The organism is Nocardia sp. NRRL S-836, from assembly GCF_001279525.1.
Lineage (GTDB): Bacteria > Actinomycetota > Actinomycetes > Mycobacteriales > Pseudonocardiaceae > Lentzea.
In genome coordinates, this window is record NZ_LGDY01000058.1 from 57672 (window position 1) to 115342 (window position 57671).

Below are 57671 nucleotides of genomic sequence, written 5' to 3' on the forward strand. Positions count from 1 at the left end.
CCGCGTCCCCGACCGCCGCCACCACCTCGAACCCGAACCTGGCCAGCAGGCCGGTGAGTCCCTCGCGCAGCAGCACGCCGTCCTCGGCGAGGACTACTCGGATCGGCACGGGATCTCCACGCGCAGTCGGGTCGGGCCACCGGTCGGGCTGGACAGCAGCATTCTCCCGCCGACCACCGCGACCCGGTCGGCCAGCCCGGTCAGCCCGGTGCCACCGGCCGGGTCCGCACCGCCGCACCCGTCGTCGACGATCTCGACGACGAGCGAACGGTCGTCTTGGCGCGCTTGGACTTCTGCTTGCGTCGCCTGTGCGTGTTTGACCACGTTGGTGAGCGCTTCGGACACCACGAAGTAGGCGGCCGACTCGACGGCGGCGGGCAGGCGGGGCACGTCGGCGTCGACGGTGACGGGCAGCGGGCACCGGTCGGCGAGGTCGTCCAGCGCCTCGGCCAGGCCGTGGTCGGTGAGCACCTGCGGGTGGATGTCGCGGATGAACTCCCGCAGCTCCGCCATCAGCTCCTTGGCCTGCTCGTGCGCGGCCGCGACCGCCGCGTTGCCCGGCAGGTCCACCCGCGCGAGCCCCAGCTGGATCGTCAGGCTGACCAGCCGCTGCTGCGCCCCGTCGTGCAGGTCGCGCTCGATCCGGCGGCGTTCCGCCTCGAACGCGTCCACCAGCCGCGCCCGCGACGCCGCCACCTCCACCAGCTCGGCCCTGAGCCGTCCCTCGGGACTGCCGGACAGCAGCTTGCGCGCCACCAGCCCGTGCACGCCGGTGAGCCCGGCCGCGAGATAGGTGAGCGCCACCAGCCCGGCCGCGCCGGCCGCCGTGCAGACCCACGCTTCCCCGGCCGTGTCGACCTGCCAGAACAACACCGCGACCGGCCCGTCGAACACCAGCGCCGGCATCGTCGTGAAGGCGGCGACCAGCAGGAACAGCACCAGGAAAGCCAGGCACACCACCGGCACCACCGTCGCCAGCAACCCCACGTGGGCGACCTCGCGCCACGTCGCCGCCTCGGCGTAGCGGTCCAGCCCCCTCGCACGTTCCCCGGTCGTGACCGGCCGGACGTCCACGAGCCGCAGCCGCACCCGTTCGAACCGCGCGACCTGCCCCGCGACGAGCGGAACCGCCGCCAGCACCAGCACGCTCACCGCAGCGAGCACCACCGTGCCGAACGCAAGGCCCGTTGTCATGACCAGCTGCCACGGCAGCACGACGAGAGCCAGCAGCGCCGCGGCGGCAGCGGCGACCGGCAGGCTCGTGACCAGGTGCGCCCACGCCCGCCATGGCCAGCCGCTCACCAGGAACCCGCGGCCCGCCACCGCTTCGAGCACCGTCACCGGCGCGCCCTCCCCCATGGCCCCAGGGTAGGGCCTGCCGCCGGGGTAGGCCTGGCCCTACCTCGTTCGGGGCGCTGGACGTAGTGCCCGCACCCCGCCGTCCGCGGTTTGCTCTGGGCCGTGATCATCGGGGGAACCACACCGTTCGCGGTCGAGCTGCGCGCGGTGACCAAGCAGTACGGCAGCAAATCCGCCACAGTGCGCGCGCTCGACGGCGTCAGCCTCGGCTTCCCGTCCGGCACCTGGACCGCCGTGATGGGCCCGTCCGGCTCCGGCAAGTCGACCCTCCTGCACTGCGCGACCGGCCTCGACCGCGTGACGAGCGGCCAGGTGCTGCTCACCGGCGCCGACATCACCCAGGCCCCCGAGGCCTACCTCACGACGTTGCGCCGCAGGGCGATCGGTTTCGTCTTCCAGCACTTCAACCTCATCGCCTCGCTCACCGCCGCGCAGAACGTCGCCCTGCCGCTCAAGCTCGCCGGCTCACGACCGTCCACACAGGTCGTCACGGAGGCGTTGTCCCGCGTGGGCCTCGCCGACCGGCAGCACCACCGGCCCCGGGAGCTCTCCGGCGGCCAGCAGCAACGCGTCGCCATCGCCCGCGCCATGATCACCCGGCCCGCCGTGCTGTTCGCCGACGAACCCACCGGCGCCCTCGACTCCCGGTCGGCCCGCACGGTGCTCGCCCTGTTGAAGGACCTGGTGGCGACCGGTCAGACGATCATCATGGTCACCCACGACCCCGCCGCGGCCGCCGCTGCCGACTCGGTCGTGTTCCTCTCCGACGGCCGGGTGGTCGACCGCCTCGACCGCCCGACCACGCACGCCGTGGCGGACCGGCTGGCGCGCCTGGAGGAGTCGTGCTGACGCTGTCGCTGAGCACGCTGCGCGAACGCTGGCCGCTCTTCATCGGCGCCCTCGTCACGGTCGCGCTGGGGGTCGCGCTCGTCCAGGGCGCACTGCTCGTCCTGGCCGCCACCGGCACCGGCTGGGTGCCGCCGGGGGTCACCGAGGAGGAAGCGCACCAGATCCGCGAGGGGTACGTCGGCGCCGCCACGCTGCTCGGGCTCGCCGTGCCGCTCGCCACGTTCCTGGCGGTCTTCATCGTCGGTTCCACGTTCGCGTTCACCGTGGCCCAGCGCGGCCGCGACCTCGCCCTGCTGAGCGTGCTGGGCGCGAACCGGCGGCAGCTGCGGCGCCTGCTGCTGTGCGAGGCGCTGGTGCTCGGCGCGGCCGGCACGGCCATCGGCATCGTCCTGTCCTTTCCCGCCGTGGCAGCGCAGTCGGCCGTGCTGACCGCGTTCGGCTTCCTGCCCGACGGGTTCGAGGCGCCGTTCGGCCCGTGGGTGCTGTGGGCGTCCGTGCCGATCGGTGTCGGCGTGGCGGTCCTCGGCGTCCTGTCCGCCTCCCGCCGTGCCGCGCGGGTCCAGCCGCTCGACGCGTTGCGCGACACCGGCTCGGCGGCCAGGGTCATGACCGCGGGCCGCTGGGTGACGGGCCTGCTGAACGCCGCCATGACGGTCGTGCTGATCCTGCTCGCCCGCTCCGGTGACCTGCTGATCGCGCTCACGACGTCGTTGCTCATCTCGATGACCGGTTCGGTCGCGCTGAGCAGGCTGAGCCCACTGGTCGTCCCGTTGACCGGCCGGTTGTTCGTCCTGCCGGGAAGCACCCTCGGCGAGCTCGCCCGCGCCAACCTCCGCGACGGCGTCCGCCGCAGCGCCTCGACCGCCGCACCGCTGATCGTCCTGGTCGCGCTGGTGCTGGGCATCGACGGTTCGCTGGGTTCGCTCGCGCTGCTGACCGGCGTCGAACAGGAACGCTCGGTCCGCGCCGACCTGGTCGTGGACTCGACCGGCGCTCAGGCCGCACGCCTCGCCTCCGTCCCCGGCATCGCCGTCGCCGCCCCGCAGACCCTGCTGCCGGTGCGGATCCTCGTCCAGAACCTTGCCAAGGCCGACGAGCCGCCCGTCCCCGAGACCTACGACAAGCAGGTGTTCGCCATCGACCCCACCACCTACCTCAGGACCCACGTGACCCAGCCCCGCAGCGGCAGCCTTGAACGTTTGACCGGCTTGACGATCGCCGGCGGCCCCGCGGTCGCGGGCGAACGCCTGGCCGGTGACACGGTCACCATGCGGTACAACGACCAGCACACACCTCTCCAGCTCGTCGCCCGCATGCCGGAAACCCTGGCCCTGGGCGAGGAGTTCCTCGTCTCCCGCGACGCCGTCCCGGCCGACCTGCTCACGACCTCGCCGACGCAGACGTTCGTCCAGGTCACCCCCGGCACCGATCCCGGGACCGTCCGCGCCGCGATCACCAGCGCCGGCCTCGGCGAGGTCCGCACGGTCGCCGAGTGGGCGGGCGCGGCCGCGAAAGCCCAGCAGAGCGGCAACATCGCCATCATGTCCGTCCTCATGGGACTGTCCGGTCTGTACGCGGCGATCGCGGCCGTCAACGCCGTGGTGATCGCCGGCGCCGAACGCCGGGCCGAGTTCGCCGTCCTGCGCCTGTCCGGCCTGACCCGCCGCCAGGTCGTCACCGCGGCGCTGATCGAGTCGACGGCGGTGACGGTCATCGGCCTGCTGCTCGGGGCACTGGTCGCGGCGTGCGCGCTGATCGGTGTGGCCGGCGGGACGCAGGGCGTCGTCGCCGTGCCGTGGGGCCTGTTCGGGATGCTCAGCGCCGGTGCACTGGTGGTCACCGGTGTCGCGTGCGCGGCAACGACCTGGAAGGTCTCGTCACCCCGGTGACCGGCAGGTCTCGCGATAACCGGGCCCGACGTGGTGCTCCCACTCGTCGCGGCTCAACCCCCGCCCGGCTCGCTCACACGCGCGTTCCACCGGGTGTTCGCGAGCATCGGCAAGCGGGCTCAAATCCCACAGCACCACCGTGTTGCCGTCGTCCAACGCCAGCGTGCGCCCGTCGGGACTGAGCGCGGCAGCGCCCCCGGACGGCAACTGCGGCCCGATCCGGCGGGGATGCTCCAGGTCGCTTACGTTCCACAGGATGGCCGCGCCGTCGTGGTCCACCGTGACGAGGGTCTGGCGGTCAGTGCTGAACGCCATCCTGGTCACCAGGGCACCGTGTCCGGCGAGCGGCTGCCCGATGCGCAGCGGCCGGGTGGGGTCGCGGAGGTCCCAGAGGATGGCCGTGAAGTCCGCGCCCGACGTCACCAGCACATCGCCCGCGAGTGCGGAGTCCTGCACATCTCCACTGCGTTCACCGGGCTGCGTGTCGACGGCATGAGGTTTCCGGGGATCGCTGACGTCCCACAGCCACGTCGCAGGGCCCGGACCGCCGTGCACCAGCATGGTGCCGTCGCGGCTGAACGCGACCCGGTTCGCCACAAGGGTTTCGCTCGACACCACGGTGCGGTCGTGGCCTGCCACGTCCCACAGCCACACCCGTCCGCCGAGGTTGGCGATGGCGAGCTGCCGGCCGTCCGATCGGAACGCGAGGTCGCTCACCTTGAAACCGCGTCCACTGACCGGCTCGTCGACGCGGAAGGGAGCGGTTGGGTCGCTGATGTCCCACAACAGCACGGACCCGTCGTGCGAACCGGTCGCCAGCAGACGTCCGTCCTGGCTGACCGCCAGTGCGGTGACCGCGTCGTGGTGCCCTGACGCGAACTCGTGGACCTTCGCGGGCCTGGCGCGGTCGAGGGTGTCCCAGAAAGTGATCATGCCATCGCCTCCGGACGTGACGAGCAGTCGGCCGTCCGAGCGGAACTCCAGCTGCGCGACCTGGTCGGTGCGACCGGGAAGCGGTTCGCCGTGCCGGACTGGCTCGGCCGGGTTGCGGAGGTGCCACAGCATCGCTTTCTGGTCTTGCCCACCGGTCGCCAGGTACCTGCCGTCCGGGCTGAACGCGAGCGCCGCGATGCCGAGCGCGTGGCCGTGGAACGACGGCAGCGCGCGCGGTTCGGCCGGGCTTCGCACGTCCCAGCGCAACACGGACCTGTCCTGGCTCGCCGCCACCAGGGTTCCGCTGTCCGGGCTGAACGCGACATCGCGCAGAGCCCCGCTGATCGGCGGTGCGCCCAGGCGGGACACCCTGGACCGGTCGCTGACATCCCACAGGACCAGCGGGTGTTGCCCGGCACCCACGCCGGCCAAGGTGCGACCGTCGGGGCTGAAGGCAACGGAGGACCACAGGGGGTCGGGCTCGCGCGGCAGCGGAGGCAGAGCCGTGGCGCGAGCCGGGTCACCCGTGTCCCACAGCATCACCGTGCCGTCCCAGCCGGCGCTGGCGAGTGTGTGTCCGCCGGGGTGGAACGCCAGCCCCACCACCGGCTGGTCGTGACCGAACAGCCGCCCGAGCTCGCGTGGCGCGGCCGGCACGCTGATGTCCCACAACTGCACGACACCTTCGCGGCCCCCCGCTGCGAGGGTGTGACCGTCCGGACTGATGGCGATCGTGTGCACAGCCGCGTTGTAGCCGCTGATCGGGTGGCCGATCCGGGTGGCCGAAGCGGGTGCGCTGACGTCCCACAGGATCACGTGGCCGTCCATGTCGGCCGTCGCGAGCAGGGGCGCGGCCGGGCTGAACGCGAGGTCGGCGACTTGGGCCTGGTGCCCGGTCAACCGGGTCAGCTCCCGCGGCCGCTCCGGATCCGCGAGGTCGTGCAGGATCACGGTTCGATCGGCGCCGGCCGTGGCCAGGGTGCGCTTGTCCGCGGCGAACCCCACGGCCAGCACCTCACCGGTGTGCCCGGTCATGGTGCCGCCGTAGTTGGTGCCCGTGAGCGACTCGATCAGGCTGTTCCTCGTGTCGAGACCGGGGTTCAGCTCGTGCGCCGCCACGCCGAGCATGAACGCGAGCTGCGGGTCGTCGCGGAGGTTGGCTTCAGCGCGCGACACCAGCGCCCGCGAGGTGGCGATCCGTTGCTGTCGCTCGGCTTCTCGTTGCTGGACGAGCGCCACGCCCGCCGCCACCAGCGCCACGGCGAGCAGTGCGGAGAGCACCGTGGTCAGGCGGCCCCGGCGGAGGCGGTCGCGGCGCAGGCCGGCGAGCAGGAACGCCCGGCTGCAGTCCCCCAGTTCGACACGGCTCGTCCTGATCGCGCCGGAGCTGCGGCGCCACCGGCCGGGTACCTCGGCGCCGACGTCCGCGACAGCGGCGGCGAGCTGGTTGCGTTCCCATAGGCGGGTAGCGGGACGGCCGTGAGCGTCCCACGAGGTGGCGGCGCGGTCGATCGCGCCGCGAGCGCGCAGGGCGCTCGCCTCGGCGGTGATGGCGTCGGCCATGGGTTGCCAGGCGGTCAGGAACGCCTCGTGCGCAACGGTGACGGCGCCGTCGTCCTCGGCGGTGAGCAGCCGGTGGGCGATGAAGACGTCCATCTCCCGGGCGACCGGGCCGGGGAGCGCGGATCGGACCGCACGGCCACGGACGGGCTGGTCGTGGTCATCCACGGTCACCAGTTCGAGGAGGCCGGTGATGACCTCGCCGGGCGCGCGTCCGGTGGTGGTGGTCGCCTCGGTCAAGGCCTTGTCGGCCTGCTTGACCAATGCTCCGCGGACGCCGCCGAGCTCGTCGTAGCGGGCCGCCGAAAGCGCGGAGCCTGCGCGGTCCCGTGCCAGTTGCGCCAGGGTGAAGGCGAGCAGCGGGAGTGCGGAGCCGTCGTCGGTGTCGGCGACAAGGCGTTGCAGCAGGTCTTCCGAGACGGTGATGCCGGCGAGACGGGCGGGCCCTTCCACGACCGAGCGCAGCTGCGCCCGCGCCAGGGGCCTCACCGGGAACGTCGCCCCGGCCAGCGGGTGCAGGTCGGGGTCGGCTAGGACGCGATCGACGAACTCGGAGCGGACGGTCGCGACGAGCTGCACCGGGCCACGGGCCAGACCTGACAGCGTGTGAGCGAACGACGCTTTGTCCTCGTCCGGTGTCTGGGTGAGCAGTTCTTCCAACTGGTCGATCACGACGAGCAACCGCTCCTGGCGGTGGCCGGGCCGTCCGATCAGCAGTTCCTCGACCAGATCGGCGATCCGACCGGCCCGCACGTCGGCGACGCTCCACTCGAGGCCCCTGCGGCGGGCGGTGCTGACGAGCTCGCGGACCAGGACGGACTCCGGATCGGTGCCGGGGGTGAACGGCGACAGGGTCAGCCAGCCCGGCTCCCCCGCGATCACCGGCACGAGACCGGCCCGGACCAGGGAGGACTTGCCACAGCCGGACGGGCCTATGACGAGCAGGCAGCCGTCGGCGGCGGGTGAGCGGACCGCGCGGGCGAGGTTGGCGGTCTCGGCGGTGCGGCCGAAGAACACGCTGCGCAGGCCGGCGTCGAACGCGCGCAGGCCCGGGTAGGGCGATTGGCGCTGTGACCAGCCCGTGGTCAATTGATCGGTGCGGCGGACGGCCTCGATCAGACGGGCGCGGGCAAGCGGTTGATCGGTGGTCAGATCAGCGAACTGCACCGGGAAGCGGAGCAACGGGTGTTCGGCGCCCGGCTCGGTGAGCACGGGGACGACGACGCTGCCGAGCCAGCGGGCGAACAGGGCCTCGGTACTGCACCAGACCGAACGCGCGTAGGCGGCGGTGATGAGGCAGACGACGACGTCGGCCCAGCGCAGGCGGTCGCGGAGCTGGCGTTCCCAGTCCTCGCCGACGGTCAGGCCGCGGGCGGGATCCTGGTCGACGAACGCCTCGTGGCCATCGGCGGTGAGCCATGAGGCCACTTCGAGGGCGCGGGCGAGGTTCTGACTCGCATAGCTGATGAACACCCGTGCCATGAGTTGAAGATCGTACGCCCACAAACCATCTCGGCGCTTGCCCGAGCGCCGCCCGATCGTGTGACCGAACGCCTACCCTGGGCGTCGTTCTCGGGCGAAGGAGGCGACCATCAAAACGGTCATCCGCTGGGGCTTGAACCACGGCGTGCCGAGGGTGGCGTTGCGCCTCGCCGCACGCAAGGGCGACCTCCAGGGCCGCATCACCGTCGAAGCGAGCAACGGCAACGATCTGACGGCGTTGTTCGACGAGATCCGGTCGTACGGCGCGATGGCGCCCACCGGCATCGGGTTCGTCACCACCCGCCACGCCGCCGTGCGCGAGGTGCTCGGCAGCGACGCCTTCCAGGCCACCAGGCCGCGTTACGGCGGCGGGGTGCTCGGCAAGGTCGCGGACTGGGCGGCCACGGACGTGCTGCACCCCGTGCAGCCGCCGTCGTTGCTGGTCACCGAGCCGCCCGCGCACACCCGCTACCGCAAGCTGGTCACGCGCGTGTTCACCGTGCGCGCGGTCGAGCAGTTGCGGCACCGCACGCAGGAGATCGCCGACCAGCTGCTCGACAGCCTCGACCCGAGCGACCCGGTGGACCTGATCGAGACCTACTGCGGCCTGCTGCCGGTGACGGTGATCAGCGAGATCCTCGGGGTGCCGCAGGAGGACCGCGCGAAGGTGCTCGCGTTCGGCGCGGCCGCGGCGCCGAGCCTCGACCTCGGGTTGTCGTGGCGGGTGTTCCGCACGGTGGAGACGACGCTGGCCGCGTTCGACGCCTGGCTCAGCGGGCACATCGACGCCCTGCGCGCCCAGCCCGGCACCAACCTGCTCAGCCAGCTGGTCACCGCCAGCGACGACGGCGTCGGGCTCACCGAGCGGGAGCTCAAGTCCACGGCCGGCCTGGTGCTGGCGGCCGGGTTCGAGACGACGGTCAACCTGCTGGGCAACGGCATCTCGCTGCTGGCCCGGCATCCCGAGCAGCTGGAGGTGCTGCGCGCGCGGCCGGAGCTGTGGGCGAACGCCGTCGACGAGGTGCTGCGCCACGACCCGCCGGTGCTGCTGACCGGCCGGATGTGCGTGAAGGACACGGACGGCCTCGGCGTGCCGGTGCGGCGCGGGCAGCTCGTCGCGACCGTGCTGGCCGGGGCGAACCGCGACCCGGAGGTGTTCGCCGATCCGCACACCTTCGACGTGACCCGGGACAACGCGCGTGACCACGTGTCGTTCGGGGCGGGGCGGCACTACTGCCTCGGGGCGGCGCTGGCGCGGATGGAGGGCGAGATCGGGTTGCGGGCGATGTTCCGGCGGTTCCCGGGGTTGCGGCTGGAGCAGGGGGCCGGGCGGCGGCCGACGAGGATCCTGCGGGGGTTCGAGCGGTTGCCGGTCAGCCTGAACTGAACACATGACCGCTTTCGGATTCGCGCCGTTCGGTTCGGCACCGGCTCTGCACGGACGACTTCCGCTTGCGTTTCGAGTGGGAACAAACTACCAGCGCCGCGTGGCACAGCAGAGCCAGCGTCGGAGACGCAGATCCAACGGGCCTTCTGCGAGGCTGGTGGTCACATCGGTAGGAGCGTCACAACCAGTGGAGTCAACGGGCACTCGACTGAGATCAGTCTTCACTGAAGATATCAAGATTGCGTTGGACGACTCGAGTGCGAGGTGCACCGCAAGAATCAGACTCGAGGTCCTTAAGCTGTGCGGGTGACGCTCCCAACCCTCCAGGTCCAGAACTACGGCGAGGTGTTCACCCGGGATTGGGTGGCCGAGGCACTGCTCAGCCTGACCGGGTACACCGATGACAAGGACCTAGGCGCGCTTCGGCTGGTGGAGCCCTCGTGTGGCTCAGGAGCGTTCCTCGGGGTGGCAGTGAAGCGCCTCATTTCCAGTGCGAAGGTGCACGGTCGCGCCCTGGCGTCTCTCGGCGGTGCGATCCGCGCGTACGACCTGCAGGCTGACCAAGTGAAGATCGCTCGCACGCTCTGCAGCGATCTCCTGAGGGAGGCCGGAGCCGATCTGGACACCAGCAAGGCGTTGGCGGACGAATGGGTCACCAATGCCGACTTCCTGTTGATCTACCTCAGAGACTTCAAAGCCGATGTCGTGATCGGGAATCCGCCGTACGTCCGCTACGACGATCTGACAGAGCTGCAGGCCAGCATGTACCGCCGCAAGTGGCCTACCATGCGAGGTCGAGGCGATATCTACGTGGGCTTCTTCGAACGAGCCCTGCGCATGCTGACACCTGGCGGGAAAGTGGGCTTCATCTGTGCCGACCGCTGGATGCGAAACCAGTATGGAGCCGATCTGCGGAAGCTTGTGACCAGCGAGTACTCCGTCGACCACGTGTGGACGTTGCACGACGTGTACGCGTTCGAACTCGAAGTCTCGGCGTACCCAGCGATCACCGTGCTGAGCAATCGTCCACAGGGTCCGGTCTCGGTAGCTGAAATGACCTTCGAGTACCGAGGCACTCACGCGTGGGAAGAACTGGTGAACGCGGTTCTGGACGAAAACTTCACAGAGTTCGTCCGCCACGACGTGACAGCGCACCGGCTACCGCAATGGTTCCAGGGCGACGGGATGTGGCCGATCGGCAGCCCGGCTCGGCTCGCACTGATCAAACACCTCAACGACAACTTCCATCACCTGCACGACGAGAACACCGGAACAAAGGTTGCCATCGGAATCGCAACGGGCGCGGACAAGGTGTACATCACCCAGGACGCGACATGCGTGGAGCAGGACAGACTGCTTCCACTGGCCATGCGGAGCGACCTCGCCTCCGGAAAATTCCAGTGGCAGGGGAACTACCTAGTCAATCCGTGGAACGAGGACGGCACGCTGGTCGCCCTTGACGACTACCCGAGGTTGCGGCAGTACCTGTCCGCCCACGCGGTGCTACGCGACCGATTCGTGGCGAAGAAGTCACCGGACTCCTGGTACCGCACGATCGACAAGGTGCAGGCCGCGCTCACAGACAAGAAGAAGCTGCTGCTGCAGGACATGAAGAGCACGATTCAACCTGTCCTTGAAGAAGGCGGCCACTACCCGCATCACAATCTTTACTACGTCACCTCTGACACCTGGGACATGGAGGTCCTCGGCGGCATCCTGCTGTCGCGAATCGCGCAAGCCTTCATCGAGGCTTACGCAGTGCGGATGCGCGGCGACACCCTGAGGTTCCAGGCGCAGTACCTCAAGCTCATCCGAGTACCTGCACAAGATGAGATCGACGCGAATACCCAGGAAGCACTGCGGGAGGCGTTCCGGGCTCGCGATGTGCAAGCCGCGACGAACGCGGCAGCGATCGCTTACAAAATTGATTTGAAGGATTACGAGCTGATGCCGGCCACAGAGGAAAAATCACGAGAGCTGAGCTCCATCCAGAAGGATTTTAACACGGCGATCATCGCCTTCTGGGAGGGACGTACACTCCAGACTCAGAAGCAGCTGGCAGGCGAAACCACCGATGTCGGCACCAGAGCCGCTGTAACCGCCGGCAAGCACCTCGATGCTGTGGGCGAGCTGATTGCACAGCAGTTCGCTCCGCTGGCCCTCTTGACCCCCGAAGTCAAGGTTCACGGGCAGGCTACGCTGCCCGGCTACTACCGACGTTCCAAGAACTGGGACATCGTGGTGACCTATCGAGACATCCTGGTGGCGGCCATCGAGTGCAAATCCCAGGTCGGCTCGGTGGGCAACAACTTCAACAACCGGGCCGAAGAGGCGATCGGCAGCGCCACCGATCTGAGGCGTGCCTTCGCACACCTGAAGCCGAACACAAGGGTTGCCCCGTGGCTCGGTTACATGTTCGTCTTCGAGCGGACGAAGGCGACGTTGCGGCCGGTTCGAGATAAGGCAGCGGCGCTCTTCGGCGCCGATCCCGACTTCGCGGACTCCTCCTACGCGGCTCGGTACCAGTTGCTGTGTCAACGCCTTGTCCAAGACGGCGTCTATGACGCTGCCTGTTTCGTCAGCACGTCGAAGGACAAGGGCATCTCCGATGAACCGGTACCCGAACTGTCCACCGAGAGCTTCATAAAGGCAATCGCCGACCGAGTGTCGTTGATCGAGAAAATCATCGAGGAAGATCGGCGGAAGAAGTGATACAACGCTGGTATCAGGCTCGCACACCGTCGAGCGTGACGGTGTGCGAGATCAGTCCAAGTCCTGGGCGAGAAGCCCGTACGCGTTCAAGGCCGCAGTTGTCGCCGCCCGCACATCTCTCGCGATGAAGGCGTCCCTCAGGGCCTGTCTTGTGTCGGCGCCCAGGTCGACATAACGAGGCACCCGAATCCTCCTCAAGTATTGCGCCTGGAACCGCAAGGTATTGCCTCGCATGCGCACCGAGTAGGCCTCGATGAACGCCTGTGCCACCCGTGAGAGCAACAGTCCGCCGAGCACGTGCAGATCCCAATTCGTCGAGACGACGTAGTAGAGGTTGTGGTGCGGGTAGCAGCCCTCGTCCTCGAACACGGGGCTGAGCGAGGTCTGCATGTCCTGGATCAGGAGCTTTTCCCTCGACAGCAGCTCGTGGCTGACCTTGTCGATGGTCCGGTACCAGCTCCGCGGATTGGCCATGGCGGTGTGCCGTTCAGCCAAGCGCGTTCGGTGTTCGAACAAGTAGGCCCTCAGCCCTGGGTAGTCCGCGAGGTCAACCAGCTCACCGCTGCGCTTCCACGGGTTGATCAACCACCGCCCACCCCAGTTGAAGCCGCCGGATCGTGTGTCCGACGCGACGGCGAGCTTGAGTAGACGATCGCTCTCGATGTGGTCAAGTCGTGGATCATCGTGCTCAAGTACGTAGACCTTGTCCGCACCAGTCGTAACACCGATACCGACCCGTGTGCCGTTAGCGGGGTCATGCAGTGACTCGAAGTTGTCGTTCAGCCGCTTGATGAGCGCTATCCGAGCTGGGCTGCCAGTCGGCCACATCTCTTCACCCGAAAACCACTGCGGAAGACGGAACGCGCTGTAGCCAACACCTTCCGCAGCTACATCGGAACTGTTGAGCGTCCACGCCGCGAGAGCTCGCGCGGCTCCATCATCGAAGCTGCGACTTGTCTCGGCCACGACGACCTCTCCTTGTTCCCGACGACTCATGACCGTGATGGCGGGGTAGGAAGAGACCTGAGCTTCGAAAGCGTCTACGTCATGCATGGTCCACACGGCCTCAACGCTGTGGTCGCGAGCAACGAGCTGTCTAAGCGCTGAGCCGTACTGATTGCGCATCCACCGATCGGCACAGATGAAGGCGAGCCGGCCACCAAGCTTCAACGATCGCAACGCACGTTCGTAGAACCCCACGTACATGTCGGCCCTACCAGACATCGTTGGCCACCGCGCGCGGTACTCAGCTCGAACCTTGTCATCGATGCTGTCGAAGCGGATGTACGGTGGGTTGCCGATGACGAAGTCGGCTTCAGGTTCGCAACCCTGATCAATCAGGTTCGCACCGGCTGTGGCCGACAGCAGGTAGTCGCGCTGACGAATCCATTGGTGTGCGAGTTCCGTCGCGATCGCCGCCGGCACCCCACTGCTCCGGAGCATCTTCGTCACCAGTTGCCGACATCGTTCGACGTGCTGCGGCTGCACGTCGAAGGCTTGCAACGCCGTCAACGCCTGCCCATCGAGCGCACCTCTGCGGGACGCCGAGCTTGCTATCAGCCGCTCGACCGCAGGGACGACGAACGCCCCCGAACCGCACGCCGGCTCGACCAATCGCAATGCGGCCAGATCACGATCAACGGTGTAACCGATGAGATCAAGCATCACCTCGACGACCCATCGACGGGTGAACACTTCGCCGTGCTTGACAGAAATCCTGGCTCGCCGACCTGGCAACAGGGCTCGCGCGACTGCCAAGCGGCTGACCTTCGCCGCTGCGCTCGCAACCGGGATCAGCACACGCATGTTGTTCTCCTCACGGCACAGAGTGAACGGGCGAACGACTGCTCAACGCATCGTGTCGTCCATCCATGGCAGCAGCAGCCACCGACAATTCCCTGGCCCCTACCCGCTCCGAACGGCAATCTCCGCCGCGAAGTTTCAGAGGTTCACCCGATCGGGACACGGGCATGCGCGCACGCGCGTAGTGTCGTTCGAAGTCGATCACGTTAGGCACCTGGGGGAACCGTGACGCCAGAACAACAGAAGGACATCGACAATGCCCTGCTCGCCTACTGGACGAGTCGCGACGAGGCTCGCATCGTCCAGGAGCGCAAAGGCAAGTCGGATCAGGGTGCACGCGCGGGTGCAACGGCCGGCGGTCACCTGGACCGTGTCGCCCAACTCTTCGCCAACGTCTGCATTGCTGCGGGGGTACCGAAGGAGAAGGTGTACTACAAGGCGCCGAAGGACGACCCCAACAGGAAGTCGCACGCCAAAATGCTGACCATGCCCGGCTACTTCCGCCCGACCAAGTCATGGGATCTCGTGGTGTATCACGAGAAGACGCCGATCGTGGTACTCGAACTCAAGAGCCAGAACGGTCCGTCATACGGGAACAACGCGAACAACCGTGTCGAGGAGGCGCTGGGCAGCGCCGTCGATCTCGCCGCAGCGCACAGGGCGGGTCTGCTCAGCGTTCGACCGTGGACCGGATATGTGTTCGTCGTCGAAGATGACGAAAGATCGCGATATGGAAACCGCGGCCTGGGAAACGTTGGTCCTGCAGGCGTTGATCCGGTCTTCACCACATGGTCGTACATCGGCCGGCTGAGCCTGGTGTGCAAGCGTCTGGTCGCGGAGCAGCACTACCACGCCGCGTGGACGGTAGCGACCAGCCGGCCCAGCTGTCCTGCGGGGATCGACGCCGATGTGGAATCTCGGAAGAAAAGCTGCCCTCAGTACACGATTGACAAGAAGAATCCACCCGCCACGCACAAGGAACACGAGTTCGGCTGGAACGAGCCCGACCCCGAAGGGCTTGGGTACGTTCAGTTCGTCACCGCTATGACTGCGGCAATCGGCGAGTACTACCCCGTCGTGCCGGCTACCGGTCTGCCTGACATCAGTACATAGGCGGCGGTGGTGCGGCGTTACGAGACCAGTGACAGGCCGGGGCGCAGGCCGACCGGAACCTCGGGAGCGGCCGTCGGGACCACGACCTCGTCGCCGCCGATCTCGCGGGTGATCCACGCGCCGGACTCGACCATGACCTTCAACGTGCGCACGTCCAGGGCCTGGATGCGGCCCAGGTACCACTCGTCGGTGGCGAGCGGGCCCATGCGGTCGCCCATGCGGGCCTTGATGTCCTTGACGCGCTGGAACATCTCGGCGACGAGTGCCTCGCGGTCGAAGGGGCCGGTCAGGCCGTCGCGGATGCGGTCCTCGATGCCGCGGGGCATGCCGTCGGGGTCGGGCATGAGCATCGTGGTCCAGGCGCGGGACTTCTCGCGGTACTGGAGTTGCTGCATGGTGCCCTCGTGCTGGGCGAAGTCGGCGGCGCGGAAGCCGCGGCCCTTCCACCGTTGCAAGAGGGTCACGGCGAGCGACTGGGCGCTCTTCAGGCCCGTGTTGAGGCCGCGGCCGGGCCAGAAGTGCAGGGAGTTTGCGGCGTCGCCGAGCAGGAAGCCGTAGGTGGACGGGGCGAGCTGGGCGGTGAACTTCGACATCTGCTGCATGCCGAGGGTGAACGACGTGATGCCCACGACGTCGGCCGCGCCGGCGCCGAAGAAGCGCAGGCCGTCGAGGATTCGGGGCCACAGGTAGGAAAGCTTGTCCACGGACGGCTTGAACACCGAGCGGTGCCGGTCGCACACGAAACGGCCGCCCTCAGGGCGCATGGTGCAGCCGAACCTGCCGATGCACGCGATGGGTCCGTTGGCGCCCAGCGCCACGATCTCGGAGGCCTCCTCCGCGGTGAGGCGCATGTTGATGAAGCCGCCGCCCATCGAGTTGAACAGGAAGCGGTTCTGCGCCACGGTCAACGGCACGGTGTGCTCGTCGAGCACCTTCGACGACACGACCCGGATGCCCAGCACGCGCTCGTCCAGCGGCGAACCGTCCACACTGAACAGTTCCCGCGACGGCGTGCCGAAGTGCGGCTTCAGCGACTCGCGGGTCGCGGAACGGGCGCCGTCGGCGATGGCGAGGACGTGCAGGCCGTCCCAGCGCGACGGAACGGTGTAGGCCTGCGGCAGCAGCTCGATGCCGAGGTCGCCGGCGAGGTCCAGCAGGGCGTCCTCGATCCAGCGGATCTTGATGTTGCGCGGGCGCCCCTTCTCGGCGGGCGAGTCGGGGCCGAGCGGCCACATCTCGGAGAAGCGGCCGTCGGCGAACAGGCGCTGCCGCACCTCGGCGGGCAGGGCGGCCCACACGTTGCTCTGCAGCGTCACCACCTGCTCGCGGCGGTTGTTGCCGTCCGCGGCGTCCTTCCACACGACGCGGTCGGCGTGGCGCTTCCAGCGGCGGTCGAACACGCGCACCGACACCTGGTCGCCCAGCAGCGCCCTCACCGAGCACGCGAACGCCAGACCGACCGGCCCGCCGCCGGCCACGTCGACCCGCATCGGGGCGTTGCGCCACGGCAGGCGCACGAGCTGTGCGCCCTGACGCGGCAGCATCACCGTCGGGCCGGCCTGACCCAGCAGCACCGTCTTCTCGTCGTCGCGTGCCATCGAACCGCTCCCCCTGCTCACCTGGTGACGGCGATGACACGTGGTGAGGCGGGGAACGGTTCAACGACTTTCGAGGAACTTCCGCCACGCGTCCGGAGCGAAGGTCAGAACGGCGCCCTCGGGGTGCTTCGAGTCGCGCACGTGGGCGGCACCGGCCAGCGCGATCTCGACGCAGTTGCTGTCCTCCGTGCCGCCGCTGTAGCTGCTCTTACGCCAAGTCCGTTCCTGGATCATCGAGGTCCTCTCGCGGTGAGCCGACGTACTCCGCCAGCATGCTCCGCGATTGTTCCTCATCCAAGGCGACCTCAGCCAAACGGTCGAACAGCAGCCGGGTGCGGGCGATGACGGCCGGATCCTGGACGAACACCTTCGCCAGGTCGGTGTCGCTGAACGCCACCGGCATCGCCTTGTCGAACTCCCACAGCACGCAGTCGGACCACGCGATGGGCACCCCTGCGGGCACGATCCTGATCATGCGCGCAGCGAACAGCAGCTGGAGGTACTGCTCCTCCATGACCCGGCAGTCACCGACCGGCTCCTGCAGCGCGCGCTCATGGATGTAGAACAAGCAAGTCGGCCGATCGTGTCGCCGGAGGACCGCCTGCCGGTCGATGCGGAACTGGACCAGCGTCGGGATTCGCTCCTCCGGCACGAAGCCGGTCAGCCGGTAGATGCCCTCGGCGTACTCCGGGGTCTGCAACAAGCCCGGTACGGCCCGCATGTCGTAGCTCATGATCGACAGCGCGGTCGTCTCCGCCAGAGCAAGCGTGCGCATGTTGTCGGAGACCTGCACGATGTACTCGTCGAAGGCGTTGCGGTAACGGCGTTTGAACTCGTCGAAGTAGCCGATGTCCTTGCCGCACATCGACAGGTACTGCACCAGGTCGATCTCGCTGGCGCGGTACTTGCCGTGTTCGATGGTGGAGACCTTGCTGGGGTCCCAGCCGAGCCGGACCGCCAGTGCGGCGCCGCTCAGGTTGGTGGAGGTCTCCCGCAGCCTGCGCAGTTCGTCGCCCAGGTCCCTGCTGTACGCGGTCGATGGTGTGGTCGTGGCCATGGTCCGACGCTAGGGGTTGCTCTTCGAGCACGTACCAGCTCATTCGGGTGAAAATGATCCGTCCGGCCCAAGCCAGGCGATCATCAGGAAACTGCCAGGAATCTGGCAGCCGGTCCACAGCTTGGTCGGACACGATCTGCGGCCATGACTCGACGTCGCAGATCCTTGGTGATCAACGGACTGCTGGTGGTGCTGCTGCTCGGTGCGGGCGTGGCGGGCTATCTGGTGTTCTTCGGTTCCTCCGGCAGTGCGCAGACGACGGCGGCGCGCACGGCGCAGGCGGCGAACCGGGACGTCAGCGAGGTCGTGACGGCGGCGGGGACGGTGCAGAGCTCGTTCAGCGCCGAGGCGTCGTTCGGCACCAGCGGCACGGTCACCGAGGTGGACGTGAAGGTCGGCGATGTCGTCGCCAAGGGGCAGCAGCTCGCGAAGCTCGACTCGACCGCCGCTCAGCTGCAGGTCGACGTCGCCCAGAACAACCTCGACACGGCGTACGCCAAGGGCACCGGCACGACCGCGCTGTGGCTGGCCTACCAGCAGGCGGAACTGGCGCTGCGGCAGGCGAAGGACGCACTGGCCGCCACCACGCTGACCGCGCCGGGCGACGGGACGGTCACGTCGGTCACCGGGTCCGTCGGGCAGAAGGTCGGGACGGGTGCGACGGGCGGGTTCGTCGTGGTCACCGACCTGAAGAACCTCGTGGTCACCGCGAACGTCTCCGAGACCGACGTCAGCAAGCTCAAGAACGACCAGACGGCCACCGTGACGGTCAACGCGATGGCGGCCACTCCCATCCGGGCCAAGGTCACCCAGGTCGCCCTCACCCCCACGACCGCCAACAACGTCGTGCAGTACGGCGTCACGCTCGCGTTGAGCGAACCACCGGCCGGACTGCGGCCCGGCCAGTCGGCCGGCGTCGAGGTGACCGTCGCCCAGGCGAGCAACGTGCTCGCGGTGCCGGCGGCGGCCGTTCAGACGGTCAACGGGGCGAGCTCCGTGCAGACGATCGCGAACGGCGCGGAAACCCGTCAAACGGTCGAGATCGGGGTGCGCGGTGACCAGTACGTGGAGATCAGGTCGGGTCTGACGGCGGGCCAGGAGGTCGTGCTGCCGCCGGTCACCACGTCGACCGGCACGAACAACCGGCAGCAACAGCAGGGCAGGCAGATCCCCGGCGGCACCGGCGGGCGCAACGGCGGCGGGTTCACCGGGACCGGCCGGTGAGCGCGGTGAGCACGACGAGCGGGACGACCGCGGCGAGCCCGGTGATCGAGGTCAGGGACCTCCGCAAGACCTACGGCTCCGGCGACACGGCGGTGCACGCGTTGCGCGGCCTGGACCTGAGCGTCGGCAGGGGCGAGTACATCGCGATCATGGGCGCGTCCGGGTCGGGCAAGTCGACGTTGCTGAACATCCTGGGCTGCCTGGACGTCGCGACCTCCGGCACGTACCTGCTGGACGGCATCGACACCGGCGACTTCGACGAGGAGCAGCTGTCGTTGCTGCGCAACCGGAAGATCGGGTTCGTCTTCCAGTCCTTCAACCTGGTGCCGCGCACGACGGCACTCGCCAACGTCGAGCTCCCGCTGGTGTACGCGGGAGTTCGGCGTGCCCAGCGCCGCGAGCGCGCGATGGCGGCGCTGGAGCTCGTCGGGCTGCGGGACCGGACGCACCACCGGCCCACCGAGCTGTCCGGCGGCCAGCAGCAACGCGTCGCCATCGCCCGCGCGCTCGTGACGTCACCCGCGATCGTGCTCGCCGACGAGCCGACCGGGAACCTCGACACCGAGTCGAGCCGGGAGGTGCTCGCGATCCTCGACCGGTTGAACGCGAGCGGCCGCACGGTCGTCCTGATCACGCACGAGGACGACGTCGCGGCGCACGCGATGCGCACGGTGCGCGTGGTGGACGGACGGGTTGCGGGGGTGCTGGTGTGAGGGTCGTCGAGATCGCGGCGTTCGCGGTGCGGGGCCTGACGGCGAACAAGATGCGCTCGGGGCTCACGACGCTGGGCATCCTGATCGGTGTCGCGTCGGTGATCCTGTTGATCGCGGTCGGCAACGGCGCGTCGAGCGCGGTGCAGCAGAGCATCGCCGGGCTGGGCACCAACATCCTCACGATCAGCCCGCAGCGCGCGCAGCCCGGTGGCTCCGCGAAGCCGTTGACGACGGCCGACGCGGCGGCGCTGGTCGGGCCGGACTCCCCCGACGTGCGGTACGCGTCGCCGGTGGTGTCCGCGCAGGCCACCGCCGGGTACGGCGGGACGAGCTACCAGATCAGCCAGTTCATCGGCACCGACCCGCGTTACTTCGACACGACGAACAGCGGTGTGGCGCAGGGGAACCTGTTCTCCGACATCGACGTGCAGCAGGCGCGCAAGGTCGTGGTGATCGGGGCGACGGTGGCGGCGCAGCTGTTCGGCGGCGTGGACGCGGTCGGGAAGCCGGTGCTCGTCAACAACATCCCGTTCACCGTCGTGGGAGTGCTGGCGGCCAAGGGGTCCAGCGGGTTGCAGGACGCCGACGACATGGCCGTGGCGCCGTTGACGACGACGCAGAACGCGTTGACCGGCTACGGCAACCTGAACCAGATCGTCGTGCAGGCGCGGTCGGCCGACGCGTTGCCGGACGCGCAGGCCCAGGTGACCACGATCCTGAACGGGCGGCACAGGATCGCCCAAACGGCCGACTACCGGATCTTGAGCCAGGACCAGCTGCTGACCGCGCGGACGGCGACGACGGAGACGTTCACGGTGCTGCTGGCGTCGGTGGCGGCGATCTCGTTGCTGGTGGGCGGGATCGGCGTCACGAACATCATGCTGGTCACCGTCACCGAGCGGATCAGGGAGATCGGCATCCGCAAGGCCGTGGGGGCGCCCCGGTCGTCGATCCTCGGGCAGTTCCTGATCGAGGCGACGCTGCTGAGCCTGTTCGGCGGGGCGCTCGGCGTCGTGGTCGGGGTGATCGGCACGCGGTTCACGATCGCGGGCATCCAGCCGGTGCTGGTGCCGTCGTCGGTGCTGCTGGCGTTCGGGGTGTCGGCGTTGATCGGCCTGTTCTTCGGCAGCTACCCCGCCTCGCGCGCGGCGAAGCTCCGTCCCATCGAAGCACTGCGTCACGAGTAGGAGAACGTTGTGAGCAACCCACTGGACCAGCCGCTCGAGTCCGGCGACATCACCGCCGAGCTGCGCGAGCGCAAGGGCGGCCTCGGCAGGACGACGGTGGTCCTCGGGGCCGCGGTGCTCGCCGTCGTCGCGTTCGTGGGCGGGGTGTTCGTGCAGAAGTCGTTCGGTGCCGGCCAGCCGCCGTCGCGGCAGAACGCGGCCCGGCAGTTCAACGGGACACCGCCGTCGGGTGCGCAGCAACGGCCCAACGGCGGGTTCCAGGGCCGTGGCGGCACAACCGGGACCATCGAGCGGATCGAGGGCACCACGGTCTACGTGAAGACCCCCAACGGCCAGGAGGTGAAGGTGTCCACTTCGGACACGACCAAGGTGCAGCTGACCACCGAGGGCAAGCTGACCGACCTCAAGGCCGGCGAGCAGGTCGTGGTGCAGGGCCAGCCGGGTCAGGACGGCACGGTGACCGCGCAGACGCTCACGCAGCGCCCGTCGAACGGCTGATGCAGGATCACCACGTGGAACGCGGCCGGCTCCTGATCGTCGAGGACGAACCCAGCATCCGCGAGCTGCTGTGCGCCAGCCTGCGGTTCGCGGGGTTCACCGTGTCCAGCGCGGCGACCGGCGGCGAGGCGCTGACGGCGGCCACCCGCGACCGGCCTGACCTGGTGCTGCTGGACGTGATGCTGCCCGACCGCGACGGGTTCGAGGTGGTGCGGCGGTTGCGGGCGGCCGGGGTGCGGGTGCCGGTGCTGTACCTGACGGCTCGGGACTCCGCGGACGACCGGATCACCGGCCTCACCATCGGCGGCGACGGGTACATCACCAAGCCGTTCAGCCTGGAGGAGGTCGTCGCGCGGGTCACGGCGGTGCTGCGGCGCACCCGGCCCGGCATCGAGTCGGAGCAGCTGAGCTGCGGCGACCTGACCCTGGACGTGGAGTCGCACACCGTGCGGCGCGGTGAGCGGATGGTGGAGCTGTCGCCGACGGAGTTCCGGTTGCTGCACTACCTGCTGCGCAACACCGGGCGGGTGGTGTCGAAGGCGCAGATCCTCGACCAGGTGTGGAGCCAGGACTTCGAGGGTGACACCGGCGTGGTCGAGTCGTACATCTCGTACCTGCGGCGCAAGGTCGACGCCGACGGGCCGCGGCTGATCCACACCGTGCGCGGCATCGGGTACATGATCCGCCCATGACCCTGCGGCTGCGGTTGGTGATCGTGCTCGTCGCCCTGGTGGCGGCGGGGCTGTTCGGCACGTGGCTGGTCGGGTCGAAGGTCATGGAGGACTACCTGCTCGGCCAGCTCGACGCACGGCTGGACCGGGCGGTGTCGGCGCCGCGGCCGTTCCCGCTGCGGGACACGATGGTGCTGCGGGACGCGTCGGGGGTGCTGGCCGGAACCGCGCTTCCCGACCTGCCCGCCTACGGCACGCTGACGCCCGGCGAGCACGTCTCCGTCGGCTCGCACCGGGTCGTGATGCGGCGGATCGGGGACGCCGAGTTCGTCGTCGCGGCCGACCGGTCCGATGTGGACCGTGCGGTGGACGACCTGCGGGTGGCGTTCCTGCTGATCAGCCTCGGGGCGCTGGCGCTCGTCGGGATGGCCGGCTACGTGCTGGTGCGGTCGTCGACGCGGGCGCTGGAGGAGGTCGAGCGGGTCGCCGGCGAGATCGCCGCCGGTGACCTGTCGCGGCGGGTGCCGGTGCGGCAGCCGGGGTCGGAGGTCGGGCGGCTGGCGGCGGCGCTGAACACGATGCTGGGGCAGATCGAGCAGGCGTTCGCGGTGCGGGTGAGCTCGGAGAACCGGATGCGGCAGTTCGCGGCCGACGCCTCGCACGAGCTGCGGACGCCGCTGACGTCGATCCGCGGATACGCCGAGCTGTACCGGCAGGGCGCGGCGACCGACCCGGCCGAGGTGCTGCGGCGGATCGAGGACCAGGCGGCGCGGATGGGGTTGCTGGTCGACGACCTGCTGGAGCTGGCCCGGCTGGACGCGGCGCAGCCGTTGACGCTGACGGACGTGGACCTCGTCGTGCTGGTGACGGACGCGGTGCACGAGGCACGGGTGCGGGCGCCGGAACGGACCGTGTCGCTGTCGTTGCCCGGCGGGCCGGTGCTGGTGCGGGGTGACGACGGCAAGCTGCGGCAGGTGCTGACGAACCTGCTGGACAACGCGGTGACGCACACGCCGGCCGGGTCGCCGGTCGAGGTGCGGCTGTCGGCCGACGGCGTGGAGGTGGCTGACCACGGGCCCGGGATGACCGCGGAGCAGGCCGAGCGGGTGTTCGAGCGGTTCTACCGGGCCGACTCGGCGCGCGGGCGCGACAGCGGCGGCACCGGGCTGGGGCTCGCGATCGTGGCGGCGCTGGTGGCCGCGCACGGGTGGCGGGTGGAGGTGGACACCGCGCCGGGTGAGGGTGCGGTGTTCCGGGTGGTGATCACGCACTGACGCGGCCCGCGGGTGGACCGACCGCGAACGGCCGTGATCACAGCGTCACGTGGTCGGCGTCACGACAGCGCCATTCGGACGAATTTCGCCTTTCGGGGGTAACCCCGGGTCGGTCGCCGAACGATAGCCAGGCGTCCCCGCCTGCCGAAAGTGGTGCCCATGGAGCCGGACCTCGACGGCCTGCTTGAGATCGCCGTTGACGCCCTTGACGAACACGAACGCGGTCAGGTGCTGGCCTGGCTGGCGGGTGCCGTCATCGGGCCAGGGCACACCGAACGACTGGCCCGCGGCGCACGCGATGTCGTGCTGCTGCTGCCCGACCGCCTTGTGGTCGTGCGGCCAGACCCGTTCCAGTCCTGGTCGTACCCGCGTGAGCTGGTGGTGAGCACGCTGTTCGCCGCCGACCACGCGCAGTTCGAGGTCGCCGACGAGCAGACCAGGGTCGACTGGGAGTTCTGGATCGACAAACGGCTCACCGACTCCGCGCCGTTCATCGAGGCCGTGGAGGCGTGGCTGGTGCCGGAGAAGCCGCCGGGCAAGGGCGGTCTCGCGCTGGGCGTGCTGATCATGACCCTGGTCATCGGCGGCCTCTACTTCGCGGGCGGCGCGTCCGGTCCGTCCGACGGGCCGCTGAACGCGCGGTCGACGTGCAGCGAGTTCCTGTTCGCCGGTGCCGACCAGCAGCTCGAGATCCTGACGAAGCTGTTCAAGGACGCGGGCAAGGAGGACGAGGTGAAGAACCCGGAGGTGCTGCGCGAGTCGGGGCACCGCTGCGAGGAGAACGGCACGGCGACGCTGGACTCGCTGGTCGGCAACCGCTGACCGCGCTACGGGCCGGGCGTGCGCCGAGGGAGAGTGCCGGCCACGGCAAGAACTGCGGCGGCGATGAAGCCGTTGTAGTTGTACACGCGCACGGCCTCGAACTCCTCCTGGCTGAGCAACGCCATGCCCTGCCCCGTGGGGTGGTCCCACCACAGGAACGCGAGCAGGCCCGCCGACGCGACGAGCACGACGACGTCGCGCTGCCACACGGCCACGAGCGCGGCCACGGCCACCACGGCGGCCAGCTCGTACCGGGTGGCGACCCGCATCCCGTCGAGCAGCGGCAGCAGCCAGCCCAGGTCCTGCCCGAACGGCACCGCGACCGGTTCGGCGAACCGGTCGGCCAGGCCGATGGCGACCGCGAGCACCGCGGCCGCCACCGCGACGACCCGGCTCATCCGCCCGGCCGGTGTGGCAGCTCGCCCGGCCGTGGCGCGTCCTTCGCCAAGCCCGGCAACAGGTCCCGGTACTCCTTGAACCCCGAGGCGCACTCCACGCCGAGCGTCTTCACGTACGCCGGACACGTGCCGTCGGGCTGTCGTGTGAGGTGCGAGGCCAACGCGAGCATGCCCAGTGAGTTGTCCGAACGCGGCATGTACCGGTCGCCGACCGCCGAGCCGACCATCGCGATCAGCACGACCATGCCCGCCAGCGCGGCGATCCGCAGCGACCGCGCGCCCAGCCACGGCCGCAGCTTCGGCACGTTCTCCAGCCGCTGCACACCGAAGTAGAGCGCGAAACCGCACAGCAGCAACATGCTGTAGAGCAGCTCGCTGGTGCTGCGCGGGTAGAGCTGCACGGCGTCGCGGCCGTACATCGTGGAGGCGTAGTAGAACCGGACGACCCACGCGCCGGCGAACAGGCTCGTGAGCAGGATGACGGCGGTCCGGTTGCGCCCCACGGCGATCGCGGCGGCGAGACCGACGAGCGCGATGATCGTGAACAGGCCCACCCCGCCCAGCTCGCCCGGCGGTGGCCACGGCCCCGGCAGCGCGCCGGGCATGTCGCCGCGGGTCATGGCGATGTAGGTGGGTTCGGCGTAGACGTCGAAGTAGAAGTAGCGGTCCGTCATGCCACCCGACGCGGACAGGATGTTGTACAGGTGGATGAACGACACCAGCACGAACGTCGTCGTCGTGACCGCGATGAGCGTGAGGCCACGCCATAGGCCCGTGCGCCACGGGAACACCACAAGGGCCGCAACGACAACACCCGGTGCCGACCACACGAACCAGCCCGAGTAGATCAGGAACACCACACCGAGCACGGCACCGATCCCGATGCCGCGCACCACGATGTCGCGGTAGGTGAGCCGGTCCGCCCTGCGCAGGCGTTGCAACAGGAACAGCACCACCGGCACCAGCACGACGAGCATCAGGTTCGCGTAGACCTTGTACGGCTCGATGAGCACCATGCTCGGCACCACGCCCAGCACCAGCGCCCACATCGGCCGCAGCACCAGCCGCCACGCCAGGTACGCGACCGGGCCGAACAGCGCCGTGCCGAGGATCTGCACGACCTTCAACGAATGTTCCGGCGTGCTGCCCACCAGCTCGCTGTACCAGGCCATGGCGTGGATGAAGCCCGGCGGATAGCTCCACGGCATCTCGCCGGTCTTGACGAGCGCACGGGCCCAGTCGATCACGACCCCCGCGTCGCCGTAGATCGCGTACAGCCCGTACGTGGTGCCGCGCAACGCCACCACCACCGCACCCGCCAGCAACGCGCTGAACAACCCCGCCGCCGCGGCGGCCGCAAGCCGTTCGACGACGTGCGCGTACCGCACCCGTGCCGCGACGACGACCGCGACCAGCACGGCCAGCGCGACCAACGCGAACCGCAGCTGCAGGCCCGCCAGTCCGCTGACCTGGCCCACCCGGTCCAGCGGGTCGACCTCGACCCCGCGCGCCCACACCACCAGCACCGCCGCAGCACCGACCGAGGTGACCACCTCGCCCGCGATGAGCGGCCATCTTCGCCTTCTCCGCGGCCGGACCGGGTCGGCGACGACCAGGTCGGGCAGCGTCAGTTCAACGGTCAACATCCCCAGGTCACTTCCTCGCCTGAGCGCTCCCCAGCGCTGTTCCAGCAGGAAGAGGACGGGCTTTCCCCCGTGAACGCACCGCGCCGCCACGCGGGAGGTCCCAGACTCCCAGGGCGCGATCAGTGGTGCCACATTCCCCCACGGTCGAGGGTAGCGGTGCCGCGCCGCACAGGTGCACGCGGGCTCACACCTCAAATAGATGATGATGGTAATCTAAACGAGCCCGCCCCCTCGACCCGAACGGACAACCCCGTGGAACTCAGCACCGCCGTAGCCGTCGTGACCGGCGCGAACCGCGGCTTCGGCCGCGCGCTCGCCGCCCAACTGCTCGAACGCGGCGCCAAGGTGTACGCGACCGCCCGCCGCCCGGAAAACGTCGACCTGCCCGGCGCCGAACCCCTCTACCTCGACGTCACCAAGCCGGACTCGATCGCCGCGGCGGCCGCTGCCGCCTCCGACGCCACGCTGCTCGTGAACAACGCCGGCATCTCGACGCACACCCACCTCACCGACGGCGACCTCGACGCCATCCGCCTGGAGATGGACACGCACTACTACGGCCCGCTCGCCACCACCCGCGCGTTCGCCCCGGTCATCGCGGCGAACGGTGGTGGCGGAATCCTGAACGTGCTCTCGGTGCTGTCCTGGGCGCACCTGCCCGGCTACGGCGCCTACGCCGCGGCCAAGGCGGCGGCCTGGGCGTTGACCAACGCCACCCGCGGCGACCTCGCGGACAAGGGCATCCAGGTCAGCGGCCTGCACGTGGCGTACATGGACACCGACATGGCGTCCTACGTGCCGCAGGAGAACAAGACCTCGCCCGCGGAGGTCGCCAGGATCGCGCTGGACGGCTTCGCGGCGGGCCTGCCGGAGATCATCGCCGACGACTTCACCCGGTCGGTGAAAGCCGGCCTGGCCGCCTAGCCGTTCCGCCGGGCCGTGAGCGCCGCCGCGACGGTGCCGAGCACCTCGTCGGACAACGGCGTGCCGTTCGTGGCGCGCGCCAACGAGATCGCACCGACCAAAGTGGACAGTTCGAGCACGGCCCGGCCGCGGTCGCCGTCGAGACCGGTCAGGAACCGCAGCATGTCCTCGACCCCCCGGGAGTACGCCTCGCGGATGGGCGCGTCCTGCGGCGAGTGCGCCACCTCGGTTGCCAGGGCGGCGTTCGCGCACCCCTCCCCCGCCGCGTCGCGGTGCTCGGGCGACAGGTACTGCCGGACGAACCGCTCGCGGCCGTCCTCCTCGTCGGCGAAGTGGGCCTGCCGCGCCGCCACCGACTCGAAGGCCTCGGTGGCGGCGATCGCGAGCAGCTCGTCTTTGGAGGCGAAGTGCCGGTAGAACCCGCCGTGGCTCAGGCCGGCGGCCGCCATGACGTCCTGCACGCTGATCGCGCTGCCGCGTTCGCGCAGGAGCCTGGCGGTGGCCCGCACGATCTCCTCGCGGTGCCGGGCGGCGTCAGCCCGTGAAGCTCGTCCCACACCGCCACGATACCCCGCAAAGATGACGGCCGACCGCTATCGAGCTCGTCCTGAGGTCAGGGCCGCAGAGTCCGCACCGCCGCCAACCGGTTCTTGACGTTGTCGGTGAGCCGCTTCAACCCGAGCAACTCCAGCACGGCACGCTGCAGCGCCTCCTCGCCGAGGTGCTGCTCTCGTGCGGCGACGTGGTCGAACAGCGCCGCCAGCTCGGCCGGGGGCACTTCGTCGAGAGATCGCGGCCCCAGCTGACGGGTGCGCACCTCCGGTTGGCCTGGCAGCCGGTACGTCCGCGGTTTGACACCGCTTTCACCAAGCGGGTTGTCCTCGATCAACTCTCCCGTGCGCACCGCGTACGAGATCGCCTTGTTCAGCTCGGCCGCGACCGTTTTGGTGACGCGGACCGCACCGGACGCGCGAACGTATGCCGTGTGCAGGCGGCTGCCGAGCACCGGCCCCTCAGCCTCGACGAGGCGGAGGAGGCCGCTGAGCACGTCTTGACGCGTGGCATCGCCGAGCTGGACGACGGTTCCCCCATACTGCTCATAGGCGGCCAGAACGACGTCGGCCGCGGCTTCTCGGTCCACCTCCTGCTCGTCGGTCACCGGCCGGTGTTCGACCTGTCCCGCGATGGCCTGCCACTCGTCGTCCACCTCGGACCGGGCAGGTTCCCGCACAACCGGTTCGGGCGTGAGCACCACCTCCGCGGGCGGCGCCACCACAGCCGCGGCCTGAGGCGGCATTGCCTCAACGCGTGGGGACTGCGTCGGTACCGCCGCGACGGCAGGGATGTCGGCTTCCGGCGTCCACCCGGACGGATGGATGTCCAGTTGGTGCAACGCGTCCCACAACCGCGCCAGCACAGCGGGCCGGTCCACGTAGAACTCGGACTCGCGAATGCGGAAGAAGGTCCAGCCGCACCTTTCCAGATCGCGTTGCCGTGCGAGATCGCGCTCGTACGCGTCCGGTCCGTGCCACGCGTCGCCGTCGCACTCGACCGCCAGCCTCGCCTTGGCGCCGACGACCACGAGGTCGATGCGGTAGCTCTCGGCAGGGAACTGCGGCACGACGCTGTACCCGCGATCGACGAGGCGGTTGAACACCCGCTGCTCGAACAACGAGTCGAACGGCTCCACCCTGCGGTCGTCCGGCACGACCGAACGCCTGTCCTCACCCGCGCCGTCCGCACGCCCGGACAAGGCGTAGCAGTAGTCCAACAGCTGGAACCGCATGTCCTCGCGGTTGCCCAGGTCGGACAGGCGCAGTGAGTGGAACACCCACATCTGGTCCTTGGCACGCGACGCGGCCACGTTGTAGCGCTGGACGTACATGTCCTGGGTGAGCGAGGAGATCCGCACGCCCGGTTCCGGCGCCTTCACCATCGACAGGAACATCACGTTGCGCTCGGAGCCCTGGAAGTCCGCGGAGTCACCGCACCGGAGATCGCGGGCCTTCCACTCCTCCGGCGGGATGCGCTCCAGCAACCGCTTCTCGATGCGCTTCGCCTGAGCGCGGCCGAGCAGTGACACGACGCCGAACGTCAGGCCGTCGTAGCGGGGGTCCGCGATGCACTTCTCGATCTGGTCGACGATCGCGTCCGCCTCGGCGGGATTGACCTTGTCGGTCACGCCGCGCTCGTAGCCGTTGTCCAGGAACACCGGCTTGATCGGCTCCAGGCGGTCAGCTCCGTACTGGCGCACGGGCACCAGGCGAATGCCATCGGGCTCGTACGCGATCCGGTTCGAGAAACCGATGATCTCGGGCACGCACCGCCGGTGCTCGACGAGCGTGATCATGCCCTCGAACCGCATCTTCGCCTCGTCGAAGAGGCTGCGCTTGGGCTCCTGCCACGACGCGCGGTGCGGGTCGTCCCACAGGTACTGTTCGGCGAGGTCGCGCAACTGTTGCTGGTCGGTGCCGACAGCGGACGGCGAGACCTGCTTGTCGTCGCCGATGACGACGATCTTCGGTGCGAGGAACTGCAGGAACGTGGCTTCGAGCCCTGCCTGCGAGGCCTCGTCCACCACCACCACGTCGAACATGTCCGGCTGGACGCGGAACTGTTCGGCGATCCGGTAGACGGGCATGATCCACACCGGCACGGCGGGCCGGCAGCGACCCATGGCCGCCCTGATGTCGGCTCGGCGCTGGTTCGCGTAGACACCGGTGCCCTTGCCCAGCAGCTTCACCAGCTGGGCGTACTGGAGCAGATCGGCGCGCGCCCTGCCGGACAACCGTTCCGGCGACACGGCGTGGCCCCACGCCCGTTCGGCGGCCAGCTGCTCGACACGGCGGCGCACCTGTTCCTCGACGTTCAGCATCTCGGTCTGCAGGGCGTTCACGTCCTCGTCGCCGCGGTTGAGGACCCACGCCCTCGCGACGGCCCACGACCAGGCCGCGTCCCACCCCGCCAGCCTCTCCGTCCACGCAGGATCACGCGGGTCGCTCGAGATGGCCTGGTACACCTGGGGCAGTGCCTGGGCGAACGCGGCCGCGACCTCGTCACGACGCCGCGTCAGCTCGGCGACCTCGGTCAGCCGCACCAGCCGGTGATGTGCGACCGCGTACGCCTCGTGGTCGCGTTCCTCCGCGGCTTGCGCGAGGTGTTTGACGCACGGTGCGGCATCACCCCACTGCGCCACGTCCGAAGTGGTTCGCACGACCTCCAGCAACGGCAACGTCGCGGCGGTGCGCGCGTCGGAAGCGGCGGCCGCGTCGACCAGCCGCGCGTAGGTCTGCACGGCGCCGAGGTCGGTCCAGTTGGGCCGTGGGAGAGCAAGTCCGGCGAGACCGCGTTCCTCTGCTTCGAGCGCTTCACCCAGCGCCAGCACCCGGCGCAACTGCTCCAGCTCGGTCACGTGCCACTGGAGGCGTTCGCTCAGAGTGTCCTCGGCGGGAACGTGCACCGAGTCGGGCCACGCCCGGTCGAGGGCCTCCAGCACCCGGCTGCCGTCAGCCCATATCAGGAACAGGTCGAGCTGTGCGGCACCGGTGGGCGGGACACCGTTGACCCGTACCGCCTGGAACAACGGCTGCGCCTGCTTCACCGCCTTGGGCGCGAACGCCCCGATCTTGGGCGACCCGTCGGGGTTGACCTTGAGCGTGCCACCGTCGCCGACGTGTGCGCGCAGCGATCCCGCCAGTGCGACGAGGACCCCCATGTCGGCAGGGTCGACCCGCACGTCGGTGAGCGGGCCCAGCCGGTCGACCAGTGGGCGGACGCGCTCGATCAGCTGGGCGATCTGGTGACCGCGCGACCTCCAGAGGTTCGCGCGACCCGACAGCACCTCCGCCAGCGCGTCGTTCATCCACGTCTCGCGTCGCCGGGACAGGTCCTCCGCTTCCCGCGCGAACCCGTTGAGCCGTTGCCGCAGCACGGTTCGGGTGGCCTGGTCGAGGCGCCGTACACCGTCGAACGCGTCGTGCCGGGTGAGACTGCCGTGTCCCTCCTCCGCCGCGATGGCCCGCTGTTCAGCGGTCACCAAGCCGAAGAACTCCTCCGGCGTGGGGACGTCGGCGAGGTTCAGCAGTTTGAGCCGAGACTCCGGCTCGTCGGCGTTCAGCGCGTCGTCCACCACACCGCGGTGCCAGGCAACGACATCCGTCGACGGCAGCGGTGACGGTGCGGCTTCCCCGACCTCGACGAGATCGGCCAGCCAGCCGAACCGCTGCCGCTCGGCTTCCAAGCGCTGCGCGATGGCGGCCAGCGTGCCGCGGTAGACCGCGACGTCGTACTCGGTGACCTCCCTGGTCCGCGCATCGAGGAGCCGCCGGTGCAAGCCGGCACGGCGCAGGCGGAGCTCCTCGATCGCCGCCGTGTGTTCGTCAACGGCCCTCCGAGCCGCCTCGGCGTCGTACTCGCTGGCCACGTGGCTGATCCGCTCGACGGCGACCTTGAGGTCCGCCAGATCGGAGCGCGAGGAGCCGACGACCGACACGGCCAGCGGCGCGATGGCCTCCGGCAGCTTCGCCCGCACCTCCTTCAACGCGCGATCGGTGTGCGCGGTCACGAGTACGCGCTTGCCCTGTGCGAGCAGGTGCGACAGGAGCGCGGCGACGGTGTGGGTCTTGCCGGTTCCCGGTGGTCCCTGCACGAGGACCTGTGCCTTCGCGTCGACCTGGGTCAGAACGCGCAGCTGCTGATCGTTGACCGGCAGGGGCAGGAACGGCTCGGCGTCGAGCTCGACCAGCGCGCCGGTCGCGAGCGACCTCTCCGCGGCCGGCCGGTGGTCCGGGTCGACGAGCGGGAGCAGCCCGTCCGGCACGACGCCGGACTCGCCGATCTGGCCGGCCACCGAGTCGAGGATGTCGACGATCCCCTGCCGGGACCGACGGCGAAGGACAACCGCGGGGGCGAACGCCGCCACCGCGTGCGCGCCCGGCTTCTGCGGTTCGTCCTCGTCGAGGTACGTGGCTTCGGCGTCGAGGGCGTGCACCAACCGGCGCAGCACACCGCCCACTTCTTCACGGCACAGCACAGCCGCGGTGACCTCGCTGGCCTCGTTCCTGATCTGCACCACGTGCTGCGGGTTGGCCACCCGCCCTGGATCGACCATGTCGAGCTCGATGTTCAGGCCCTCGGCGGTCTCCGCGTGGTGGAGGGTCAACCGGCCGGTCTCGTCGTCGAAGCGGATCACAGCGGGCACCGTGGCAAGGTGACGGCGCACCGCGTAGTGCCCAGGGGGCGCCCATGACAAGCACCCGACGCCTACGACCAGCTCCAGTTCCTCAGCATGCCCTGCGGCGGTGACGTAAGCGGTGAACAGCTCGTTGTAGACGTCGCGTGCCGGTCGGTCGTTCCTCTCCCGCTCGGCCCACGTGGTCCAGAGGGACTCCCAGCCGGAATGCGCTTCCCGGATGCCTGGCGCGTCCTCGAGCGCGGTGAGCTGCGGCTCCTCGCCGATCGTGGAACGCAGCCGAGGTGCCGCGTCGGGATCGTCCCACTCCCCGTCCAGCCAGGGCTTCAGCTCGGCATCAGGCTCCGGCGGGTCTTGGTGCGCGACACGTTCCACGGTGAGCAAAGAGCCCCCGGCCTCGAACACCGCGTCATGGTGCGCCGGGTGAACAGCAGGGTGCTCCGGCAACCGCCCGAACCACAACACCGACGCGTAGCTGTCGGTCGTACGAGCCGGGTTGGACTTGAGCTGCTGGCTGCGGGCGAGGAACTGGAACAGCCGCACCGCTCGATCAACCGTCTTGTCCTGCTGACCTCGAGCGGCCCCACCGTTCGCCACGCCGTTCCCCCTTTTCGCCACCGAACAGACGAAGTGCTCATCGTCGACCGGGGGCGAGGTGCTACAGCCGAAACCACACCGTTACGTTCGACGTGCTGGTCCCGCGGTCGTGAAGCCGTGGCACAGCAACAGCTTCACGACCGCTCGATTCACACGTTCGGGTGATGGCGGCCGCGTCCGCCGCAGCTACACCGGGATCAGAGCCGTACCAGGTGCGACTGCCGCACCGCCTCGCGATCGCCGTCAGACAGCTCTTCCGGCAACCACGCCCGCAACGCGCGGCCGAACATCAGCACCGTCCGCCACATGTCCCACAGCGCGACGAGCGTGCCCGCCAGCACCACCGACGCCGCCACGGCCAGCACACCGTCGTCCCTGAGCAGCAGCACGACCGCGACAACGGCCCACAGCTGGATGACGGTGTACAGGATCACGAGCAGCATCTGCTCCGTGTACTTGCGCCGGGCTCGCAGCACCTGGGCGCGGGAGTCGGGGTCGGGCAGAGGGTGGCGCTTCATGACGGCTCCTGGGGGTTCCTCGGCGAACTGTGCCACCCAGGTAACCGCCAGAACCCCGGAAAGTCTGCGTCAGATGCCGCACCGGACACGCAATTCTTCCTCGCGAAGAATCTCTACCCGATTGCGCCGGGTGCAGATGACTCCCTCATCCCGCAGCACTTTCAACGTCCGCACGAGAGTCTCCCGCGAAATGCCCACAATGCTGGCCAGTTCTTGTTGGCTGAGCGGCACCGTCGCCATCAGCTCGTCCCCCTCGCGGTGCGCCAGGAGGACGAGCGCCGCACCGACCCGGTACAGCGACGGGCCGGTGCGGAGGTCCTGTCGATCGCCCGAAGCACGCTGGCGCGACACCACCACGCGCAGCACCGTCCACGTGATGCCCGGCCGCGTCCTGCACAACGCCTCCAGCGCGCGGGCGGAAATCATCAAGCCGTACACAGGATCTATCGCGGTCACGGACGCGGAGCGGCCCATGCCGTCCACTGCGGAGAGCTCGCCCACGATCTCACCAGGACCTCGCACGGCGAGCAAGGTCTCCACCCCTGTGGCGGCGACCCGGCTCACCCGGACCCGCCCCCGCAGCACCACCAACACGTTGTGCGACGGGTCGCCTTGGTGACAGATCACCGACCTGGGCGAGAATTCGACACCGGTCGCCACGCCCTGCAACGCTGAGCGATCGGCGGCGTCCAGCATCCCCCAGAATGACCGGTCAATCCTCATGCTTCCATGATTCCGGCAATCGCACGACGGCGATTGACCCGATTGATCTAAATCAAAGCCGGAATAGGGCAACACCGCGTTCTCGCACGGATAATGAACCGCTACCTGAGCAGGTGGGAGAGCCCGTGGAGGAGACACCACGCGCCGAGCCGCGAACCGTGCTGGCCGTGGACGTCGAGAAGTTCAGCGATCCCAACCGGACGAACCACCACAAGCTCGTCGCGCACGACGGCCTCTACCACGCCCTGTACCGGGCGCTGCACGAGAGCGGTATCGACGAGCGGAGCTGGCACCAGGAGGATCGCGGTGACGGGGCGATGTTCCTCTTCACCGCCGACGTGGCCAAACAGCGGCTGTCCGACTTCCTCCTCCGCCGGCTGGCCGCGAACCTGTTGCGCTACAACGCCACCTTCACCCAGGAGGCACACATCCGGCTGCGGGTCGCACTGCACTTCGGTGAGGTCACGTTCAACGCGCAGGGCGTGGTCGGTGACTGCGTGAACCTCACCTTCCGGCTGCTCGACGCCCCTCCGCTCAAGACCGCGCTCGCCGACTCGTCCAGTGTGCTGGCGGTGATCGTGTCGAAGACGTTCTACGAAGACGTCCTGCGGCACGACCCTGCCGCCGAACCGCAGGCGTACCGGCAGGTCGAGGTCGCCGTCAAGGAGACTTCGACCTCGGCGTGGATCCGGCTGTCCGCCGAGTCGGTTCAGGTAGCGGCCCCACCGGCACCGGTGGCGACACCCGTGGAAGTCGACGACCCCCTCGTCGCGGGAAGCGGTGAGACGCTCGGCGTCCTCGCCGAACTGATCTCCAGAACGCCGTTGATGGCACGCCTGGATGACCGGCGGCTGTGCCTCCAACTGCTGAACAGCTCGGTGACACCACGGGTCGATGTGACCGAGTTCAGCGACGCCCGGCTCCACGTCTACTCCATGGTGCTCGCCTGCGCTCGTCGGCCGGGAGCCATGCGCGCGCTGCTGCGCACCTTGCGGCGGTTACAACCAGACGCACCGGAGCTGGACCAGATCAGCGGCCTCGTGGACGAAATGGCCACCCAGGAGCTGTTCGACGAACACGACCGTCGGGCGCTCGTCGAGCTGCTGCAGGGCAGCGACTTCCCGCAGCTGAGCGACTGCTACCGGGCCGCGGCCGGCAGCCAGGCCAGTCCGCTGCCGCCGGGAAGGCACGACACCGTCGACGTGATCGGCAGGCTGGAACGGATGAACGCCCGCCCGGATGGTGTACCTCCCGCGCTGGCCCTGCTCGAGCACCTGGCGTTGCACGCGGGGGACGTTCTCTCGCCGCGACTCCGGCAGTTCTCCGAGCACCAGGCACAGGAGATGGGCCTGCACCGGGAACTGCTGGCACTACGCGGCTCGATCTCCACGGATGCCACGGAAACGGTGGCGCCCGCTGCGGCATCGCTGGTGCTGCGGCTGCAACCGCACGGCGTCGAACCCGACCTGTACCTGCTCTCCGAGTGGCGGCAAGCGAACTCGGCGACCTGGTCACCGCAACGCGGCCACGACTACACCGGCAACCTCGCCGAGATCCGGGTGCGGGTCGGCGAACTGGTCGGCCAGGCCGAGGGGTGGGCCGAGAACGCCAGCACCATCTCGATCGAGTTCCTCCTGCCGAAGGACCTGCTCAACCTGCCGGTCGAGCAGTGGCTGGCCGCCTCCGACGAGGTCGCCACCCCCATCGGCATCGACTACCTGGTGTCCCTGCGCTCGCTGGAACGGAGTCGAGACCGGGAGAAGCACCGCCGGTGGCGACAACGCTGGAGCCATCTGCAGTCGCTGCTCAGGGCCGGCGACAGCCCCGTCGAGGAGGCCGTCCACCGCAGCCAGCTCGACGGCCCCAGACACCTGCAGAAACTCGACGCCAGGCTCGCGCTCGCCAAGAGCGTCGTGGCGCTCGTCCTCTCCGATCCACCAGCTGATCGCGAGAGCATCGGCCGGATGGAGGTCGCGATAGCACTCAAGTCCGGCGTGCCGGTGATGATCTGGCACCGCCACGACTGCGCCGCCAAGGCGTTCCACGCCGCCGTCGACGACCTGGTCGGCGACGGCGGTCTGGGCAAACTGCTGGAGAACGCCATGAAACTACGCGGTCAGGCCCAGTGTTCCGACGACTGCGACGCGCACCCCGGCACCCACATCAGCGTCCTCTGGGACGACCCGGACCGCCAGGTCGAGCCCTTGCCACAGGAGGTGGTCGCTCCGTGACCCGTACCGAGAACTGGCACATCTACACCGGCACGGGCCAACCCTGCGCCGATGTTGATCTGCGGACGAACCTGCCGGAACCGCCGCCGTGGCGGACGTTCGGCGGCGGTCCCGCGCTTCCGCTGCCGGAGGGCGACGAGCACGACAACAGCAGGCGGATCGGCGCACCGGACGCGGACAGTTCCTACCCCGCGGGCCGTCACGAGATCGACATGGTCAACGCTGCGCTGTTGCTGCGCAGGCCGTTGCTCGTCACCGGCGGCCCCGGCACGGGGAAGACGAGCCTGGCGTACCGGGTGGCACGGGAGCTCAACCTCGGGCCGGTTCTGAGGTGGCCGATCACGAGCAACACGAAGCTGCGACAGGACGGTCTGTACGAGTACGACGCCATCGGCCGGGTGCATGCGTCCAGCGCGAAAGCGAGTGGAATGACCGACGAACCGACCGACATCGGCGACTTCGTCCACCTCGGCCCTCTCGGCACGGCGTTGCTCCCGTACGAGCTCCCGCGGGTCCTGGTGATCGACGAGATCGACAAGGCGGACCTGTCACTGCCCAACGACCTGCTCGCCGTGCTGGAGGACGGCGAGTACCTGGTCCGCGAGCTCGCCCGGATAGCCCGGAGGACACCGAAGGTGACGGTGCACACGGCTGATCCGGGCGGTAGCGCGCAGGTCGTCGAAGGCCGGGTGGTGTGCCAGGCGTTCCCGTTCATCGTGTTCACCAGCAACCGGGAGCGGGAGTTCCCGCCGGCGTTCCTGCGCCGCACGCTGCAACTGGAGATGCAGCCGCCCAACGAGGAACAGCTCGCGAGCATGATCGCGGCACACTTCCGGGACGTGTCGGGAAACTCCGCCGACCTCATCCAGAAGTTCCTGCGCCGCAGCGAGTCCGAGGGCGGACTCGCCATCGACCAGTTGCTGAACACGGTCCAGCTCGCCACCTCCGGCAAACTCGACACGGACAGGGCCTCGTGGAGACGTCTCCGCGACGCCCTGTGGCACAGGCTCTCCACCACGGGGTTCGAATGAGCCCGGTGGAGCGCGAACTCACCGCGCGGGAGCTCGCGGACGCCCTCTGGCTCGCGGGGCACATGTGGTGGACCGAGAGCAGGGAACTGCCGGAACTCAGCGAGATCCCGACACTGCCCCAGCGCAAGCCCAGAGAGCTACCGAAACCGCCTCTTCCGCCACCTCAGCCACCAGGGACAGCTCCCGCTCAATGGCATTCGGCCCCTCCCCGGCTCATCGTCGGCACCTCGCACGGAGACACGCGGGACTCCGCTCCACCGGTCACAGAGCCCCTGCCCAACGCGCGCGCCATCTCGCGCGCACTGCGCCCGCTGAGAAGGCTCGTCCCCGCCGACCGTGACGAGGAGTTCGACGAGGAGGCCACCGCGGTCCACGTCGCCGAGTCCGGCATGTGGCTGCCCGCCTTCCGGCCGGCGCTCACCCACCCCTTCGAGGTCGCGCTCGTCGTCGACACAGCAGCCTTGGACATCTGGCAGCGGGAGATCGCGGACTTCCGGGCGTTGCTGGAGACCCAAGGCGCTTTTCGCACCGTCCGGCTCCAGTTCGCCAACTTCGACGAAACCAGTGCAAGCGACCTCCTGCTGCGCAGCGGTGCGCCGGACGGCCCGACACGTGGACCGGCTGAGCTGCTCGACCCCACCGGACGCCGCCTCGTGCTCGTGGTGACGGACGGCATCGGCAAGGCGTGGCACACGGGCGCAGCCGCCAAGGTGATCGGATACTGGGGCCGTTCGGTGCACGTGGCCGTGGTGCACCTGCTGCCGCAGGAGCTGTGGAGTTGGACTGGCATCTCGACCTCGCGGGTCCAGCTGCGGGTACAGGAAGCGGGTGCGCCGAACCGCCGCATCCGATACCGGCTGGCCGATGTCTCCGACGAGCGGCCACCGGATACCGCGGTACCAGTGCCCGTGCTCGAACTGCGTCCCGCCTGGCTCGGCCACTGGACCCAGCTGGTTCAGGGTGATGACCCCGTCGTGCGCCTCACCACGTTCTTCGCCGACCCGGAGGTCAAGGAGAGCAGCTTCGAGGTCGACCCGCTGCTGCACCTCGACGCCGCCGAACTGGTCAGCCGGTTCCGGACGATCGCCTCGCCACCGGCGTTCGCGCTCGCCGGACTGCTCGCCGCTGTCCCGGTGCCGTTGCAGCTGCCGGTCATGACAGCCGTGCGCCGAACCTTGCTTCCAGATGCCGAGCTGTCCCACCTCGCCGAGGTGCTGCTCGGCGGTCTGGTCGTGCGTGGGGACGCCGAATCCGCAGACACCTACGAGTTCCGGGACGGGCTCCGCCAGGAACTGCTGGCGACCTGCTCGCGGGCGGACACCGCACGAGTTCTGCGCACCGTGGCGAACTTGTTCGGGCCGAAATCCGAGGCGGTGCGAGACCTGAAAGCAGCACTCGACGACCCGGACGCGGAAATCTCCGCCGTAACCCCCGAATCCTTGCCGCATCTTCGCCTGCAGCAGGTCATCTTCCGAGCGATGTCGGGACCTTATGCAAAACGGTCCCACCGTATCAGGGCTATCATCACCGAACTCATGGACGGTCAGGCTGAGACGGTCACACACTCCACTGATTCACTTCACACCGTGTCCGATCCTCATCCAGAGGAAGCGCCGTCACAAATGCCTGCGGCCGACTCAGGAGCTACCGTGACCCTTCACAACGAGGCCTCGCTCGTGGTCTTGCACGAACAACACGACGCCCCGAGCGTCTGGTCCGTTCCTCCGCGCAACTTCAACTTCACCGGACGAACCGACATGCTCGCGGACCTGCACACGCGACTCAACTCAGGCGTCACCAACCTGGCCGCCGTGCTCCCCGAAGCGCTGTACGGACTGGGCGGTATCGGCAAGTCTCAGATCGCGATCGAATACGCCTACCGGCATGCCGACGAGTACGACGTGGTCTGGTGGATTCCCGCAGACGACCCGGCGCACATTCGCTCGGTTTTCACAACACTGGCCGAGAAGCTCGGGCTCTCCACCGCAGGTTCCATCAACACCGTGGTCGAGGCGGTACGGGAATCACTGCGATGTGGCCATCCCCATCGGCGGTGGTTGCTCGTCTTCGACAACGCGGACAAACCGGAGGACGTCCGTCCGTTCTTCCCGACCGGCGGTTCAGGGCACATCCTGGTGACGTCCAGGAACTCGCACTGGTCGAACGTCGCGGAGACCGTCGAGGTCGACCTCTTCAGCCGCTCGGAGAGCAAGCAGCTGCTGCAGCGACGAAACCATGGCCTGACCGACGAGAAGGCCGAGCAGATCGCCGACGTGCTCGGAGACCTCCCCCTGGCGATCGAACAGGCAGCGTCCTGGCTGCGTGGAACGGGCATGAACGCCGCCGAGTACCTGTCGTTGTTCGCCCGCAAGCGCGCGGAGCTGCTGGAAGCCGGCATGCCGCTCGACTACCACGTGCCCGTCGCGGCGGCGTGGAACGTGTCGTTCGATCGACTGAGCGAGGAGAACCCGGCGGCGCTGCAGCTGCTGCAGACCTGCGCCTTTTTCGCACCGGAGCCCATTGACCGGAACATTTTCATCGACCTGGACGAAATCCCGGTCCCGGACGAGCTCGCCGCAGCTTTGCGCGACCCGCTGCTGCTCAGCGAGGCGATGCGGCAGATCAACAGGTACAGCCTGGCCCAAATCGACCCCACGACCAACACGATCGTGCTGCACCGGTTGGTGCAGGGTGCGTTGTTCGATCGGATGACCCCGCAGGAGCGCACCCAGATGCGCCACGCCACCCACTTGCTTCTCGCCGCCGATGATCCACGCCGACCGGGCAGTGAGAAGAACTGGCCGAAGTACATCGCACTGCTCCCGCACGTTCGCGCGTCGAAGACGCAGGAATGCGACGAACCTCGGGTCCGACGCACAGCGTTGAACAGCGCCACGTTCCTCGCCGCATGGGGTGACGTCCAGAGCGGCCTGGAATACTCCCGCGAACTCCTCGACTACTGGAGCTCGAAGTTCGGAGAGGAAAAGCGCGACACGCTCAATGCGGCGAAGCAGGTGGGAATCTGCCTGCGTGCTCTCGGTCGTTACGCGGAAGCACTCGCGGTTGACGAACGTGCACATGCGGTCGCACAGGAACACCTCGGCGACGAAGCCGAGAACACGCTGATCCTCGCAAACATGGTCGCACAGGACGTGCGTGCGCTGGGCGAGTTCGGCAAGGCATGGCGACTCAGCAACAACGCGTACGTCATCGCCAAGGACTCTTTCGGCGAGGAACACGATCTCACACTGGCGGCCGCGGAGAACCTGGGGATCGCACTGCGATTGGTCGGCAATTTTCCGCTAGCCCGCGATATCGACCAGGCGACGTGGGAGCGGCGCACGCGGCTCCTCGGCGACGATCACCGGTTCACGCTGGCGACCCTCAACAACCTGTGCCTGGACATCCGCGAATGTGGTGAGTACGTCGAGGCCCGCGACGTGCTCGAACCAGCGGTCGCGAAGCACCGCAGGCTGCTCGGTGACGACCACCCGGACACCCTGCAGGCCCTGAAGAACCTTGCGGTGACACGACGCAAGGCAGGTGACCACATCAGTGCGCTCCACCTCGCGGAGGAGGTGCTGCAGAGGTACACCAAGCGGTACGGCGAGAACTACCCCGGCTCACTGGCGGCATCGATGAACCTGTCGGTGGAACTGCGGCAGACAGGTTCGTTGGCCGAGGCGCGTGACCTCGGCGAGCGGGTGCTGCGGGCGTACACGGACACCGTCGGGGACCACCATCCGTACGGGTCAGCAGCCAAGACCAACCTCGCGGTGACGTTGCGGCTGCTCGGCGATGTCGACGGGGCCTCTGCACTGAACGAGGACGCTTTCGTCTCGATGCGGGACGCTCTGGGCGATGACCACCCGTTCACGCTCGTCTGCGCGACGAACAGGGCGAGCGACCACGCGGCGTCAGGAGACTTCGACCGTGCGCACGCACTGAACCAGTGGGCGCTGGAACGATCACGACGGGTCTTCGGCGACGAACACCCGTCGACGCTCGCCTGCCTTGCGAACATCGTTCTCGACCTGCGCGGTCTCGGCCGCACCGCGGACGCGGAGTCGCTGCAGATCGACGTCATCCGCAGGTTCCAGCGCGTGCTGGGCAAGAACCACCCGACCACGATCGCCGCGGCCAGCAGCGATCGCCTGAACTGCGACATCGAGGCCCTGCCGACCGGCTGAGCGGTCAGCTCCCGATCCATGCGACCAGCTCGCGTGGATCGGACAGTTCACCGGTGCGCCGCGTGACCTCGGCGTGCACCGCCATGACGACCTCCGGCCTGCGCAGCAGGACTCCGGCCCACGGGTCCGCAAGTCCCAGGCCGACCCATGCGAGCGCGTCGTCCGGTCGTGCCTCGAGATCGGCCAGATAGAGCCGCGCCGCGCCTTCCTGGTCGCCGGTGACATGCAGCAGATCTGCCGCTGTCGTTGCAGGAACGGTGTTGGAGTGCGCGGCGAGCGCAGCCGGTGCACGCAGCCACAAACGCCGCAACTCCATGCGGGGTTGCGGCGGCGTCGGTCCCGGCGACAACCTGACCCGCGGCAGCTCCCCAGCAGGGCGCGGATCCCCCGCGAGCCACGCCTCGGCGAGCAGGCGGACCGCGGCCGGCTCGGGAGCGAGATGCCGTGCCCGCCAGGTGGCCCGGTGGTCCCTGGTAGCGAGCCGTGCCGCGTGTGCGGCCACGTCGCTGACCTGGATTCGGCTCCAGCGCGCCAACTGCGTCGCCATGGTCGTGGCGAAGCGACGCCCGAGTGCGGTCAGCTCACCGCATTCACGCAGGAACCTGGCCGTCCGGCTCGTCTGTCCGCACCAGTAGGCGAACTCGAAGTCCGCATGATCCGACACGGCGGTCTGGCGGTGCGCTCTCCAGAAGTCGGCAACACCCAGAAACGCGTACACGCCTTGCAGCAGTCCGCTGACGGGGCGGGGATCGTCACGCCACGGTGCGTAGCAGTGGGCGCTTCCTCCGGTTGCGCAAAGAGGCTCCATGGCCGCGAGGGCGGCAAGCTTCGTGTGCTGCACTTCGTGAGCGAGCGTTTCAGCGAAAGCGGCGGCGTCTGGCGGCAGAGACATCACCACTGCCCCACAGGCGTCGGCGGACGAGCCGCTGTAGGGCCGGCCGTCGCTCATCGGCAAGGCCGGCACGATGGTGCTGATGAGGGCGGAGACCGCGGCCGCGTAGTCACCGCCGAGCAACGACCACGCCTCGGTGAGGCCGGCCGCCCATCGTGAGATCTCGCCGTCGGTCAACCGGTTCGGTGCGACTCGGGCACGGTAGTCGCGATGCGGCTCGACATCGTCCAGCAGTGGCGTGAAGTCGCCCGCACCGATCCGTCGCACGGATGCCCAGTTCTCGTCGTCCGGTATGCGGACCGTGCGGCCACCCCTCGACACCGAGAGCAGGCCGGCTCGGCTCTCCGCGCGAGCGACGGCCCAGGGTGACGTGTCCGGCACGGTCGCGACGCCCAGCGACGGAAACGAAACAACACCTTCACTCACCGGCACGTCGATGGAGAACTCGATGCCGCACAGATGGGCTGCCGCAGCCGCGACGCAGCTCAGGTGTCCGACCTCGACCCACAGCGGTTGAGCTGACTCCGCACTCCCGCGCAGCCGTCTCAGCAGGTCAGCGAGCCACACCCCGATCTGGGGCAGCAGCAGGACTTCGCGCACCAGTGACGGGGAGGTCCGCTGAGCGGCGACGAGGAGATCCCACGCGTCGTCGACCCGCAACCGGAGCGGCCGATCGACGACCTCGTCCAGGAGGGCGCGAAGCGAGACCAGCCGGGCGCTGAGCTGACCGTCTCTCAACAACCGCAGGGCGGCGGCGTCACCGCCGCCGTGGGCGAGCTGGTCCACCACGGTCAAGGGCAACCGGTGGGAGCTCAGCACGTGATCAGCGGCATCGTCTTCCGCTCCGGCCACTCCGGCAGCAGGCCTCCGCTGCAGTCACTACCGGAACTGCTCATTCGAGCCGCGCGCACGGCCGGGTCGGTGACGCTGAGCAGTACCGCGTGCACCGATGCCTCAACAGACCGATCTGTGGTGCGCCGGAGTTCGTCGAGGGAGACTTCCGTCAGGTCGACGAGGTCACAGCTCACCTCAAGAACGTCATCTACCACCGCGTTCGCCCTCCGACTACCGACTGTCGCGTGCATCATGCCTAATCGGAGACCGGAGCGGGCCGCGGGGGAGCACATCGAGTGGATTGTGCGTCACCCCGTTGACACGAGAAACGCCTGACGGTCACGATCCGCCCCACCCGCGGGCGGGTCATCGGCCGCTCCACGCAACAGTCCTCTGTGGAGCGCTGGGCACGGGATCCGCTGCTGAGGACGGTCAGCCTTCGCGAAGCTGCGAGCCCGCGTCCGAAAGGCCGCGCAGCACGAGGCTGAGCGCGCGGGCGAGGTGCTCCCGGTGGCCGTCGAGCGCCTCGGACGTGATCCCGCCGGCGGCCGCGGCCGCCACGTCGTCGGTGGCGGCCTTCAGGACCGCGCTCATGGCCGCTGCCTGGACGCGGACGGCGATCGCGTCGGGTGGGAGGTCCATGCGGTGGGCGAGGACCTCGGCGAGGGCGTCCTCGCCGCGTTCGCGCAGCATCAGGTAGGCGGCGCGCAGTGCGGGTTCGTGGCGGGTCAGGCGGACGACCTCCAGCACCGCCTCGACGTCCTCGTCCGAGCCGGCGTCCAGCACCGGCTGGTAGGCGGCGCGGAGGTGGTCGACGAGGTCGAGTTCCGGGGGCCAGGCGCGCAGGACGGCGCAGAAGGCGTCGACGCTGCGGGTGAGGAGGGGTTCGACGCTGCTCTCCTTGTGGGGGAAGTGGCGCCAGAACGTGCGTTCGGAGACTCCGGCGGCCTGGGCGATCTGCTCGCCCGAGGTCGCGGCCACGCCCTGCTCGGCGAACAGGCGCACGGCGTGGCGGGAGATCTCCAGGCGTTGCCGCTGACGTTGCTCCTCGCTCACCGGCGGACGGCCCCTGCGGGGCGCGCCGTTTTCCGCCACAACGTCCGTCATCGGGCGATTCAAGCACGTCGGAGACGTGAAAGTTTAATGGCAGCGACTGCCAATAAACGGTACGGTCGGGGTCATGAGCATTGCTCCCGAACGCCTTCAACTGCCTTTGCCCAGGCCGAACGTGCTCGAACTGGCCCCGCTCTACTCACTGCTGCGCCGAGAGGCGCCGATCGCCCCGGTCACCACACCGGCGGGCGACCCGGCGTGGCTCGTGACCCGGTTCGAGGAGGTCCGCCTCCTGTTGGGTGACAAGCGCTTCGGCCGCTCCCACCCCGCGCCCGAGCAGGCGTCCCGCATCTCGACCGCCGCCGTGCAGGACGGGCCGACCGGCGACTTCGAGACCGAGGAGGCCGACCACGCACGCATGCGCCGGCTGCTCACGCCCGCGTTCTCCGCCAAGCGGATGCGGATGCTGTCCGACCACATGGGACAGTTGGTCGACGGGTACCTGGACCGGCTGGTCGCCGAGCACGACGCCGCCGGGGTCGTCGACCTGCACCAGGGGCTCGCGTTCCCGCTGCCGGTCGCGATGATCTGCCGGCTGCTCGGCGTGCCGGAGGCCGACCGCGAGCTCTTCGCGTCGCTGTCCGAGCGCATGGCGGGCACGGCGATCGGCGAGGAGGCGCACCGGGCGCGGGAGGAGTTCTTCCGCTACATGATCGGGCTGATCGAGACGAAGCGGCCCGAACTCGGCGAGGACGTGATCTCCGACCTCGTCCGCGCGCAGGAGGCCGACCCGGCCTTCGACTACGAGCAGATGGTGCGGCTGTGCGTCGGGCTGCTGTTCGCCGGGCACGAGACCACGGTCAACCGGATCGGGCTCGGCGTGCTGTTCCTGATGACCAACCGCTCCCACTGGGACGCGCTGGTCGCCGACCCGGACGGGCACGTCGACGCGGTGGTCGAGGAGGTCATGCGCCTCGGTGCGCCCGGCGACCTGGGACTGCTGCGGTACGCGCGCGAGGACGTGGACATCGCCGGGGTGACGATCCGGCGCGGGGACGCGCTGGTGCTGTCCATCAACGCGGCGAACCGGGACGCGTCGGTGTACTCGGACGCGGAGACGTTCGACCCGGACCGTCCGGAGAGGACACACCTCGGGTTCGGGCACGGGGCGCACTTCTGCATCGGTGCGTCGCTGGCGCGGACCGAGCTGAAGGTGGTGTTCGCGGCACTGGCCAAGCGGCTGCCGGACCTGCGGCTGGCCAAGGACGTCTCCGAGCTGGAGATCAGGGCCACGCTCACGGGCGGCGTGTCGGAGCTCCCGGTGACCTGGAGGTCGGCGTGAAGGTGAGCGTGGACCAGGAGAAGTGCGTCGGGTCCGGGCAGTGCGTGCTGGCCGCGGACGACGTGTTCGACCAGCGCGACGAGGACGGGCTCGTGGACCTGCTGAACCCCAGTCCGCCGGAGAGCAGGCTCGCCGACGTGCGGCACGCGGCCGCCGTGTGCCCGGCGGCCGCGATCCTCGTGCAGGACTGAACCCCGGGCGGCGCAGTGCGTGCGGCACTGCGCCGCCTCAGTCGACGAAGTACGAGTCGTGCTCGTCCAGGAACGCCACCCGGTCCTGCTCCGCGACCTGGCCGAGCCGTTCGAAGTACTCCTCGCGCGGCGCGCCGGGCGTGAACAGCAGCAGCATCTCGGCCGGCGCGTCGGAGTCGTTGCGGAACGCATGCAGGCCGCCCTGCGGGACGTGCAGGAAGTCGCCCGCGCCCGCCTCGATCCACCGGTCGCCGTTGTACAGGCGCACAACGCCGTTGAGGACGAAGAACGACTCCGAGATCGTGCGGTGGAAGTGCGTCGCCGGGCCACCGGCGCGCGGCCGCATCACCACGCGGTACAGGCCGAACTCGCCGCGGGTGGTCGCGGTGGTCGCGAGGTAGTGGATCCCGTTGTCGGGCGTGCCGGTGTCGACGGGCGTGCTCGCGGGGCGGAAGCGGGCGGTGACCTCGCCGCCCTCGCCGAAGTAGACCTTCTCGGGGTAAGACATGGTGCGGCTGTCCTCTCGTCGGTTTCCAGCAGGTAGACCGCACAGCCCGCGCATTTGTGACAGCTACTGCTTCATCAGCGGTTCGGTCAGCGGCGTGCCGTCCGCCCTGCCCACGAAGCAGTGGATCACGCGGCTGGAGTGGCGGTAGCCGTCCCGCGTCTTCACCTTCCACGACTCGGCGGTGGGGACGACGACCCAGTACTTCAGCGTCTTCTCCTTGTCCTGGCCGGTCACCTTGTCCGACAGGAACGTGCGGGTGCAGGCGGTGCCGCCGATCTTCGTCAGCTCCTCGACACCGGGGTACGGGACGTCCTTCTCCGACTCGGAGTTGGCGACGACGGTGTCGAGGACCTCGGTCGCGTGCTCCTTGTAGCAGCCGCCGCGGTCCTGCGGCTTGATCGGCGCGGCGTCCTTGGCGGGCAGCCAGGTCAGGCAGTCCTTCCGGAACGCCAGCAGGCCGTCGTCCTTGATGTCGCCGTCCACGCCCAGGGTCAGCACCGGCTGCATCGCCGGGGTGCTGGCCGGACCGTCGGCCAGACCGAGGCCCATGTTGTCGAACATCGGCTTGAAGACGGTGAAGTACAGCAGGACGAACGCGCCGATGATGAACAACGGCGTCAGGACCGCGGAGAGGATCACGCCGACGGGACGCCCGCGCCGGGCGGGAACCTCGACCGGCGGTGCGGCGGCGAACGGCGGGGGTGTCAACGGCTGCGGCGTGAACGGCGGGGGCGCGGCGATCGGGCCGCTGTGGAACGGACCTCCGCCGACCGGTCCGGTGGGCGCGGGAACGGCCGGCACCGGCTCGACGCGCACGGTCGCGTCCCGCAGCTCGTCGCCGAGCACCCGCTCGATCAGCCGGTGCGCCTGCTGCACCCCGAGCCTGCGCGCCGGGTCCGGCTCCATCAGCCCGGTGATCAGCTCGCCCAGCGGCCCGCCGACGCGGGGCACCGGCCGTTCGCTCATCACCGCGAGGATCGTCGCCGAGGTGGTCGGCCGGTCGAACGCGCCGCGGCCCTCGACGGCGTAGAACAGCGTCGCTCCCAACGCCCACAGGTCCCACGCGGGCGACGCCTCACCGCCCGCGAGGCGTTCCGGCGACATGTAGGCCGGTGAGCCGATCAACGTCCCGGTGGCGGTCAGCCGCGGGTCGTCCAGCGACTGCGCGATGCCGAAGTCGGTGAGCTTCGCGGTGCCCCTGGCGGGCACCATCACGTTGCCGGGCTTGACGTCGCGGTGCACGACACCCTGCAAGTGCGCGGCCTCCAGCGCCGCCAGCAGCTGGCCCGCGAGCGTGGCGGCGGCCTTGACGCCCAGCGGGCCGTCGAGGTCGACCGACTCGTCCAGCGTGGGGGCGTCGACCAGCTCCATCACGATGAACGTCTCGCCGGCCGCGGAGATCAGGTCGTAGACGGTGACGACGGCGGGCTCGGACAGCCGGCTCGCGATCTTGGCCTCGCGCAGCACGCGTTCCTGGTAGACGGCCCGTTCGTGCGCGGGAACGTTGCCGGGCAACAGCAGTTCCTTGACCGCGACGGCACGGCCGAGCACGGTGTCCTCGCCGAGCCACACGACACCCATGCCGCCCCGGCCCAGCTCGCGGACCAGCCGGTAGCGCCCGTTGCCCACCTCACGCATGCCGGGAAGTCTCGCAAGCCGATCACCCGGTCCGGTGACGGGGGTTTGATGACGTACACGGTCAGCGTCGCCTGACGGGCGCGACGCGGCAACGCGGGCGCTTAGCGTCGTGCGCCGTGAGACGACTGACGAAGCTGTTCGCCACAGGCGTGCTGCTGTCCGCACTGCTCCCCCTTGCGCCGTCGGCATCAGCGAGCACCACCGAATGCGCGGCCCCACAGGTGACCGCCCCGGCCGGCGCGCGGGTCGAGGGCGTGGCGGCGGCCCGCAAGCCCGGCGGGACCGTCGAGTTCCCGCGGACGCCGCTGTCGGCACCACCCCCGATCCACGACGTGCCCGCGTACTGCGAGGTCACGGTCACGCTCACGCACACCGGGAGCGACCACGTGAAGGTCGTCGTGGCGCTGCCGGAGACGGGCTGGACCGGCCGGTTGCAGGGCGTGGGCGGCAGCGCCTACGCCGCGGGTGACTTCGGCGCACCGCTGGTGCAGGCCGTGAAGGACGGCTACACGGCCGTGTCGACCGACGCGGGCGTGCTCGACGGGCTCAACACCGGCTGGGGGCTGCGCGGCGGTGAGGTCGACCGGACGCTGCTGGCCAACTTCGCCTCCCGCTCGGTGCACGAGTCGGCGGCCGTCGCCAAAGCCGTGGTGCGCAAGCACTACCAGCGCCCGGTCACCTACTCCTACTGGAACGGCTGCTCGACCGGCGGCCGCCAGGGCTACGCCGAGGCGCAGCGCCATCCCGGCGACTTCGACGGCGTCCTGGCCAACGCCCCGGCCGTGCACTGGGCGCAGTTCGCCGTCGCGACGCTGTGGCCGCAGGTCGTGCAGAGCCAGGACGGCCACGTCGTGGGCAACTGCGTGCTCTCCGAGTTCCGCAAGGCCGCGATCGAGGCCTGCGACGGCGACGACGGCGTCATCAACCACGTCATCGACCGGCCCGACCGCTGCGGCTACGACCCGCGCCGCCTGGTGGGCACGAAGGTCCTGTGCGACGGCCGGGAGGTGACGGTCACCCAGGCCGACGCCGACGTCATGCGCAAGATCTGGGACGGCCCGACCGACGAACACGGCCGCTCGCTCTGGCCCGGTCTGCCCAAGGGCGCCGACCCGGTCTGGCTCGCCGGCACGCTGCCCGGTGCGTCCGGCCCCGGCTTCCCGGTCGCCGCGCTGTGGGTGCGGAGCTTCCTGCTGAAGCAGCCCGGTTTCGACACCTCGAAGCTCACCTACCGGCAGTACCGCGACCTGTTCCGCCAGTCGGTGCGCGAGTACGACGGCGTCATCGGCACCGCGAACCCCGACCTGTCTGCGTTCCGGCGCTCCGGCGGCAAGCTGCTGACGTTCGTGGGCACCAGCGACCAGCTGATCCCGCCCGGCGGCACGCTGAGGTACCGCGAGCAGGTGCGGCGGACCACCGCGCACGTCGACGACTTCTACCGGCTGTTCCTCGCGCCCGGCGTCGACCACTGCTCCGGCGGCACCGGCGCGGCGCCCACGCACCAGCTCGGCGCGCTCGTCGACTGGGTCGAGCACGGCAGGGCCCCGGCCACGCTCGCCGCGGCGACGCCCGACGGGTCGACGCGCAACCTCTGCCCGTACCCGCAGGTCTCGCGGTACGTGCACGGCGACCCGAAGGTGGCGTCCAGCTACCGCTGCGTTCGCTAGACCTGGGAGCGGGGGCCCGGTCCGGGCCCCCGCGTCCATGCCGTCCACTTCGGACGGTCAACGGTGAGGTCGTCCACCGCCTCGCGCCTCGGGCCACGCGCTCAGGCGCGCTGCAACGCCTCCGGGTACAGCCAGCTGCCGGGCGTGTCCTGCGCGGGGTTCGTGTAGTAGTCGCGCACCGCGGTGATGTACTCCTGCACGCTGATCGCCCCGTCGCCGTCGGTGTCGAGGTGCGCGAACGCCACCCCGCAGTCGTCGGCGCCGAGCCCGCGGGCCCGGAGCAGCACGGCGAACTCGCCCGCGTCGACCCGCCCGTCGCCGTCGGTGTCCACGAGGTCCAGCAGCTGCTGCACGACCTCCAGGAAGTCCGCCTCGATCGGCCCGCCGGTGACGAACATCTGGATCATCGCCTCCCGGTACTCCTCCGGCGAGACCTGCCCGTCGCGGTCGGTGTCGCAGTGCGCGACCAGCATCTCCCAGAACCGGTCGTACGCCTCGACCAGCTCGCGGCCGCGTTCCGAGGACGCGGGCTCCCCGAACGCCCGCAGCAGCCGCTCGGCCAGCGCGTAGACGTCGGCGAGCTCGATGACGCCGTTGCCGTCGACGTCGTAGTGGGCGAAGGTCGAGTCGATCCTGTGCTGCAACACCTGCTTCATGTCCAGGGACTGTGGTGACGCGACCCCGTACGCGCAACGCACGTCGCCCACCTGGGTGGTGTTGTTCAGCCCCTTCGGGTGCAGGTGAGCGCGACCGTTCACCGCCGGTCATCAGCCCGCGACCACCGGGACGGGCTGGCCCCAGCCCGGCCGCCACCGCAGGCCCAGACCCTGTTGCGCCACCGAGGCCAGCTCGCTGCCCTGTTCCTTCGACAGCACGACGGCCACCAGCTCCGGCTCGGACCCAGCACCGGCCGGCGGCTGCGAGACCTGCTCGCACCGCCAGCTCGCGTTGCCGGCGTCCACGGCCGTGCACGCCTTCTGCGGGTAGTACAAGCCTCCGGTCATCATGAACGCGAAAACCTCCTGCTGGGCCGGGTTCGCCGACACCTGGGCCGTGCCGGACTTCCTGGCCGGCTGCTGGGGTGTCGTCGGTACCACCGTGGTCTGGCCGGCCGGTGGGACGGTGGTCGGCTGGGCCGCCGACGGCAGCCCGGTCAGGTAGCCACCGGCGAACACCAGCGCCAGCAGCACCACCACGCCGGCGACGACCGCGAGGACCCTGCGCCGCCGCGTCCGCACCCACGGCAGCGGCGCCACCCGGCGGCGCGGGACCTGCAGCAGCGGCCCCCCGAGCTGCGCCCAGCGGTCGTAGGCGGCACCGGCGACCTCCTCCACGCCCCGCTTGGCGGCGATCGCCCCCAGCAGCCGCGACAGCTCGTCCGACCGGCAGCTGCGGACGAGCTGCGCGGCATAGGCCTTTCCGGACGGACTCTGCAGTTCCTTGAAGTCCTGTCCGAACAGGGCCCACAGCAGCCGCGTCAGCACCGTGCGCCTGGTGTCGATCTCCACCCGCTCGGCCGCCTCGTTCACGGAGTCCAGGTCGAAGGCGGCCCGCAGCTGGGCGCGGTCGTGGTGGCGAGCCAGCCGTTCCAGCTCGGTCAGGAAGTCCTCCACGGACTTCGCGGCGAGCAGCGGTTCGACCAGCACCTCCCTGGCGTTCGGCGGCTGGCGCCGCACGGACCGCTGGTGCGCCACGGGTTCGGTCGGCCGGTACCGGGCCTGCTCCGGCACGGCGGTGTGCTGCTGGGCCGGTGGCAGCTCCCTGACGGGCTCCGCCACCGGCAGCTCCGGCGCAGGGGCGTTGTGGAGCAGGCCCGCGACGAGCTGCCTGGCCAGGTCGGTGGTCCTGGCGTCCTCCGCCGGTGGCGCGTCGAGCCGGACGACGTTGCGCTGGTGCGGCTCACCGGTGCTCGGCAACGCCGGCAGGAACACGATCTCCGGCAGGTTCTCGATGCCGGCGCCGTGCCGTTCCTCGTAGGTCGAGAACGTCCAACGCCTGCGCACCTCGAAGGCGCGCGCCAGGTATTCCTCCGCCGCGGCGCGGATCGCCCACACCATCGGCAGCCGGTCCTGCTCGGCGCAACCGATGATGCTCAACGGCATCCTGGGCTGGGTGAGCAGCCGGGCGACCACCATCGTGAGCTGGCGCTCCAGCGGCGCGACCACGGCCGGTGCCAGCTGGGCCGGGCCCGCGCCGTCGACGAGCCACGACGGCGCGAACGTGCCCAGCGTGCCCGGCGGAGGCGACTCCTTCCAGCCCTCCCACTGCGCCAGGCGCAGCGCGAGCGACGGGTCGAGGGTGGCGGTCGTGCCGATGAGCACGTGGGCGTTGCCGCGGCCACTCGAATAGCCGTGGTTGATGCGGCGCACCACCGCGACCGATCCGTCGTCGAACTCAAGGCACGACAACGCGACGTCAGGCGGTGCGATCATGCCGACCGGTTGCAGCCGCACGAAGTCCTGCAGCCTGGTGCGCCACCGCGCCTGCAGGGACACGTCGAACGAACTGACCAGCAGCGTGTGCGCCTTCAGTTCGTAGGACCACCCGAAGAACGCCTGCTGGACGGCCTCGTCGGCCTGGGGTCCGGTCATGGCCTGCCCACCTTCTCGGCTTCCGTCCCGGGGATGACCCCGGTCATGGCGAGGATCGACACCAGCGGTTCGAGCACCCTGGTCGGGCGGAACCCGTGCGGGAAGAACTTCACCTCCGGCTCGTCCGGGTCGACGGGGAACCCCTCTCCCCCGCTGGCCGAGGCGAAGTGCAGCGTGCACCGGGGAAACGCCTCGAACGGCCGCAGCGAGGCCGCGGAACCCCGGTGGTGCAGGTAGGCGTAGACGTCCGCGCTCTCGGCGTGGATGCGGGCCGCGGACAGCACCCGTTCGTCACCGCGGTGCAGCCACCGGTCGGCCGGCGGCACGTACCGCAGCCGGTCGGACTTCGACACGGCGATCGCCACCGGCACCTGCCGGGCGCGCAGGCGTTCGATCGCCAGGTCGAACGCCCGGTTCTCGCTCGCCTCCGCCGACTGCCCGGTCTCCAGCGGGTCCTCCGGCGCGTGCACGAAGATCACCGCGTTGACGCCGAGCAGGAACCGCGCCGAGCGGTTGCGCACGTCGGTGCTCTGCAGGTCCTCGCCGGAGACGTCGAAGAAGACGACCGGGCGTTCGCCGGTCGTGCCGCGCAGCAGCAGGATGTCGGCCGCCTCGGTCACCCCCGTGCTCGTGCCGGGCAGCGCGCCGCCGCGTTCGAACGTCTTGACGTACTGCTCGCGGAAGTGGACGTGCCGGCGGAAGTCCAGCGCCGCGACGCTGATCCCGTACGACGCCAGGCCGTTGAGGTAGGCCTGCCGGATCATCGCGGTCAGCAGGTGGGTCTTGCCGGAGGCGGGCGCCCCGACCAGGCCGATCACGAGCGGGTCGCTGTAGTCGGCGTAGGTCGCGGGCAGGTAGTGCACCGAGGCGTCGCCGGACGGGTTGGGGCACTGCCGGTACCCGTTGCGCACCAGGTCGTCCTGCTTGACCCGGGGCAGCCCGGAGATGTCGAAGTGCTCGTAGCTGTCGTCGGCCTCCTTGTACGTCCAGACCGTGGGGTCGTCCGGCCACGTGAACTCGTCCGCGCAGATCGGGCAGCGCACCCGGCGCTCGCGTGTCGTCATCCCAGCACCGCCGTCATCACGATGGTCGCGGACACCAGCAGAAGCGCGCTCAGGAACGGGAACATCCGGCGCTTCCTGACGGGCTTCGGGTCCTCTGTGGACACGGCGGCGCCGCCGTTCTTGCCGCGGCCGACGAACTGGAACATCTCCCGTCCCCGCGCGAACACCGCGTACGGGTCGTCGTAGGGCGGGAGGTGGTTGTCGCCGTGCAGCCGGCTCAGCAGCTCGGCCGGTGTCGGCCGGTGCTCGGCCGCGTTGCCGAAGACCGGGTCCAGCAGGCCCCGCAACCGTTCCGGGTCGTGCCGGCGGTCGGCCTGGGCGTCGGCGGACGGCCCGAGGTGCAACCGGCGGATCAGCACCGCCGCGCCCCACACGTCGTCGTGCGCGTCGACCAGACCGGTGCCCGCGAGCTGTTCCGGCGAGCGGTTCGCCGCCACGCGGCCGGCACGACGGGCCTCGCCCACGCGTTCGGCCGACTCGAAGTCGACGAGCTGCACGCGGCCGTTGTCCCAGCGCAGCGCGTCAGCGGTGACGGCGCCGTGCACGACACCGGCCTGGCTGGTGAGGTGCAGCGCGCGGAACAGCGCCCGTTCGCACTGCCTGCGCTCGGCGTCGGTGAAGCGGGCGGCCGGTCCCGCCAGCGGTACGCCGATGTACTCGCGCAGCAGGACGAACGGCTCCACCGCGTCGATGTTGTAGGCCATCAGGCAGGCCAGCTCCGCCGGGTAGGCGCCAAAGCTCTGGCCCAGCCGCGTGCCGGCGCGGATCTCGTTGTCCAGCAGGTCATAGCGCCGCGGGTCGCGCTTGCCCTCCGCCTGCGAGACGTACTTGTAGACGTACGTCCCGCCGTTGACCCGCACGAGCCGTTGTTCCAGCACGGCGGCGGGGGTGACGAACTCGTTGAGGTCCTCGATCTCGACCTCGATCAGCACGCCCCACACCGTGCGGCAGCGCACGGTCCTGGTCCGACCGGTCACCGGTCACCTCCGAGCACCTGGCGCACCGACTCCGGGCGCAGCGGCAGCAGCCGCACCGCGCCGACGAGGTCGCCGCCCTCGCCCCAGGTGATGCCGGGGTCGGCGGCGAGTCCGCTGTGGACACCGTCGTGCTCCAGCACCCTGCGCAGCCGGGCCGGGCCGAACCGGACCAGGCCCGCGCCCGCCGACGTGCTGAGATAGCCGAGCTGGCCGCTGCGGCACAGCTGGGTCATGTCGCCGGTGGCCTCGGTGCGCAACGCCAGCAACGCTTCCGGCGACTCCGACCACATGCGGGCCATCAGGGCGTCGCGCGGGGCGTGGTCACGGCTGAAGCGACCGGCGGCCATCAGGCCGTGACGCCGCACCTCCGCGCCGTACTCGCCCAGCAACCGGTCCAGCCGCTGGGCGTAGACGCCCTCCGCGGTGCGGATGGCGTTCGCCGCCGCGGGCCAGGCCGGGTCGAGCGCGCCGCGGCACACGTCGGTCAGGTCGCCGCGCACGACCGCGTAGAGCTCCTGCGGCACCGGCCGGACCACCGCACTGTCCACATCGGACGGTGGCGCGATGAACAGCCGGTTCCCGGCCTCCCGCAGCGTCTGGGCGATCTCCTCCAGCCCACCGGCGACCTCGGTCGCGGCGGCCGCGATCGCGAGCCGGCGCCGCATCGGCTGCCACTCGCGCACCGCCACGTCCTCGGCGATCCTCGTCAGGTCCGCGACGGCGTTCTCCAGCTCCACCAACCGCAGCTCACCGCGCCAGGCCCGCACGGCCGAGCGCCAGCTCAGGGCGGCCACGGCCGCGGTGAGCAGGAACAGGACCACAGCCACCACGACACCGGTCGTGCTGGAGAGGCCGAACTGCTCGCTGGTGAGCAGCTCGCCGGAGAACATCGCGACCCGGTCGGCGACCACCAGCGTCACCACGACACCGGCGGCCACCCCCAGCACCGCGGGCAGCCCGTAGGCGAGCACGGCGGGTGCCGCGGTGGCGGCGAACCCGTCCTCCACCGCCTGCCCAGGACGGCGTGCCAGCAGCAGCCAACCGGCGCCGAACCACAGCAGGGCGAGCAGCAGCCCCGTTCCCCAGCCGGGAGCTCCGGGCCCGAGCAGGACGGTGAGCAGGCCACAGGCCAGGAACTCCAGCGGCAGCGCCGGCAACGGCAGCGGCCACCTGCGGAAGCCCGGCATGGCCAGTGCCAGCGGGCCGCGCCGGCTCACGTCGTCCAGCGCCGCCGTGCAGCCCTGCGGCCCGCTGTTGGCGGCGACGAGCCGGAGCTCCTGCGCCAGCACCGGCAGCGGCACCTGACCGGCGAGCCGCGCGTCGACCGCCGTGCGCAGGTCCGCGGCGATCTCCGCGCTGTCGGCCTCGCGCGGGTGCTGGACGCCGAGCTCCACGACCTCCTCGACGGACGGCCGCCCCACCTGGATGTGGCCGTCCATGCGGTGCAGCAGCTCGGCCACCACGCGCCGGTAGTTCTCGACCGCCTGGCCCGCCCACGCGACGTGCGTGCCCAGCTGCGCGGTCGGCCGTTGCGAACCGAACAACGCCCTTGGGGTGCGCAGGACGCGGGCGAGCCCGGCCACGTGTCCCAGGCGCCGCACGGCATCCGTCTTGGCCGCGGCCACCCCGCCCGTGAGCACCGCGCCGTCGCGACCGGCGGGTGCGGAAGACTGCCGGATCGCCGCGCCGAGCTCCTGCGAGGGCGGGTGGTCCGTGCCGCACAACGACCGCACGGCCGCCGCGCGGGCCTCGGCCAGCTCACGGGGGTCGGCGGCGCTGGACACCACCCGGATGCCCGGGTTCGCCGCCGCGGCGGGCAGCTCGTCCGCGGTGGCGACGACCTGGTCGAACAGCGCCGGCACGCGCAGGGCCGTGACCAGCCGGTCGAGCGCCTCGTCGCGGTGCTCCACCGGCCGCGGCGGCGCACTGCCCGGCGCCCAGTCCACACCGGACGGATCACCGACCCACAGCACGGTGGCGTGCCGCAACGCGGGCGGCATGGCCAGCACGACCCCGTCGAGCGGGTTGCCGGTGCCGGCCTCGCCGACCACCACGCACACGACGGCGGTCACCATGTCCCCGCCGATCAGCGAGAGGTAGGCCTCGGCGTGGTCGACGAGCGAGCCGGCGTGGTCGAGCACCACCACCCCGCCGGCGACCTCGCGCAGCCGGGGGTCCGGCGGCTGGATGCGCAGGTCCACGAGCACGACCTCGGAGGTGTTCATGCGGTCGGCTCACCGCCCAGTCCGTGCGCGGCGTGCACGTGGTCACGCAGGTCGGCCAGGTTCTTCGTGGTGGTGCCGACCTGCTGGTGCAGCGCCGCGGGCAGGACCTCGGCCCAGAACTCCCGGAAGACGGCGAGCTGCGGGTCCTGGCTCAGCACCCGGTGCTGCTCGGCCTCGGCGATCTTCGCCAGCTCCTTGTCCGCGAGGTCGACGATCGCGGAGAACTCCGGCGCGGGCGGGAACGGCGAGCTGTTGGCACGCGCGGGGATAGACGACATGAGCCGGGCGGCGAGGCTGCGGCGGCTGGGGTTGTCGTCGGTGAGCACCCAGCGCTCGTAGGCCTGCAGGACGCTCGCCCACGACGACAGCGCGCCGATCGGTGCCAGGTCGAGCTTCATCGACACGGCCTCCCTGCTGCCGATCTCCACGACGATGTGGTCGGGGCTGGTGAGCCGGCCGCTCACGACGACCTTGCCGTCCCACGCCGCGCACAGCAGCCGGTGGAGCACCTGCCTGCGGTCGCGGTCGCTCATCAGCAGGTAGTCGCTGTCCTGGCTGAGCCGGCGGCGCCAGGCCAGCGTGTCCTGCGGGTGCGGGCGGTGCTGCGCCTCGGCCCACAGCTTGATCACCTTGCGCAGCTCCGGCACCTCGGTGATGCCCATGGAGCTGCGGTTGAGCACCACGACCATCGCGTCGGCCTGCACCGCGCGGAACTCCGGCTCGCCCACCATGTCGACGGGCAGCGAGACCTCGCGGCGCAGGAACCGTTCGATGTCGGCGTTCTCCTGCGCGGCGGGGTAGGTGAACAGCACCTTGAGCGGCGCGTGGCCGTCCGGCGCGAACCCGCCGGGCACCAGTTCCGCGAGCTTCTGCCGGAACCGGTTGAGGTCGGCCTCGGTGACGCTGTTGTCCTTGCGCTGCACCGCGTTCGCGAGCAGGTCGTCCATCCGCGGCACGAGCGCGGGACGGCCGCGGTCGCCGGGCCGCACCCGTTCGGCGACCGCCTCCTTGATCCGCTGGCGGATGTGGGCGACGGCGGCATCGGGGTCCTGGCGGCCCCTGGCGAACGCGTCGGCCCAGCCGTCTTGGCCCAGCAGCAGGTTCAGCAC

At 69.9% G+C, this 57671-nt stretch carries 42 protein-coding genes (2 of these 42 cut by a window edge); 19 read left to right on the forward strand and 23 right to left on the reverse strand.

The window, feature by feature from the left end; translation table 11 throughout:
• Together ADL03_RS48225 and ADL03_RS48230 are read right to left on the reverse strand one after the other, a co-directional pair.
• Nucleotides 1-103, reverse strand: partial view of a response regulator gene (locus ADL03_RS48225; RefSeq protein WP_053732682.1) — the start only. The gene continues 530 nt to the left of window position 1, outside the view; only the first 103 of its 633 coding nucleotides appear in the window; it begins with the start codon at nucleotides 101-103; its stop codon lies beyond the left edge, outside the window.
• Complete coding sequence (locus ADL03_RS48230) at nucleotides 94-1359, reverse strand: sensor histidine kinase (RefSeq protein ID WP_197288165.1); 1266 nt, start codon at nucleotides 1357-1359, stop codon at nucleotides 94-96. Before ADL03_RS48230 ends, ADL03_RS48225 begins: the two co-directional genes overlap by 10 nt.
• Before the next feature lie 102 nt (nucleotides 1360-1461).
• On the opposite strand from ADL03_RS48230, the gene ADL03_RS07155 reads away from it, so the two are divergent.
• Together ADL03_RS07155 and ADL03_RS07160 are read left to right on the forward strand one after the other, a co-directional pair.
• On the forward strand, nucleotides 1462-2208 hold the full coding sequence (locus ADL03_RS07155) for an ABC transporter ATP-binding protein (RefSeq protein WP_197288166.1): 747 nt from the start codon (nucleotides 1462-1464) through the stop codon (nucleotides 2206-2208).
• The gene (locus tag ADL03_RS07160; RefSeq protein WP_053732559.1) at nucleotides 2202-4097 is read left to right on the forward strand and encodes an FtsX-like permease family protein; all 1896 of its coding nucleotides are present in this window, start codon (nucleotides 2202-2204) and stop codon (nucleotides 4095-4097) included. The genes ADL03_RS07155 and ADL03_RS07160 overlap by 7 nt, the downstream gene beginning before the upstream one ends.
• On the opposite strand, the gene ADL03_RS07165 is transcribed toward ADL03_RS07160, so the two are convergent.
• Entirely contained in the window at nucleotides 4086-8072 is a 3987-nt protein-coding gene (locus tag ADL03_RS07165; RefSeq protein ID WP_053732560.1) for a TIR domain-containing protein, read from the reverse strand. The genes ADL03_RS07160 and ADL03_RS07165 overlap by 12 nt on opposite strands.
• Before the next feature lie 133 nt (nucleotides 8073-8205).
• Between ADL03_RS07165 and ADL03_RS07170 the strand changes: the two genes are divergently transcribed.
• The gene (locus ADL03_RS07170; protein WP_231641598.1) at nucleotides 8206-9459 is read left to right on the forward strand and encodes a cytochrome P450; all 1254 of its coding nucleotides are present in this window, start codon (nucleotides 8206-8208) and stop codon (nucleotides 9457-9459) included.
• A gap of 306 nt (nucleotides 9460-9765) precedes the next feature.
• A complete protein-coding gene (locus ADL03_RS07175) occupies nucleotides 9766-12171 on the forward strand; it encodes a PaeR7I family type II restriction endonuclease (RefSeq protein WP_197288167.1) in 2406 nt (801 codons plus the stop codon).
• A 51-nt stretch (nucleotides 12172-12222) separates the two neighbouring features.
• On the opposite strand, the gene ADL03_RS07180 is transcribed toward ADL03_RS07175, so the two are convergent.
• The gene (locus ADL03_RS07180; protein ID WP_082372949.1) at nucleotides 12223-13977 is read right to left on the reverse strand and encodes an Eco57I restriction-modification methylase domain-containing protein; all 1755 of its coding nucleotides are present in this window, start codon (nucleotides 13975-13977) and stop codon (nucleotides 12223-12225) included.
• A 222-nt stretch (nucleotides 13978-14199) separates the two neighbouring features.
• Between ADL03_RS07180 and ADL03_RS07185 the strand changes: the two genes are divergently transcribed.
• Nucleotides 14200-15087: a PaeR7I family type II restriction endonuclease gene (locus ADL03_RS07185; RefSeq protein WP_053732562.1), complete on the forward strand. Its 888-nt coding sequence runs from the start codon at nucleotides 14200-14202 to the stop codon at nucleotides 15085-15087.
• Between the two features lie 17 nt (nucleotides 15088-15104).
• Here the strand turns inward: ADL03_RS07185 and ADL03_RS07190 are convergent, their stop codons facing one another.
• Genes ADL03_RS07190 through ADL03_RS07195 form a run of 3 tightly spaced genes read right to left on the reverse strand, consistent with a single transcriptional unit; the run spans nucleotide 15105 to nucleotide 17742 of the window.
• A complete protein-coding gene (locus ADL03_RS07190) occupies nucleotides 15105-16685 on the reverse strand; it encodes a hypothetical protein (RefSeq protein ID WP_053732563.1) in 1581 nt (526 codons plus the stop codon).
• A 60-nt stretch (nucleotides 16686-16745) separates the two neighbouring features.
• Complete coding sequence (locus tag ADL03_RS44705) at nucleotides 16746-16919, reverse strand: DUF397 domain-containing protein (protein WP_063798503.1); 174 nt, start codon at nucleotides 16917-16919, stop codon at nucleotides 16746-16748.
• Nucleotides 16894-17742: a helix-turn-helix transcriptional regulator gene (locus tag ADL03_RS07195; RefSeq protein WP_053732564.1), complete on the reverse strand. Its 849-nt coding sequence runs from the start codon at nucleotides 17740-17742 to the stop codon at nucleotides 16894-16896. The genes ADL03_RS44705 and ADL03_RS07195 overlap by 26 nt, the downstream gene beginning before the upstream one ends.
• A 144-nt stretch (nucleotides 17743-17886) precedes the next feature.
• Here ADL03_RS07195 and ADL03_RS07200 point away from each other — a divergent pair, with 144 nt between their 5' ends.
• The 7 genes from ADL03_RS07200 to ADL03_RS07230 all read left to right on the forward strand — a co-directional run bounded on the left by ADL03_RS07200 (nucleotide 17887) and on the right by ADL03_RS07230 (nucleotide 24131).
• Nucleotides 17887-18966: an efflux RND transporter periplasmic adaptor subunit gene (locus ADL03_RS07200; RefSeq protein ID WP_063798504.1), complete on the forward strand. Its 1080-nt coding sequence runs from the start codon at nucleotides 17887-17889 to the stop codon at nucleotides 18964-18966.
• A 5-nt stretch (nucleotides 18967-18971) separates the two neighbouring features.
• Entirely contained in the window at nucleotides 18972-19679 is a 708-nt protein-coding gene (locus tag ADL03_RS07205) for an ABC transporter ATP-binding protein (protein WP_053732685.1), read from the forward strand.
• Entirely contained in the window at nucleotides 19676-20866 is a 1191-nt protein-coding gene (locus tag ADL03_RS07210; RefSeq protein WP_053732565.1) for an ABC transporter permease, read from the forward strand. Before ADL03_RS07205 ends, ADL03_RS07210 begins: the two co-directional genes overlap by 4 nt.
• A 9-nt stretch (nucleotides 20867-20875) precedes the next feature.
• Nucleotides 20876-21364 (forward strand): DUF5666 domain-containing protein, encoded by a 489-nt coding sequence (locus tag ADL03_RS07215; RefSeq protein WP_053732566.1) that lies wholly within the window; start codon nucleotides 20876-20878, stop codon nucleotides 21362-21364.
• Nucleotides 21364-22056, forward strand: a complete 693-nt coding sequence (locus ADL03_RS07220) for a response regulator transcription factor (protein WP_053732567.1) — start codon at nucleotides 21364-21366, stop codon at nucleotides 22054-22056. Before ADL03_RS07215 ends, ADL03_RS07220 begins: the two co-directional genes overlap by 1 nt.
• Complete coding sequence (locus tag ADL03_RS07225) at nucleotides 22053-23309, forward strand: cell wall metabolism sensor histidine kinase WalK (protein WP_053732568.1); 1257 nt, start codon at nucleotides 22053-22055, stop codon at nucleotides 23307-23309. Before ADL03_RS07220 ends, ADL03_RS07225 begins: the two co-directional genes overlap by 4 nt.
• A gap of 159 nt (nucleotides 23310-23468) precedes the next feature.
• Nucleotides 23469-24131, forward strand: a complete 663-nt coding sequence (locus ADL03_RS07230; RefSeq protein WP_053732569.1) for a hypothetical protein — start codon at nucleotides 23469-23471, stop codon at nucleotides 24129-24131.
• Between the two features lie 5 nt (nucleotides 24132-24136).
• Here ADL03_RS07230 and ADL03_RS07235 read toward each other — a convergent pair whose 3' ends face one another.
• Together ADL03_RS07235 and ADL03_RS07240 are read right to left on the reverse strand one after the other, a co-directional pair.
• Nucleotides 24137-24529, reverse strand: a complete 393-nt coding sequence (locus ADL03_RS07235; RefSeq protein WP_053732570.1) for a hypothetical protein — start codon at nucleotides 24527-24529, stop codon at nucleotides 24137-24139.
• Complete coding sequence (locus tag ADL03_RS07240) at nucleotides 24526-26175, reverse strand: hypothetical protein (RefSeq protein ID WP_053732571.1); 1650 nt, start codon at nucleotides 26173-26175, stop codon at nucleotides 24526-24528. The genes ADL03_RS07235 and ADL03_RS07240 overlap by 4 nt, the downstream gene beginning before the upstream one ends.
• Before the next feature lie 252 nt (nucleotides 26176-26427).
• On the opposite strand from ADL03_RS07240, the gene ADL03_RS07245 reads away from it, so the two are divergent.
• On the forward strand, nucleotides 26428-27099 hold the full coding sequence (locus ADL03_RS07245) for an SDR family oxidoreductase (protein ID WP_053732572.1): 672 nt from the start codon (nucleotides 26428-26430) through the stop codon (nucleotides 27097-27099).
• On the opposite strand, the gene ADL03_RS07250 is transcribed toward ADL03_RS07245, so the two are convergent.
• The 4 genes from ADL03_RS07250 to ADL03_RS07265 form a co-directional block, all read right to left on the reverse strand.
• Complete coding sequence (locus ADL03_RS07250; protein WP_053732573.1) at nucleotides 27096-27656, reverse strand: TetR/AcrR family transcriptional regulator; 561 nt, start codon at nucleotides 27654-27656, stop codon at nucleotides 27096-27098. The two genes, ADL03_RS07245 and ADL03_RS07250, sit on opposite strands and share 4 nt — an antisense overlap.
• Before the next feature lie 56 nt (nucleotides 27657-27712).
• The gene (locus ADL03_RS07255; RefSeq protein ID WP_053732574.1) at nucleotides 27713-32887 is read right to left on the reverse strand and encodes an AAA domain-containing protein; all 5175 of its coding nucleotides are present in this window, start codon (nucleotides 32885-32887) and stop codon (nucleotides 27713-27715) included.
• 197 nt (nucleotides 32888-33084) lie between these two features.
• Nucleotides 33085-33405, reverse strand: coding sequence for a hypothetical protein (locus ADL03_RS07260; protein WP_053732575.1), 321 nt, complete (start codon nucleotides 33403-33405; stop codon nucleotides 33085-33087).
• Nucleotides 33406-33474: 69 nt separating this feature from the next.
• Entirely contained in the window at nucleotides 33475-34128 is a 654-nt protein-coding gene (locus ADL03_RS07265) for a Crp/Fnr family transcriptional regulator (protein WP_053732576.1), read from the reverse strand.
• A gap of 125 nt (nucleotides 34129-34253) precedes the next feature.
• On the opposite strand from ADL03_RS07265, the gene ADL03_RS07270 reads away from it, so the two are divergent.
• From ADL03_RS07270 to fxsT, 3 genes are read left to right on the forward strand one after another with little or no spacing between them, the layout of a single operon-like run.
• Complete coding sequence (locus ADL03_RS07270) at nucleotides 34254-36359, forward strand: hypothetical protein (RefSeq protein ID WP_053732577.1); 2106 nt, start codon at nucleotides 34254-34256, stop codon at nucleotides 36357-36359.
• Complete coding sequence (locus ADL03_RS07275) at nucleotides 36356-37390, forward strand: MoxR family ATPase (protein ID WP_053732578.1); 1035 nt, start codon at nucleotides 36356-36358, stop codon at nucleotides 37388-37390. Before ADL03_RS07270 ends, ADL03_RS07275 begins: the two co-directional genes overlap by 4 nt.
• A gap of 5 nt (nucleotides 37391-37395) precedes the next feature.
• On the forward strand, nucleotides 37396-41580 hold the full coding sequence (gene fxsT, locus ADL03_RS07280; RefSeq protein ID WP_197288168.1) for an FxSxx-COOH system tetratricopeptide repeat protein: 4185 nt from the start codon (nucleotides 37396-37398) through the stop codon (nucleotides 41578-41580).
• Nucleotides 41581-41584: 4 nt separating this feature from the next.
• Here the strand turns inward: fxsT and ADL03_RS07285 are convergent, their stop codons facing one another.
• The gene (locus ADL03_RS07285) at nucleotides 41585-43261 is read right to left on the reverse strand and encodes an HEXXH motif domain-containing protein (RefSeq protein WP_231641617.1); all 1677 of its coding nucleotides are present in this window, start codon (nucleotides 43259-43261) and stop codon (nucleotides 41585-41587) included.
• 477 nt (nucleotides 43262-43738) lie between these two features.
• Nucleotides 43739-44413 carry a TetR/AcrR family transcriptional regulator gene (locus ADL03_RS07295; RefSeq protein WP_197288170.1) on the reverse strand — a complete coding sequence of 225 codons (675 nt, stop codon included), beginning with the start codon at nucleotides 44411-44413 and terminating at the stop codon, nucleotides 43739-43741.
• A 73-nt stretch (nucleotides 44414-44486) separates the two neighbouring features.
• Here ADL03_RS07295 and ADL03_RS07300 point away from each other — a divergent pair, with 73 nt between their 5' ends.
• Together ADL03_RS07300 and ADL03_RS07305 are read left to right on the forward strand one after the other, a co-directional pair.
• Nucleotides 44487-45701, forward strand: a complete 1215-nt coding sequence (locus tag ADL03_RS07300) for a cytochrome P450 (RefSeq protein ID WP_053732583.1) — start codon at nucleotides 44487-44489, stop codon at nucleotides 45699-45701.
• Nucleotides 45698-45892, forward strand: a complete 195-nt coding sequence (locus ADL03_RS07305; RefSeq protein WP_053732584.1) for a ferredoxin — start codon at nucleotides 45698-45700, stop codon at nucleotides 45890-45892. Before ADL03_RS07300 ends, ADL03_RS07305 begins: the two co-directional genes overlap by 4 nt.
• Nucleotides 45893-45929: 37 nt before the next feature.
• Here the strand turns inward: ADL03_RS07305 and ADL03_RS07310 are convergent, their stop codons facing one another.
• Nucleotides 45930-46400, reverse strand: coding sequence for a cupin domain-containing protein (locus tag ADL03_RS07310; RefSeq protein WP_053732585.1), 471 nt, complete (start codon nucleotides 46398-46400; stop codon nucleotides 45930-45932).
• Nucleotides 46401-46463: 63 nt separating this feature from the next.
• Nucleotides 46464-48038, reverse strand: coding sequence for a serine/threonine-protein kinase (locus ADL03_RS48235; RefSeq protein ID WP_053732586.1), 1575 nt, complete (start codon nucleotides 48036-48038; stop codon nucleotides 46464-46466).
• Nucleotides 48039-48154: 116 nt separating this feature from the next.
• Between ADL03_RS48235 and ADL03_RS07320 the strand changes: the two genes are divergently transcribed.
• Complete coding sequence (locus tag ADL03_RS07320) at nucleotides 48155-49705, forward strand: tannase/feruloyl esterase family alpha/beta hydrolase (RefSeq protein ID WP_053732587.1); 1551 nt, start codon at nucleotides 48155-48157, stop codon at nucleotides 49703-49705.
• Nucleotides 49706-49806: 101 nt separating this feature from the next.
• Here the strand turns inward: ADL03_RS07320 and ADL03_RS07325 are convergent, their stop codons facing one another.
• The 6 genes from ADL03_RS07325 to ADL03_RS07350 all read right to left on the reverse strand — a co-directional run.
• The gene (locus tag ADL03_RS07325; protein ID WP_063798510.1) at nucleotides 49807-50361 is read right to left on the reverse strand and encodes an EF-hand domain-containing protein; all 555 of its coding nucleotides are present in this window, start codon (nucleotides 50359-50361) and stop codon (nucleotides 49807-49809) included.
• A gap of 111 nt (nucleotides 50362-50472) precedes the next feature.
• Nucleotides 50473-52296, reverse strand: a complete 1824-nt coding sequence (locus ADL03_RS07330; RefSeq protein ID WP_053732589.1) for a hypothetical protein — start codon at nucleotides 52294-52296, stop codon at nucleotides 50473-50475.
• Nucleotides 52293-53360 (reverse strand): GTPase domain-containing protein, encoded by a 1068-nt coding sequence (locus ADL03_RS07335; protein WP_053732590.1) that lies wholly within the window; start codon nucleotides 53358-53360, stop codon nucleotides 52293-52295. Before ADL03_RS07335 ends, ADL03_RS07330 begins: the two co-directional genes overlap by 4 nt.
• Nucleotides 53357-54337, reverse strand: a complete 981-nt coding sequence (locus tag ADL03_RS07340; RefSeq protein WP_053732591.1) for a hypothetical protein — start codon at nucleotides 54335-54337, stop codon at nucleotides 53357-53359. The genes ADL03_RS07335 and ADL03_RS07340 overlap by 4 nt, the downstream gene beginning before the upstream one ends.
• Nucleotides 54334-56562, reverse strand: coding sequence for a hypothetical protein (locus ADL03_RS07345; protein WP_053732592.1), 2229 nt, complete (start codon nucleotides 56560-56562; stop codon nucleotides 54334-54336). Before ADL03_RS07345 ends, ADL03_RS07340 begins: the two co-directional genes overlap by 4 nt.
• Nucleotides 56559-57671 carry the 3' end of a tubulin-like doman-containing protein gene (locus ADL03_RS07350; protein ID WP_053732593.1) on the reverse strand. Its footprint extends 2037 nt past the window's final position, so the window shows 1113 of its 3150 coding nt (coding positions 2038-3150); its start codon lies beyond the right edge, outside the window — the gene reads right to left on this strand; its stop codon occupies nucleotides 56559-56561. Before ADL03_RS07350 ends, ADL03_RS07345 begins: the two co-directional genes overlap by 4 nt.

What these genes read in the sequence shown, in the direction of transcription:
- ADL03_RS48230 (WP_197288165.1), bottom strand. Translation starts at nt 1,359, where the DNA reads ATGGGGGAGGGCGCGCCGGTGACGGTGCTCGAAGCGGTGGCGGGCCGC.
- ADL03_RS07165 (WP_053732560.1), bottom strand. Translation starts at nt 8,072, where the DNA reads ATGGCACGGGTGTTCATCAGCTATGCGAGTCAGAACCTCGCCCGCGCC.
- ADL03_RS07180 (WP_082372949.1), bottom strand. Translation starts at nt 13,977, where the DNA reads ATGCGTGTGCTGATCCCGGTTGCGAGCGCAGCGGCGAAGGTCAGCCGC.
- ADL03_RS07190 (WP_053732563.1), bottom strand. Translation starts at nt 16,685, where the DNA reads ATGGCACGCGACGACGAGAAGACGGTGCTGCTGGGTCAGGCCGGCCCG.
- ADL03_RS44705 (WP_063798503.1), bottom strand. Translation starts at nt 16,919, where the DNA reads ATGATCCAGGAACGGACTTGGCGTAAGAGCAGCTACAGCGGCGGCACG.
- ADL03_RS07195 (WP_053732564.1), bottom strand. Translation starts at nt 17,742, where the DNA reads ATGGCCACGACCACACCATCGACCGCGTACAGCAGGGACCTGGGCGAC.
- ADL03_RS07200 (WP_063798504.1), top strand. Translation starts at nt 17,887, where the DNA reads ATGACTCGACGTCGCAGATCCTTGGTGATCAACGGACTGCTGGTGGTG.
- ADL03_RS07220 (WP_053732567.1), top strand. Translation starts at nt 21,364, where the DNA reads ATGCAGGATCACCACGTGGAACGCGGCCGGCTCCTGATCGTCGAGGAC.
- ADL03_RS07225 (WP_053732568.1), top strand. Translation starts at nt 22,053, where the DNA reads ATGACCCTGCGGCTGCGGTTGGTGATCGTGCTCGTCGCCCTGGTGGCG.
- ADL03_RS07230 (WP_053732569.1), top strand. Translation starts at nt 23,469, where the DNA reads ATGGAGCCGGACCTCGACGGCCTGCTTGAGATCGCCGTTGACGCCCTT.
- ADL03_RS07235 (WP_053732570.1), bottom strand. Translation starts at nt 24,529, where the DNA reads ATGAGCCGGGTCGTCGCGGTGGCGGCCGCGGTGCTCGCGGTCGCCATC.
- ADL03_RS07240 (WP_053732571.1), bottom strand. Translation starts at nt 26,175, where the DNA reads ATGTTGACCGTTGAACTGACGCTGCCCGACCTGGTCGTCGCCGACCCG.
- ADL03_RS07260 (WP_053732575.1), bottom strand. Translation starts at nt 33,405, where the DNA reads ATGAAGCGCCACCCTCTGCCCGACCCCGACTCCCGCGCCCAGGTGCTG.
- ADL03_RS07265 (WP_053732576.1), bottom strand. Translation starts at nt 34,128, where the DNA reads ATGAGGATTGACCGGTCATTCTGGGGGATGCTGGACGCCGCCGATCGC.
- ADL03_RS07295 (WP_197288170.1), bottom strand. Translation starts at nt 44,413, where the DNA reads ATGACGGACGTTGTGGCGGAAAACGGCGCGCCCCGCAGGGGCCGTCCG.
- ADL03_RS07300 (WP_053732583.1), top strand. Translation starts at nt 44,487, where the DNA reads ATGAGCATTGCTCCCGAACGCCTTCAACTGCCTTTGCCCAGGCCGAAC.
- ADL03_RS07310 (WP_053732585.1), bottom strand. Translation starts at nt 46,400, where the DNA reads ATGTCTTACCCCGAGAAGGTCTACTTCGGCGAGGGCGGCGAGGTCACC.
- ADL03_RS48235 (WP_053732586.1), bottom strand. Translation starts at nt 48,038, where the DNA reads ATGCGTGAGGTGGGCAACGGGCGCTACCGGCTGGTCCGCGAGCTGGGC.
- ADL03_RS07325 (WP_063798510.1), bottom strand. Translation starts at nt 50,361, where the DNA reads ATGAAGCAGGTGTTGCAGCACAGGATCGACTCGACCTTCGCCCACTAC.
- ADL03_RS07330 (WP_053732589.1), bottom strand. Translation starts at nt 52,296, where the DNA reads ATGACCGGACCCCAGGCCGACGAGGCCGTCCAGCAGGCGTTCTTCGGG.
- ADL03_RS07335 (WP_053732590.1), bottom strand. Translation starts at nt 53,360, where the DNA reads ATGACGACACGCGAGCGCCGGGTGCGCTGCCCGATCTGCGCGGACGAG.
- ADL03_RS07345 (WP_053732592.1), bottom strand. Translation starts at nt 56,562, where the DNA reads ATGAACACCTCCGAGGTCGTGCTCGTGGACCTGCGCATCCAGCCGCCG.